The organism is Streptomyces sp. NBC_00209, from assembly GCF_045206345.1.
Taxonomy (GTDB): Bacteria; Actinomycetota; Actinomycetes; order Streptomycetales; family Streptomycetaceae; genus Streptomyces.
On the sequence record NZ_CP108121.1, the window covers coordinates 3927281 to 3983857 of the forward strand.

General features: G+C 71.8%; 54 protein-coding genes (1 of these 54 running past the window's edge). 32 read left to right on the forward strand and 22 right to left on the reverse strand.

Annotated features, from left to right (window positions below; translation table 11 throughout):
- Positions 1–50: 50 nt before the first annotated feature.
- Positions 51–1508: an aldehyde dehydrogenase family protein gene (locus OG867_RS17805; protein WP_406286557.1), complete on the forward strand. Its 1458-nt coding sequence runs from the start codon at positions 51–53 to the stop codon at positions 1506–1508.
- A gap of 75 nt (positions 1509–1583) precedes the next feature.
- Positions 1584–2201: a PadR family transcriptional regulator gene (locus tag OG867_RS17810; protein ID WP_406291009.1), complete on the forward strand. Its 618-nt coding sequence runs from the start codon at positions 1584–1586 to the stop codon at positions 2199–2201.
- 1 nt (position 2202) lies between these two features.
- Here OG867_RS17810 and OG867_RS17815 read toward each other — a convergent pair whose 3' ends face one another.
- Complete coding sequence (locus OG867_RS17815) at positions 2203–3627, reverse strand: glutamate decarboxylase (RefSeq protein ID WP_406291012.1); 1425 nt, start codon at positions 3625–3627, stop codon at positions 2203–2205.
- 97 nt (positions 3628–3724) lie between these two features.
- On the reverse strand, positions 3725–5005 hold the full coding sequence (locus OG867_RS17820; protein WP_406286559.1) for an ion channel protein: 1281 nt from the start codon (positions 5003–5005) through the stop codon (positions 3725–3727).
- Positions 5006–5134: 129 nt separating this feature from the next.
- Here OG867_RS17820 and OG867_RS17825 point away from each other — a divergent pair, with 129 nt between their 5' ends.
- Together OG867_RS17825 and OG867_RS17830 are read left to right on the forward strand one after the other, a co-directional pair.
- The gene (locus tag OG867_RS17825; RefSeq protein ID WP_328900867.1) at positions 5135–5893 is read left to right on the forward strand and encodes a MerR family transcriptional regulator; all 759 of its coding nucleotides are present in this window, start codon (positions 5135–5137) and stop codon (positions 5891–5893) included.
- A 100-nt stretch (positions 5894–5993) separates the two neighbouring features.
- Entirely contained in the window at positions 5994–6698 is a 705-nt protein-coding gene (locus OG867_RS17830; RefSeq protein ID WP_406286562.1) for a DedA family protein, read from the forward strand.
- Between the two features lie 23 nt (positions 6699–6721).
- Here the strand turns inward: OG867_RS17830 and OG867_RS17835 are convergent, their stop codons facing one another.
- On the reverse strand, positions 6722–8416 hold the full coding sequence (locus OG867_RS17835; protein WP_328900865.1) for a threonine/serine exporter family protein: 1695 nt from the start codon (positions 8414–8416) through the stop codon (positions 6722–6724).
- A 142-nt stretch (positions 8417–8558) separates the two neighbouring features.
- On the reverse strand, positions 8559–9053 hold the full coding sequence (locus OG867_RS17840) for an inorganic diphosphatase (RefSeq protein ID WP_018520452.1): 495 nt from the start codon (positions 9051–9053) through the stop codon (positions 8559–8561).
- A gap of 86 nt (positions 9054–9139) precedes the next feature.
- On the opposite strand from OG867_RS17840, the gene dacB reads away from it, so the two are divergent.
- The 6 genes from dacB to folE all read left to right on the forward strand — a co-directional run bounded on the left by dacB (position 9140) and on the right by folE (position 16698).
- Positions 9140–10630 (forward strand): D-alanyl-D-alanine carboxypeptidase/D-alanyl-D-alanine-endopeptidase, encoded by a 1491-nt coding sequence (dacB, locus tag OG867_RS17845; RefSeq protein WP_406286565.1) that lies wholly within the window; start codon positions 9140–9142, stop codon positions 10628–10630.
- A gap of 49 nt (positions 10631–10679) precedes the next feature.
- Positions 10680–11813 (forward strand): zinc-dependent metalloprotease, encoded by a 1134-nt coding sequence (locus tag OG867_RS17850; protein WP_406286567.1) that lies wholly within the window; start codon positions 10680–10682, stop codon positions 11811–11813.
- A gap of 189 nt (positions 11814–12002) precedes the next feature.
- On the forward strand, positions 12003–13085 hold the full coding sequence (tilS, locus tag OG867_RS17855) for a tRNA lysidine(34) synthetase TilS (RefSeq protein WP_406286569.1): 1083 nt from the start codon (positions 12003–12005) through the stop codon (positions 13083–13085).
- Between the two features lie 100 nt (positions 13086–13185).
- Positions 13186–13725, forward strand: a complete 540-nt coding sequence (hpt, locus tag OG867_RS17860; RefSeq protein ID WP_037777945.1) for a hypoxanthine phosphoribosyltransferase — start codon at positions 13186–13188, stop codon at positions 13723–13725.
- Between the two features lie 193 nt (positions 13726–13918).
- The gene (gene ftsH, locus OG867_RS17865) at positions 13919–15943 is read left to right on the forward strand and encodes an ATP-dependent zinc metalloprotease FtsH (RefSeq protein ID WP_328900861.1); all 2025 of its coding nucleotides are present in this window, start codon (positions 13919–13921) and stop codon (positions 15941–15943) included.
- 149 nt (positions 15944–16092) lie between these two features.
- The gene (gene folE, locus OG867_RS17870) at positions 16093–16698 is read left to right on the forward strand and encodes a GTP cyclohydrolase I FolE (RefSeq protein ID WP_328900860.1); all 606 of its coding nucleotides are present in this window, start codon (positions 16093–16095) and stop codon (positions 16696–16698) included.
- A gap of 40 nt (positions 16699–16738) precedes the next feature.
- Here the strand turns inward: folE and OG867_RS17875 are convergent, their stop codons facing one another.
- The 6 genes from OG867_RS17875 to OG867_RS17900 all read right to left on the reverse strand — a co-directional run bounded on the left by OG867_RS17875 (position 16739) and on the right by OG867_RS17900 (position 21675).
- Positions 16739–17224 (reverse strand): DUF3180 domain-containing protein, encoded by a 486-nt coding sequence (locus tag OG867_RS17875; protein ID WP_406286572.1) that lies wholly within the window; start codon positions 17222–17224, stop codon positions 16739–16741.
- A 58-nt stretch (positions 17225–17282) separates the two neighbouring features.
- A complete protein-coding gene (folK, locus tag OG867_RS17880) occupies positions 17283–17894 on the reverse strand; it encodes a 2-amino-4-hydroxy-6-hydroxymethyldihydropteridine diphosphokinase (protein ID WP_328900858.1) in 612 nt (203 codons plus the stop codon).
- Complete coding sequence (folB, locus tag OG867_RS17885) at positions 17891–18250, reverse strand: dihydroneopterin aldolase (protein WP_073966343.1); 360 nt, start codon at positions 18248–18250, stop codon at positions 17891–17893. The genes folK and folB overlap by 4 nt, the downstream gene beginning before the upstream one ends.
- 210 nt (positions 18251–18460) lie before the next feature.
- Entirely contained in the window at positions 18461–18964 is a 504-nt protein-coding gene (locus OG867_RS17890; RefSeq protein ID WP_328900857.1) for a nuclear transport factor 2 family protein, read from the reverse strand.
- Positions 18961–19758: a dihydropteroate synthase gene (folP, locus tag OG867_RS17895; protein WP_406291015.1), complete on the reverse strand. Its 798-nt coding sequence runs from the start codon at positions 19756–19758 to the stop codon at positions 18961–18963. Before folP ends, OG867_RS17890 begins: the two co-directional genes overlap by 4 nt.
- A gap of 87 nt (positions 19759–19845) precedes the next feature.
- The gene (locus OG867_RS17900) at positions 19846–21675 is read right to left on the reverse strand and encodes a phosphatidylglycerol lysyltransferase domain-containing protein (protein WP_406286576.1); all 1830 of its coding nucleotides are present in this window, start codon (positions 21673–21675) and stop codon (positions 19846–19848) included.
- 140 nt (positions 21676–21815) lie between these two features.
- Here OG867_RS17900 and OG867_RS17905 point away from each other — a divergent pair, with 140 nt between their 5' ends.
- On the forward strand, positions 21816–22937 hold the full coding sequence (locus OG867_RS17905) for an alpha/beta hydrolase (protein ID WP_406286579.1): 1122 nt from the start codon (positions 21816–21818) through the stop codon (positions 22935–22937).
- An 84-nt stretch (positions 22938–23021) separates the two neighbouring features.
- Here OG867_RS17905 and OG867_RS17910 read toward each other — a convergent pair whose 3' ends face one another.
- The gene (locus tag OG867_RS17910) at positions 23022–24200 is read right to left on the reverse strand and encodes a betaine/proline/choline family ABC transporter ATP-binding protein (protein ID WP_328900854.1); all 1179 of its coding nucleotides are present in this window, start codon (positions 24198–24200) and stop codon (positions 23022–23024) included.
- Between the two features lie 131 nt (positions 24201–24331).
- On the opposite strand from OG867_RS17910, the gene OG867_RS17915 reads away from it, so the two are divergent.
- The 4 genes from OG867_RS17915 to OG867_RS17930 all read left to right on the forward strand — a co-directional run bounded on the left by OG867_RS17915 (position 24332) and on the right by OG867_RS17930 (position 27879).
- A complete protein-coding gene (locus OG867_RS17915) occupies positions 24332–25036 on the forward strand; it encodes an ABC transporter permease (protein WP_328900853.1) in 705 nt (234 codons plus the stop codon).
- Position 25037: 1 nt separating this feature from the next.
- Positions 25038–25712: an ABC transporter permease gene (locus OG867_RS17920; RefSeq protein ID WP_328900852.1), complete on the forward strand. Its 675-nt coding sequence runs from the start codon at positions 25038–25040 to the stop codon at positions 25710–25712.
- An 85-nt stretch (positions 25713–25797) separates the two neighbouring features.
- Entirely contained in the window at positions 25798–26775 is a 978-nt protein-coding gene (locus OG867_RS17925) for an ABC transporter substrate-binding protein (protein WP_328900851.1), read from the forward strand.
- A gap of 114 nt (positions 26776–26889) precedes the next feature.
- Complete coding sequence (locus tag OG867_RS17930) at positions 26890–27879, forward strand: hypothetical protein (protein WP_406286583.1); 990 nt, start codon at positions 26890–26892, stop codon at positions 27877–27879.
- Positions 27880–27917: 38 nt separating this feature from the next.
- Here the strand turns inward: OG867_RS17930 and OG867_RS17935 are convergent, their stop codons facing one another.
- Positions 27918–29060 (reverse strand): NADH-quinone oxidoreductase subunit D, encoded by a 1143-nt coding sequence (locus OG867_RS17935; protein ID WP_328900849.1) that lies wholly within the window; start codon positions 29058–29060, stop codon positions 27918–27920.
- A gap of 73 nt (positions 29061–29133) precedes the next feature.
- Entirely contained in the window at positions 29134–30102 is a 969-nt protein-coding gene (locus tag OG867_RS17940; protein ID WP_406286585.1) for an SAM-dependent methyltransferase, read from the reverse strand.
- A 94-nt stretch (positions 30103–30196) separates the two neighbouring features.
- On the opposite strand from OG867_RS17940, the gene OG867_RS17945 reads away from it, so the two are divergent.
- Positions 30197–31414, forward strand: a complete 1218-nt coding sequence (locus OG867_RS17945) for a histidine kinase (protein ID WP_328900847.1) — start codon at positions 30197–30199, stop codon at positions 31412–31414.
- A 24-nt stretch (positions 31415–31438) separates the two neighbouring features.
- Positions 31439–32113 (forward strand): response regulator transcription factor, encoded by a 675-nt coding sequence (locus tag OG867_RS17950; protein WP_328900846.1) that lies wholly within the window; start codon positions 31439–31441, stop codon positions 32111–32113.
- Here OG867_RS17950 and OG867_RS17955 read toward each other — a convergent pair.
- On the reverse strand, positions 32110–33228 hold the full coding sequence (locus OG867_RS17955) for a DUF5937 family protein (protein ID WP_406286588.1): 1119 nt from the start codon (positions 33226–33228) through the stop codon (positions 32110–32112). The two genes, OG867_RS17950 and OG867_RS17955, sit on opposite strands and share 4 nt — an antisense overlap.
- Positions 33225–34421, reverse strand: a complete 1197-nt coding sequence (locus OG867_RS17960) for a threonine aldolase family protein (RefSeq protein ID WP_406286590.1) — start codon at positions 34419–34421, stop codon at positions 33225–33227. Before OG867_RS17960 ends, OG867_RS17955 begins: the two co-directional genes overlap by 4 nt.
- A 167-nt stretch (positions 34422–34588) precedes the next feature.
- Here OG867_RS17960 and OG867_RS17965 point away from each other — a divergent pair, with 167 nt between their 5' ends.
- From OG867_RS17965 to OG867_RS18010, 10 genes are all read left to right on the forward strand, one after another.
- Positions 34589–35551, forward strand: a complete 963-nt coding sequence (locus OG867_RS17965) for a Rossmann-like and DUF2520 domain-containing protein (RefSeq protein WP_406286593.1) — start codon at positions 34589–34591, stop codon at positions 35549–35551.
- Complete coding sequence (gene panC / locus OG867_RS17970; protein WP_328900842.1) at positions 35551–36564, forward strand: pantoate--beta-alanine ligase; 1014 nt, start codon at positions 35551–35553, stop codon at positions 36562–36564. The genes OG867_RS17965 and panC overlap by 1 nt, the downstream gene beginning before the upstream one ends.
- Positions 36561–38291, forward strand: coding sequence for an L-aspartate oxidase (locus OG867_RS17975; RefSeq protein ID WP_406286596.1), 1731 nt, complete (start codon positions 36561–36563; stop codon positions 38289–38291). The genes panC and OG867_RS17975 overlap by 4 nt, the downstream gene beginning before the upstream one ends.
- Positions 38292–38293: 2 nt before the next feature.
- The gene (gene nadC, locus OG867_RS17980; protein ID WP_328900840.1) at positions 38294–39325 is read left to right on the forward strand and encodes a carboxylating nicotinate-nucleotide diphosphorylase; all 1032 of its coding nucleotides are present in this window, start codon (positions 38294–38296) and stop codon (positions 39323–39325) included.
- Complete coding sequence (locus OG867_RS17985) at positions 39325–40122, forward strand: type III pantothenate kinase (protein ID WP_328900839.1); 798 nt, start codon at positions 39325–39327, stop codon at positions 40120–40122. Before nadC ends, OG867_RS17985 begins: the two co-directional genes overlap by 1 nt.
- Before the next feature lie 137 nt (positions 40123–40259).
- A complete protein-coding gene (locus tag OG867_RS17990) occupies positions 40260–40826 on the forward strand; it encodes a hypothetical protein (protein WP_406291018.1) in 567 nt (188 codons plus the stop codon).
- Positions 40827–40868: 42 nt separating this feature from the next.
- Positions 40869–41048 carry a hypothetical protein gene (locus OG867_RS17995; RefSeq protein ID WP_328900838.1) on the forward strand — a complete coding sequence of 60 codons (180 nt, stop codon included), beginning with the start codon at positions 40869–40871 and terminating at the stop codon, positions 41046–41048.
- A gap of 122 nt (positions 41049–41170) precedes the next feature.
- Complete coding sequence (locus OG867_RS18000) at positions 41171–41623, forward strand: BlaI/MecI/CopY family transcriptional regulator (RefSeq protein ID WP_406286599.1); 453 nt, start codon at positions 41171–41173, stop codon at positions 41621–41623.
- Positions 41624–41632: 9 nt separating this feature from the next.
- Positions 41633–42190, forward strand: a complete 558-nt coding sequence (locus tag OG867_RS18005) for an amino-acid N-acetyltransferase (protein ID WP_328900836.1) — start codon at positions 41633–41635, stop codon at positions 42188–42190.
- Positions 42191–42346: 156 nt separating this feature from the next.
- On the forward strand, positions 42347–42682 hold the full coding sequence (locus tag OG867_RS18010; protein ID WP_328900835.1) for an Lsr2 family protein: 336 nt from the start codon (positions 42347–42349) through the stop codon (positions 42680–42682).
- On the opposite strand, the gene OG867_RS18015 is transcribed toward OG867_RS18010, so the two are convergent.
- Positions 42661–43281 (reverse strand): SCO3374 family protein, encoded by a 621-nt coding sequence (locus tag OG867_RS18015; protein ID WP_328900834.1) that lies wholly within the window; start codon positions 43279–43281, stop codon positions 42661–42663. The two genes, OG867_RS18010 and OG867_RS18015, sit on opposite strands and share 22 nt — an antisense overlap.
- A gap of 442 nt (positions 43282–43723) precedes the next feature.
- Here OG867_RS18015 and OG867_RS18020 point away from each other — a divergent pair, with 442 nt between their 5' ends.
- From OG867_RS18020 to OG867_RS18030, 3 genes are all read left to right on the forward strand, one after another.
- Positions 43724–46249: an ATP-dependent Clp protease ATP-binding subunit gene (locus tag OG867_RS18020; RefSeq protein ID WP_328900833.1), complete on the forward strand. Its 2526-nt coding sequence runs from the start codon at positions 43724–43726 to the stop codon at positions 46247–46249.
- 244 nt (positions 46250–46493) lie between these two features.
- Positions 46494–47741: a PQQ-binding-like beta-propeller repeat protein gene (locus tag OG867_RS18025; protein WP_328900832.1), complete on the forward strand. Its 1248-nt coding sequence runs from the start codon at positions 46494–46496 to the stop codon at positions 47739–47741.
- 417 nt (positions 47742–48158) lie between these two features.
- Positions 48159–48884 carry a M23 family metallopeptidase gene (locus tag OG867_RS18030; RefSeq protein ID WP_328900831.1) on the forward strand — a complete coding sequence of 242 codons (726 nt, stop codon included), beginning with the start codon at positions 48159–48161 and terminating at the stop codon, positions 48882–48884.
- 44 nt (positions 48885–48928) lie between these two features.
- Here the strand turns inward: OG867_RS18030 and OG867_RS18035 are convergent, their stop codons facing one another.
- Positions 48929–49513: a helix-turn-helix domain-containing protein gene (locus OG867_RS18035; RefSeq protein WP_328900830.1), complete on the reverse strand. Its 585-nt coding sequence runs from the start codon at positions 49511–49513 to the stop codon at positions 48929–48931.
- A 122-nt stretch (positions 49514–49635) separates the two neighbouring features.
- Between OG867_RS18035 and OG867_RS18040 the strand changes: the two genes are divergently transcribed.
- Positions 49636–51219, forward strand: a complete 1584-nt coding sequence (locus OG867_RS18040) for an MDR family MFS transporter (RefSeq protein WP_328900829.1) — start codon at positions 49636–49638, stop codon at positions 51217–51219.
- Between the two features lie 58 nt (positions 51220–51277).
- Here the strand turns inward: OG867_RS18040 and cseC are convergent, their stop codons facing one another.
- The 5 genes from cseC to OG867_RS18065 all read right to left on the reverse strand — a co-directional run bounded on the left by cseC (position 51278) and on the right by OG867_RS18065 (position 55799).
- The gene (gene cseC / locus OG867_RS18045; RefSeq protein WP_328900828.1) at positions 51278–52618 is read right to left on the reverse strand and encodes a two-component system sensor histidine kinase CseC; all 1341 of its coding nucleotides are present in this window, start codon (positions 52616–52618) and stop codon (positions 51278–51280) included.
- Positions 52615–53319 carry a two-component system response regulator CseB gene (cseB, locus tag OG867_RS18050; protein WP_328900827.1) on the reverse strand — a complete coding sequence of 235 codons (705 nt, stop codon included), beginning with the start codon at positions 53317–53319 and terminating at the stop codon, positions 52615–52617. Before cseB ends, cseC begins: the two co-directional genes overlap by 4 nt.
- Positions 53320–53329: 10 nt before the next feature.
- Positions 53330–54055: a hypothetical protein gene (locus OG867_RS18055; protein WP_406286605.1), complete on the reverse strand. Its 726-nt coding sequence runs from the start codon at positions 54053–54055 to the stop codon at positions 53330–53332.
- The gene (locus tag OG867_RS18060; RefSeq protein WP_018102282.1) at positions 54043–54591 is read right to left on the reverse strand and encodes a SigE family RNA polymerase sigma factor; all 549 of its coding nucleotides are present in this window, start codon (positions 54589–54591) and stop codon (positions 54043–54045) included. Before OG867_RS18060 ends, OG867_RS18055 begins: the two co-directional genes overlap by 13 nt.
- 305 nt (positions 54592–54896) lie before the next feature.
- Entirely contained in the window at positions 54897–55799 is a 903-nt protein-coding gene (locus OG867_RS18065) for an A/G-specific adenine glycosylase (protein WP_328900825.1), read from the reverse strand.
- Between the two features lie 333 nt (positions 55800–56132).
- On the opposite strand from OG867_RS18065, the gene OG867_RS18070 reads away from it, so the two are divergent.
- A protein-coding gene (locus OG867_RS18070; protein ID WP_406291021.1) for a hypothetical protein crosses the window boundary here: on the forward strand, positions 56133–56577 show its 5' portion. It continues 323 nt past the right edge of the window; the window shows 445 of its 768 coding nt (coding positions 1–445); the start codon lies at positions 56133–56135; the stop codon falls past the right edge of the window.

Consider the following 56577-nt stretch of genomic DNA (forward strand, 5'->3'; position numbering starts at 1 on the left):
TCAGTACGATGGCGCTCCTACAGGAGTCTGCACCTGAGTTAAGGGATCGCATGTCCTTCTTCCAAGAGCTGGCCGGCCAGTACATCGACGGTGAATGGCAGACGGGCACCGGCTCCTGGGACATCATCGATTTCAATCCGTACAACGGTGAGAAGCTCGCCGCGATCACCATCGCGACCGCCGCCGAGGTGGACAGCGCCTACCGAGCCGCCGAGCGCGCGCAGGGCGAGTGGGCGGCGGCGAGTCCGTACCGCCGCCGGGACGTCCTGGAGCGCGCGCTCCGGGTCACCGAGGAGCTGGCCGACGAGATCACCGACGCGATCATCGAGGAGCTGGGCGGCACCCGCACCAAGGCCGCGTACGAGCTGAGCCTCACCCAGGAGTTCCTGCGCGAGGCCACCCGGCAGGCGCTCTCCCCGGAGGGCCGCATCCTGCCCTCCGCCGCGGACGGCCGGGAGAACCTGCTCTACCGGCTGCCCGTCGGGGTCGTCGGAGTCATCAGCCCCTTCAACTTCCCGCTCCTGGTGACGATGAAGTCGGTCGCGCCCGCGCTCGCCCTCGGCAACGCGGTCGTCGTCAAGGCCAACCAGAACTCGCCCGTCGTCGGCGGCGGGCTCGTCGCGCGGATCTTCGAGGAGGCCGGGCTGCCGGCCGGGCTGCTCAACGTGGTCGTCACCGACATAGCCGAGATCGGCGACGCGTTCATCGAGCACCCCGTGCCCCAGGTGATCTCCTTCGCCGGATCGGACCGGGTCGGCCGCCATGTCGCCGCCACCGCGGGCGCCCTCTTCAAGCGGACCATCCTCGAACTCAGCGGCAACAGCGCCCTGGTGGTGCTGGACGACGCGGACATCGACTACGCGGTCGACGCCGCCGTCTTCAGCCGGTTCATCTACTCCGGCCAGGTCTGCATGGCCGCCAACCGCATCCTGGTGGACCGCTCGGTGGCCGACGGGTTCACGGAGAAGTTCTGCGCCCGCGTCGCCGCCCTGAAGACCGGCGACCCGCGCGAGCCGGACACCAGCATCGGCCCGGTCATCAACACCTTCCACGCCGACTCGCTGGCCGCCCTGGTCGACCAGGCGATCGCCGAGGGTGCCGAGGCCCCGGTGCGCGGACGGGTGCGCGGCAATCTGGTCGAGCCGACCGTGCTCACCGGGCTGCCCGAGGACTCCCCGCTGCTGCACCAGGAGATCTTCGGCCCGGTCGCGCTGCTGGTGCCCTTCGACGGCGAGGACGAGGCGGTGCGGATCGTCAACGACAGCCCGTACGGCCTCAGCGGCGCCGTGCACACCGCGCGCACCGGGCGGGGCGTCCGGTTCGCCCAGCGCATCCGCAGCGGGATGTTCCACGTCAACGACTCCACCGTGCACGACGACCCGGGCATCGCGTTCGGCGGCGAGAAGGACTCCGGTCTGGGCCGGATGAACGGGGACGCGGCGGTGGACGCGTTCACCACCCAGAAGTGGATCTCCGTCCAGCACGGCCGCAGCGTCTTCCCCTTCTGACCTCGCCGGACACCTCCGAGGACTCGGCCCGCCAGGCCCGCTAGGCTGGCCGAGTTGACCAGAGAGGTGGAGGGCATGTCCGCGATCCGGCTGCTGGTCCTCGGCGCCGTACGCCAGCACGGCCGGGCCCACGGCTACCAGGTCCGCAACGACCTGGAGTACTGGGGCGCCCACGAGTGGTCCAACGCCAAGCCCGGCTCCGTCTACCACGCGCTGAAACAGCTCGCGAAGCAGCACCTGCTCCTCGCCCACGAGGTGGCCCCGAGCACCGCCGGCGGACCGCCGCGCATCGAGTACGAGATCACGGGGCGCGGCACCGAGGAGTACTTCGCCCTGCTGCGCGCCTCGCTCACCTCGTACGGCCAGCGGATGGACGTCCTCTCGGCGGGCATCGGCTTCATCGTCGACCTGGAACGCGCCGAGGCGGTGTCCCTGCTCCGGGAGCGCCTGAAGAACCTCGCGGACTGGCGCTCCGCCGTCACCGGGCACTACCTCCCCGAGGGCGGCCCGGAGCAGCTGGGCCACATCGGCGAGGTCATGAACTTCTGGGTCCACTCGGCGGACGCGGGCGCGGAGTGGACGCGCGGCCTGATCGCCCGGATCGAGGCCGGCGCCTACGTCTTCGCGGGCGAGGGCGACGCCTTCGTCGGCGTACTCGCGGAGGGCGAGGAGAACCCGTACGCGACGGGCTAGCTCAGTGGTGGAAGGACGTGGCCGCGTTCTGGTCCCTGGTCAGCGGGTGCGGCTGGGCGCGGAGTTCGGGCATCAGGAGGCGCAGGTCCTCCAGGAGCAGTTCCGCCAGGTCCGAGGAGAAGCCGTTGCGGCACACGATACGGAGCACCGCCAGGTCCTCCCGGTGGGCGGGGAAGGTGTACGCGGGCACCAGCCAGCCGCGTTCGCGCAGCCGCCGTGACACGTCGAAGACGTCGTACGCCGTCACCTCCGGTTTGGTGGTGAGCGCGAAGACGGGCAGCTGTTCGCCCCGGGTGAGCAGCCGGAAGTCGCCCAGCTCCTCGATCTTCCCGGCCAGCCCGGTCGCCACGTCCCGGGCCGCCTGCTGCACGGCCCGGTAGCCGTCCCGGCCCAGCCTCAGGAAGGTGTAGTACTGCGCGACGACCTGGGCGCCGGGCCGGGAGAAGTTCAGCGCGAAGGTGGGCATGTCGCCGCCCAGGTAGTTCACCCGGAAGACCAGCTCCTCGGGCAGCTCGGCGGGCGAGCGCCACAGCGCCCAGCCGACGCCCGGGTAGACCAGGCCGTATTTGTGGCCGGAGGTGTTGATGGAGGAGACCCGGGGAAGCCGGAAGTCCCACACCAGGTCCGGGTCGAGGAACGGCGCGACCATGGCGCCGGAGGCCCCGTCGACGTGGACGGGGATGTCGAGGCCGGTGCGCTCCTGGAGGTCGTCCAGGGCCGCGCACAGCTCCGCGACCGGCTCGTAGCTGCCGTCGAAGGTGGAGCCGAGGATGCCGACGACGCCGATGGTGTTCTCGTCGCACAGCTCCACGGCGGCCTGCGGGTCGAGGTGGAAGCGGTCGCCCTCCATGGGGACGAGGCGCGGCTCGACCTCCCAGAACGTGCAGAACTTCTCCCAGCACACCTGCACGTTCACCCCCATCACGAGGTTCGGCTTGGCGCTCGCCGGGTAGCGGTCGGCGTTCTTGGCCGTCCAACGGCGTTTGAGTGCCATCGCGGCGAGCATGCACGCCTCGCTGGACCCGGTCGTGGAACAGCCGACGGCCGCCGAGGGGTCGGGTGCGTGCCAGAGGTCGGCGAGCATCGACACACAGCGCCGTTCCAGCTCGGCGGTGCGCGGGTACTCGTCCTTGTCGATCATGTTCTTGTCGCGGCACTCGCCCATCAGCACCCCGGCCTGGGGCTCCATCCAGGTGGTGACGAAGGTGGCGAGGTTGAGTCGTGAGTTGCCGTCCAGCATCAGCTCGTCGTGGACGAGTCCGTACGCGGTGTGGGGCGGCAGCGGTCCGTCCGGCATCCGGTGCCGGGGCGGGGCCGCCTCCATTCCGGCGACCGGGTCGGCGACCCCGTAGAAGGGGTTGAGCGCCAGCTTGCGCTGCTCGGTCGACGGTTCGCCGTCGTGCGCGGAGCCCCGGTGGAGCGGCATCACGGACCTGCCCTTCTCGGCTCGCGCCCGCGAGACCGGACGAATCCGACGATACGGACGGCCTCCGCGCCCGACACCCGGTGCTGGTCCGTCCGGCTCAGCGCAGCGGGGTGCCGTCCTCACGCAGCTGCATCATCGGCCGGCCGGTCACCAGCAGCCAGGCGGGCAGCGAGGCCACGCACAGCAACGGCAGCAGGGCCGTGTCGAAGCCCAGCACCGCCGCCGTGAACAGGCTCAGCCAGCCCTGCCGGGTGACGGCCAGCAGGACGCCCAGCACCCCGCACGTCACCGCCACCGCCACCGGCACCGCGTCCACGAGGGCGTGCGCGCACAGGCCGAGGGCCACGCCCGAGAACACCGCCGGGAAGATCCGGCCGCCCCGGAAGCCACAGGTCGCCGCGATCACCAGGGCCGCCGTCTTCACCACCGCCATCGTCCCGAACTCGGCGGCCGACCAGCCCTCCGGATCGGCGGCGATCGTCTTCACCTCGTCCAGCCCCTTGAACAGCGTCAGGTGCCCGCCCAGCGCCCCGAGCAGCCCGAGCGCGAGGCCGCCCAGGGTCAGCGCGAGCACCGGATGCGGCAGGGCCCGGAAGAAGCGGTGGACCAGGGGGAACGCGTACACCGCCGCGAGGCCGAGGACCGCTCCGGCCGACGCGATCACGAGGGCGGCGAGCAGGTCGCCCCAGCCGGTGTGCGTGTACGGGGGCAGCGACAGGTCGAAGCTGGGGTGGGCGGCCAGCGACATGGTGAGGGAGCCCGCCGCCCCGGCCGCGAGCGGCCCGAACAGCTTGTCCCAGAGCGCGCCGGTGCCGGGCGTGGCGGCCAGCGCCTCGGTGAGGATCAGGGCGGCGGCGACCGGGGTGCCGAAGAGGGCGCCGATGGTGCCGGCGGCGGCGAGCGCGAGCCATACCTCACCGGGCGCGCCCGGGGCGATCCGGCGGCCGGCCCAGGCGGCCAGGGCGATGTTGGCCGCGGTGATCGGGTTCTCCGGGCCGAGGCTGACGCCGCCCGCCAGGGCCAGGACGGTGACCACGAGCAGACCGGGCACCACGTAGGGCGGCAGCGGAGGGTCGACGAGCCCCATGGTCGCCGGGTCCGGGCCGCCCCGGCCGGGTACGGCGCGCAGGACCAGGCCGGTCACCAGGCCCATGGCCGTGAGCATCACGATCATCCACAGTGAGGAGTACCGGCCTACGGACAGCGCGTCGGGCAGCGTCTCCCACAGCACGTCCTGGAGCTGCTCCGCGAGCAGGCTGACCCCGAGCAGGACCAGGGCCGAGGCCACACCCACGGCCAGGGCGGGCACGATGAGCGCAAGCAGCCGGCGGGCGGGGGCGGGGGCGGGCCCGGCGGCGACGGCGGAATCGGTCGGCATCGGCACACCATAGCGACGCGAAAGCTGTAAAACCGCTCAAATGGTGTGGTCGGCGGGCGGGACTTGCACCTCACGCGGCGTGAGGGCCCAGGCTCGTCCCCGTACCCACACAGGAAGGAGCGGGGAGCCATGGAACACTCCGTGGGACAGGTCGCCGGCTTCGCCGGGGTCACGGTGCGCACCCTGCACCACTACGACACCATCGGCCTGCTCTCACCGGGCGGGCGCAGCCACGCGGGCCACCGGCGTTACGACGACGCCGACCTGGACCGGCTGCAGCAGATCCTCTTCTACCGGGAGCTCGGCTTCCCGCTGGACGAGATCGCGGACCTGCTCGACGACCCGGCCGCGGACCCGCAGGAGCACCTGCGCCGCCAGCACGCGCTGCTGTCGCACCGGATCGAGGAGCTCCAGCGGATGGCCGCCGCCGTAGAGACAGCGATGGAGGCACGCAGGATGGGCATCAACCTCACCCCCGAGGAGAAGTTCGAGGTCTTCGGCGACAAGGACCCCGACCAGTACGCGGAGGAGGCCGAGCGCCGCTGGGGCGGCACCGACACCTACGCCGAGTCGCAGCGCCGGGCCGCCCGCTACACCAAGGAGGACTGGCAGCGGATCAAGGCCGAGGTCGCCTCCTGGGGCGAGCGCTACGACGCGCTGATGGAGGCCGGTGAGCCGGCCGACGGTGAGCACGCCGCGGACCTCGCGGAGGAGCACCGGCTCCACATCTCCACCTGGTACTACGAGTGCACCTACGAGATCCACCGGGGCCTCGGCGAGATGTACGTCGCCGATCCGCAGTTCAAGGCGTTCTACGACGCCATGCGGCCGGGCCTCGCCGAGCACCTGCGCGACGCGATCGAGGCGAACGCGCGCCGCCGCGCGTAAACGGTCACGGAGGCGGGTGGAACCCGGGGCCGCCCCAAGGCGTTGATAGCTTGGGGCGGCCACGCAGCCGCCCATCGACCTCATCCTGGAGCCCGGACCCTTGAATACGCTTGCGCTCGGACCGAGCTGGCTGGACCCGGACCATCTCATCGGACAGTTCGGCCTAGCCGGCGTGCTGGTCATCGTCTTCGCCGAGTCCGGGCTGCTCATCGGCTTCTTCCTGCCCGGTGACTCCCTGCTGTTCACGACGGGCCTGCTGGTCACGACCGACAAGCTGCACACCCCGCTCTGGCTGGTCTGCGTCCTGGTCGCGCTGGCCGCGGTCATCGGCGACCAGGTGGGCTATCTCTTCGGCCGCAAGGTCGGCCCCGCGCTCTTCAGCCGGCCCGACTCCCGCCTCTTCAAGCAGGAGAACGTCGAGAAGGCCCACGAGTTCTTCGAGAAGCACGGCCCGAAGTCGCTGATCCTGGCCCGCTTCGTGCCGATCGTGCGGACCTTCACCCCGATCATCGCGGGCGTCAGCCGGATGAACTACCGCTCGTTCATCGTGTTCAACGTGATCGGCGGCGTCCTCTGGGGCGTCGGCGTGACCCTGCTCGGCGCCGCCCTCGGCAACGTCGAGTTCGTCCACAAGAACATCGAGGCGATGCTCGTCCTGATCGTGCTGATCTCGGTCGTCCCGATCGCCATCGAGTTCCTGCGCGCCCGGAGCAAGGCCAAGAAGGAGGGCCCCGCCGCCGGAAGCGGCGAGGTGCCCCCGCAGGACCCGGCCGGCGGCCGCCGCGGCCGCCACGCCAAGCGCTGACCGCTCTTCGGCCTCCGACCCCGTCAGAAGCCGCGCGTCCGCTTGGCCGCGCGCCGGTTCGCGCCGCCGACCGCGCCCGGCACCCGCATGAACAGCCGGGAGATCTCGCTCCCCAGATTCACCCCGATGGCGATGGCCAGGGCCGTCGCCACCGCCGTGGACAGTGAGGCGAGGCCCCGGTCCAGCTCGTTCTGCGCGACGCCCAGCAGGCCGAAGTACGTCGCGGAACCGGGCAGCAGCGGCCCGATCGCCGCCGTGATGTACGGCAGCGACGACGTGTAGCGGTACCGCGAGAACAGTTGCCCGAACAGCCCGACGAGCCCGGCCGCGGCGGCCGTCGCGGCCACCGCCGACAGGTTGCCCGTCTGGGCCATCGCCCCGTAGACGATCCAGGCCACGCCGCCGTTCAGGGTCACCGCGAGCACCGTCGCCCGCTCCTGCTGGAGCAGGATCGCGAAGGCCAGGGTCAGCACCATCGAGGCCAAGGTCTGGATCACCGGCCGGTCGTGCGTGATGAACCGCGCCTCCGGGTCCAGCTCGGCCCCGAGCTGCAGCCCCCCGTACAGGGCCAGCAGCACCCCGGTGACGATCGCGATGAAGAAGTACATGACCTCCAGGAGCCGCGCCGAGGCCGTGATGTAGTACCCGGTCAGACCGTCCTGCACGCCCGCCACCAGGGCCCGCCCCGGCAGCAGCGCGAACAGCCCACCGGTGATCACCGCCGACGGCCGTACGTCCGACCAGTGCGTCAGCGTCAGCGCCACGCCCATCGCGGCGGGCGGCATCGCCGCCACCACGAACTGGTAGAACTCCGGCAGCCCGCGCCCCGCGCACAGCCAGGCCAGCCGGTCACCGAGCATCGCCCCGAGCGCCGCGATCAGGAACACCAGCGGACCACCGCCGACCAGCACGGACGCCGCCCCGGCCAGCCCGCCGGCGGCCAGCGTGAGCACCCAGCCGGGATACGGGTGCCGGTTGCGCCGGATCTCCGCGAGCCGTCGGTACGCCTCCTCCAGCGACACCTCGTCGTCGGCCGTCGTGATGTCGTCGATCAGCCGGAAGACCGCCGCGAGCCGCGTGTAGTCGGTGCCCCGTCGGCGTACCGTACGGCTCGCCGTCACCGGGTCGTCCACCAGCGACGGCTGGTGCGAGATCGACAGCAGGGTGAACGTCACGGTCGGCTCGCAGCGGTCGAGCCCGTAGCTCCGCATCACCGCGAACATGGCCGCCTCGACGTCCTCGGCGCCCTCACCGCCCGCGAGCAGCAGCTCCCCGATACGCAGCGTCAGGTCGAGCACGCGCGGGACCGGGGGCCCCGCCTCCTCGTCGTGCCGCTGGACCGGCTCGGGCGCCGGGCGATCGGCGACCGGCATCCGCAACATCGTGCGCATCCGGTCCTGCCAGGGCGCCTCCTTGGTCAGCCGGACCATCGGCACCCCGTACGCCGGAGTGAACGCCGGGGAGTCCCGGAAGCTGTACGTGCGCGGCGTGGCGAAGGCCGAACCGGTCGTCTCGGACCCGGAAGCGGAACCCGTACCGGAACCGGAACCGGGGGCCGGCTGCTCGGGTGTCACGCCGTCCGGGAGGGCGAACTCCGACGTCGGGTGGTCCTCCTCCGGCGGCGCCGCCGGTTCGGTCCCGGTCGGCCACGAGAAGGCGCTGTGCGCCTCATCGGACTGGGGCTTTTCGTCCTCGGGCCCGCCCGGTTCCGCCACCACTCGACCTCGCTCCTCCTCGGCTGCGCGTTCTCGGGCGCACTCCTGCCCAGTATGGCCACGCCCAAGGGAGGGCACACGGAACGGGCGGCACACCGGTGAGGTGTACCGCCCGTATCAGAGCCCGCTCACACGAAGCGGAACGTCAGTGCGCGCCGCCCTGCGCCTCAAGGCGCTTGCGGGAGGCGACGATCTCGGCCTCGGCCTCGGCGCGGCCGACCCAGTCGGCACCCTCGACGGACTTGCCCGGCTCCAGGTCCTTGTAGACCTCGAAGAAGTGCTGGATCTCCAGGCGGTCGAACTCCGACACGTGCTGGATGTCCTGAAGGTGCTCCACCCGGGGGTCGGAGGCCGGGACGCACAGCAGCTTGTCGTCGCCGCCGGCCTCGTCGGTCATCCGGAACATGCCGATCGCGCGGCACTTGATGAGGCAGCCCGGGAACGTCGGCTCCTCCAGGATCACCAGCGCGTCCAGCGGGTCGCCGTCCTCACCGAGGGTGTCCTCGACGAAGCCGTAGTCCGCCGGGTAGCTGGTCGAGGTGAAGAGCCGACGGTCCAGACGAATCCGGCCGGTCTCGTGATCCACCTCGTACTTGTTGCGCGAACCCTTCGGGATCTCGATAACGACGTCGAACTCCACGGGTGGCTCCTCCATGATCAACACATACGACTGGTGGTTAAGTGTCCCTCACGCAGATGTGTGCTCGCGAAAGGGGCTGGTCAACGGTGGCCGAGCCGGTGGAAAGACCGTCCACGGAACCGCCCGGCACGCCCGGCGGCGGTATCGCGGCCCGCCTGGGCGTACGCGGCGGAGTGAACGACTGGCAGTTCACGGCCGTGTCCGCCGTCGTCGGACTGGCCCTCGCGGCCGGCGCCGTCCTCGCCGCCGGACCCTGGGACTCGGGTCAGCGTAAGGCCGAGCGGGACCGGGCGGCCGCCGCCGAACGCACAGGTGGCGCACATCACGACGGCGGCGACGCCGAGGGCCCCGCCCCGGCCCCCAGCGCCCCCGCCGTCCTCGCCGCGCTGGGCGCCACCGGCACCGGCCCGAAGGACGCCCCGGCCGGCGCCACCCGCGACCTGCGCGCCGTCCTGGAGCCGCTGCTGAGGAACGACGCGCTCGGCACCCGGCGCGCCGCCGTCGTCATCGACACCGCCACCGGCAAGCGGCTCTACGGCAAGGGCGCCGACGCCCCCATGACGCCCGCCTCCACCGTCAAGATCGCCACCACCGTCGCCGCCCTCGGCGCCCTCGGCCCCGCCCACCGCATCCCGACCACCGTGCGCGCCTCCGACGACCTGCGCACCGTCACCCTCGTCGGCGGCGGCGACCCCACCCTCGACAAGGCCGCCCTGCGCGCTCTGGCCACCGAGACCGCCCGTGCCCTCAGGGCCGGCCAGGCCCCCTCCGTACGGCTGCGCTACGACGCCTCCGCCTATTCGGGGCCCACGCACCACCCGATCGGCCCCAACGAGAACATCGCGCCCATGAGCGCCCTGATGCTGAACGAGGGCCGCCAGGACGACTCGATCAAGGGCCCCGCCGCGCGCACCGAGGACCCGGCGGGCGACGCCGCCCGCGCCTTCGCCGGATACCTGAAGGACGCCGGCGTCACCACCAAGGGCGCACCCGCCCCCGGCCGCCCCGCCAAGACGTCCCGTACCGTCGCCACCCACCTCTCCGCCCCCCTCTCCGGCCTGGTCGAGCGCGCCCTGACCAACAGCGACAACGACATCGCCGAGGCCCTGGCCCGGCAGACCGCCATCGCCGCCGGGCAGCCCGCCGACTTCACGGGCGGCCGACGGGCCGTCACGGCCCGCCTGAAGAAGCTCGGCCTGCCCCTCAAGGGCGTGAACATCGCGGACGGCAGCGGGCTCAACCGCGAGGACAAGGTGACCGCGGCCCTCCTCGCCGGCCTCCTCGCCCGGGCGGCCGATCCCGCCCACCCCGAACTGCGCCCCGTCCTGACCGGCCTCCCCGTGGCCGGCTTCAGCGGCACACTCAGCAGCCGCTACACCAGCGAGGCCGGCGGCACCGGCTTCATCCGCGCCAAGACCGGCACCCTCACCGGCGTCAACAGCCTCGCCGGCACCGTCGTGGACACCCAGGGACGGCTGCTCTCCTTCGCCTTCCTCGCCTCCGGCACCACCGCCCCCACCGAGGCCCAGAAAGCCCTCGACAAACTCGCCACCGCCCTCGGCGCCGGGAAGCGATGAGCCCGTCAACACCGCACCGCATCAAGGGTCGAGCACGTACGGTTGACGCATGACGAGCATCGGTGGTGCAGGGATGGTCGACTGGAACCTCGCGGTCGCGACCGCGACCCGGCTTGTGCGGCCGGGCCCCGAGATCAGCCGCGAGGAGGCCCGCGAGGTCGTCGCGGAGCTGCGCAGGCACGCGAAGGCGGCGGAGGAGCACGTCCGCGCCTTCACCCGGATGATCCCCGAGGGAACCGAGCCGGAGGACACCCCCGTCCTCGTCGTGGACCGCACCGGCTGGATCAGGGCCAACGTCGCCGGCTTCCGCGAACTGCTGCGCCCCCTCCTGGAGAAGATGGAGGAACGGCGCTCCGGCGGCGCGGGCGGCGCCGTGCTCGGTGCGGTCGGCTCGAAGGTCACCGGCGTCGAGGTCGGCATGCTGCTGTCCTTCCTCGCCTCCCGCGTCCTCGGCCAGTACGAGACCTTCGCCCCCGCCTCCCGCGAGCTCCCCGCCTCCGCCGAGGGCGGGGGCCGCCTCCTGCTCGTCGCGCCCAACATCGTCCACGTCGAGCGCGAGCTGGAGGCGGACCCGCACGACTTCCGGCTCTGGGTCGCCCTCCACGAGGAGACCCACCGCACCCAGTTCACCGCGGTGCCCTGGCTCCGCGACCACCTCCAGGGCGAGATCCAGTCCTTCCTGGACGAGACCGACGTCGACCCGATGACCTTCCTGGAGCGGCTGCGCGAGGCCGTCCAGTCCCTCGCCGGCGGCCGGCCCGAGGGCGAGGAGGGCGAGGACGGCGGCCGCAGCCTGGTCGAGCTCGTCCAGACGCCCGCCCAGCGCGAGATCCTCGGCCGCCTCACCGCCGTGATGTCCCTCCTGGAAGGACACGCCGACTACGTGATGGACGGCGTCGGCCCCGAGGTGGTCTCCTCCGTCGCCGAGATCCGCGAGAAGTTCCAGCAGCGCCGCGCCCAGGGCGCCGGCCGCCTCGACCAGGCCCTGCGCAAGCTGCTCGGCCTCGACGCCAAACTGCGCCAGTACCGGGACGGCGAACGCTTCGTGCGCGCCGTCGTGGACGAGGTCGGCATGGACGGCTTCAACCGGGTGTGGACCTCGCCCAACACCCTCCCCACCAAGGCGGAGATCGCCCGTCCCGCGGACTGGATCGCGAGGGTGCACCGTAAGGCAGAGTCGTGATCAAGGTCCCCGGTACGAAGGCAACGCGCCGGTAATCACCCATCCGAGGGACCGTAGGGGCATGGGAAGGCGTGCAATGCTCGATGAACGGCATTGCTCTGTCACCATCGACGCACTCTGAGTGACGGCACTCCTTTCCGTCCCGGCACTCCGAGACACCCCTCAAGATCCTCACGAAGGGCACCGGACATGGGTCCCCATCCTGCGGTCGCGGCGATACGCCTGGCGGTCCGCCGCGTACTCCACGACGTCATCGCCGAACACGCCGAACAGACCGAACGCGCCGGGCGCGCCCCGCACCCCGAGCTCGCCCGGGCCGGCGCGGGCAGCCGCTCCGGTACGCTCCCCGACCGCCCCGGCGCCCCCCTGGTGCTCGTGGCCTGCTCCGGCGGCGCCGACTCCATGGCGCTCGCCTCCGCCCTCGCCTTCGAGGCCCGCAAACTCCCCGTCCGGGCCGGCGGCATCACCGTCGACCACGGCCTCCAGGACGGCTCCGACAGCCGCGCCGTCGAGGTCGCCGCCCGGCTCGCCGCCATGGACCTCGGCCCCGCCGAGGCAGTCGCCGTCCACGTCGGCCGCGAGGGCGGACCCGAGGCCGCCGCCCGCGACGCCCGCTACGCCGCGCTCGACGCCGCCGCCGAACGCCACGGCGCCGCAGCCGTCCTCCTCGGCCACACCCGCGACGACCAGGCCGAGACCGTCCTGCTGGGCCTCGCCCGCGGCTCCGGCATCCGCTCCCTGTCCGGCATGGCCGCCGCCTCCGGCCCGGCCGGCCGCTACCGCCGCCCCTTCCTCCAGCTCGACCGGCAGACCGCCCGCACCGCCTGCCTCGCCCAGTCCCTGCCCGTCTGGGACGACCCCCACAACATCGACCCCGCCTACACCCGCTCCCGGCTGCGCCACGAGGGCCTGCCCGCCCTGGAGAAGGCCCTCGGCAAGGGCGTGGTCGAAGCCCTCGCCCGTACGGCCCAGCTCTCCCGCGACGACGCGGACGCCCTCGACACCTGGGCCGCCGCCGCCGACCGTGACGTACGCGACGACGCGGGCCGGCTGGAGTGCGCCAAGCTGTACGCGCTGCCCCCCGCCGTACGCCGCCGGGTGCTGCGCCGGGCCGCCATAGAGGCGGGCTCCCCGGCCGGTTCGCTCTTCGCCCGGCACATCGAGGAAGTCGACCGCCTGGTCACCGGCTGGCGCGGCCAGCAGGCCATCAACCTGCCCGGCCGCGTCGAAGCCCTGCGGCAGGGTGGCAGACTGGTCATCCGGCAGAGCTGACGCACGAGCGGCTGACACGCAGGGCGAGCGGCCGCGCAGGCCCGGGACTCCACCCCCGGACCGGCAGGCACAGAAAGAGACGCGGGTGAACGAGAAGGACATGGGCACCGACCTCCAGTCGGTGCTCCTCACCAAGGAAGAGATCGACGCGAAGCTCGTGGAGCTGGCCGCGAAGATCGACGCGGAGTACGCCGGCAAGGACCTGCTCCTCGTCGGTGTCCTCAAGGGCGCCGTCATGGTCATGGCGGACCTGGCGCGCGCGCTGTCCACCCCCGTCACCATGGACTGGATGGCCGTCTCCTCGTACGGCGCGGGCACCCAGTCCTCCGGTGTCGTCCGGATCCTCAAGGACCTGGACACCGACATCAAGGGCAAGCACGTCCTGATCGTCGAGGACATCATCGACTCCGGCCTGACGCTGTCCTGGCTGATGTCGAACCTGGGCTCGCGCGAGCCCGCCTCGCTGGAGATCTGCACCCTCCTGCGCAAGCCGGACGCGGCCAAGGTCGCGCTCGACTGCAAGTGGGTCGGCTTCGACATTCCCAACGAGTTCGTCGTCGGCTACGGCCTCGACTACGCGGAGAAGTACCGCAACCTCCCCTTCGTCGGGACCCTCGCCCCGCACGTATACGGAGGCTGAGGGCCCGCGGACCCGCCGCAGGGCCCGCCGGGAACCCTCACGGGCCGCCCGCCGTTGAGCCTTCGAGGCGCGATTGCCGGACGTCCGAGGCGGACGCCGGTGACCATGCTGGGGTACCGTCCGAAGAACAGTCTTTACTCACAGCAGCATTTACCTACGGGCAGGAGGGACGGGGCGTCTTCGCCTCGTATGGATGGACGTGAAGCGATACTTCCGTGGGCCGGTCATGTGGATCGTGCTGGCCGTCCTCGCCGTGGTCGTGTTGATGAATGTCGTCGGCTCGGGCGGCGGCTACAAGACGGTGGACACCGGACAGGTGATCCAGGCGATCAGCAAGAACCAGGTGGACCAGGCCAAGCTCACCACCGGTGACGATCACATCATCAAGGTGGAACTGAAGGACGGTCAGAAGCTGTCCGGCGAGTCCGGCAGCAAGTTCCAGGCGAGCTACATCGGCAACCAGGGCGTCCAGCTCGCCGACATGCTCCAGAAGAAGTACGAGAGCGGCGACATCAAGGACGGGTACACCGTCTCGCCCTCGAAGCAGTCCCCGTTCGTCTCGATCCTCTTCTCACTGCTGCCGTTCGTCCTCATCGTGGTCGTCTTCCTGTTCCTGATGAATCAGATGCAGGGTGGCGGCTCCAAGGTCATGCAGTTCGGCAAGTCCAAGGCCAAGCTGATCACCAAGGACACCCCGAAGACGACGTTCGCCGACGTGGCGGGCTCGGACGAGGCGGTCGAGGAGCTCCACGAGATCAAGGAGTTCCTCCAGGAGCCGGCCAAGTTCCAGGCCGTCGGCGCCAAGATCCCCAAGGGCGTCCTGCTCTACGGGCCTCCCGGTACGGGCAAGACCCTGCTCGCGCGCGCCGTCGCGGGCGAGGCGGGCGTCCCGTTCTACTCGATCTCCGGCTCCGACTTCGTGGAGATGTTCGTCGGTGTCGGCGCCTCCCGGGTCCGCGACCTCTTCGAGCAGGCCAAGGCGAACGCCCCGGCGATCGTCTTCGTGGACGAGATCGACGCCGTCGGCCGCCACCGCGGCGCCGGCATGGGCGGCGGTCACGACGAGCGCGAGCAGACGCTCAACCAGCTCCTCGTGGAGATGGACGGCTTCGACGTGAAGGGCGGCGTCATCCTGATCGCCGCCACGAACCGCCCGGACATCCTCGACCCGGCGCTGCTGCGCCCGGGCCGCTTCGACCGGCAGATCGCGGTCGACCGGCCGGACATGCAGGGCCGTCTGGAGATCCTGAAGGTCCACCAGAAGGGCAAGCCGGTCGCCCCGGACGTCGATCTCGGCGCCGTCGCCCGACGCACGCCCGGCTTCACCGGTGCCGACCTGTCGAACGTGCTGAACGAGGCCGCGCTCCTGACGGCGCGCAGCAACCAGAAGCTCATCGACAACGCGATGCTGGACGAGGCCATCGACCGTGTCGTGGCGGGCCCGCAGAAGCGGACCCGGATCATGTCCGAGAAGGAGAAGAAGATCACCGCGTACCACGAGGGCGGACACGCCCTGGTCGCGGCGGCTTCCCCCCAGTCGGACCCGGTCCACAAGATCACGATCCTCTCCCGCGGCCGCGCCCTCGGTTACACGATGGTGCTCCCGGAGGAGGACAAGTACTCCACGACGCGCAACGAGATGCTCGACCAGCTGGCGTACATGCTGGGCGGGCGCGCGGCCGAGGAGCTGGTCTTCCACGACCCGACCACCGGCGCCGCGAATGACATCGAGAAGGCCACGGCGACGGCCCGCTCGATGGTCACGCAGTACGGCATGACCGAGCGGCTCGGCGCGATCAAGTTCGGCGGCGACAACACCGAACCGTTCGTGGGCCGCGAGATGGGCCATCAGCGCGACTACTCGGAAGAGGTCGCCGCGCTGGTGGACGAAGAGGTCAAGAAGCTCATCGAGACCGCGCACAACGACGCGTGGGAGATCCTCGTAGAGAATCGCGACGTGCTTGACTCCCTGGTTCTCCGCCTCCTGGAGAAGGAGACCCTGGGCAAGGAGGAGATCGCCGAGATCTTCGCCCCGATCGTCAAGCGCCCGGCCCGCCCCGCGTGGACCGGCTCCGCCCGCCGCACCCCGTCCACCCGTCCGCCGGTCCTCTCCCCGAAGGAGCTCGCCCTCACCAACGGCGCGAGTACGGCCGCCGTCCCGGTCACGGACACCGTCCCGAGCACGGAGGCCCTCCCCGAGGAGCGTCCCGAGAGCTAGTCACCGACCCGGTGTGTCCCCCGTCACGGGGCTCCCACCAGGCCCGGAATGGATGCCGCGTCCCCCAGGTTCTAGCCTGTTGGGGGCGCGGCTTTTCCGTACACCTGCGCGGATGCCCCCGCAGTGACAGCTCAAGGAACGAGGCACACATGACCGACCCGGTGACGCTGGACCCCCAGGGGCCGATCGGCGAGTTCGATGAGAAACGTGCCGAGGCCGCTGTCCGGGAGCTGCTGCTGGCCGTGGGCGAGGACCCCGACCGCGAGGGCCTGAAGGAGACGCCGGGGCGGGTGGCGCGGGCGTACAGGGAGATATTCGCCGGCCTGTACCAGCAGCCCGAGGACGTCCTGACGACCACGTTCGACCTGGGTCACGACGAGATGGTGCTCGTCAAGGACATCGAGGTGTTCAGCACGTGTGAACACCATCTGGTCCCGTTCCGAGGGGTGGCGCACGTCGGGTACATTCCGGCCACCAGCGGCAAGATCACCGGCCTGTCGAAGCTGGCCCGGCTCGTGGACGTCTACGCCCGCCGGCCGCAGGTGCAGGAGCGGCTGACCACGCAGATCGCCGAGTCCCTGATGGAGATCCTGGAGCCGCGCGGCGTCATCGTCGTCATCGAGTGCGAGCACATGTGCATGTCGATGCGCGGCATCCGCAAGCCCGGGGCGAAGACGCTGACCTCCGCGGTCCGCGGACAGCTGCGCGACCCCGCGACGCGCGCCGAGGCCATGAGCCTCATCATGGCGCGCTGACCCCGCTGGGGGTGTCCCCGAGCCGGACCCGGTGCCGGCCCTACGCCGCCGCCGCGTCCGGCTTGTTGTCGTCCTTGTCGTCCGGGAGCTTGCAGACGTGTTCCAGGAAGAGGGCGGCGGCGATGACCGCGATGCCGGCCAGGACCGCGAAGGCGGCGTAGACGGCCTGGTCGCGGCGGGGCGGGTTGTCCAGGGAGCCGAGCAGGAAGACGGCCGTGCCGCCGTACATGCCGGAGACCAGGGCGGCGACCAGGGCGCTCGCCTGGGCGAAGACCAGGGCGCGGGCGGCCATCAGGGGCTCGACGCCCTTGGCACCAGGGCGGCGTTCGCGCTGGGCGCGCAGGCGGGTGCGGATGGACAGCGCCGTGGCCAGCAGGACGACGGCGATCAGCGCGAGGACGATGGGGGCGAAGAGCGGGACGCTCGGCAGCGTGCCCAGGGAGTCCCAGAGGCGGGCGGCGCCCCAGGACAGGACTCCGGCGGCGGCGAAGAGGCCGGCCAGGACTCCGAGCCGTAGTTGCTTCACCGGGTGAGCCGCCCTTCGCCGCCTGTGTCCGTCGTGCTGTGTTCTGTGAGCCTAACGACTACTCGGGCAGCCGGAGTTCCAGGTCGCCCCGGGGGAGCACGCCGTCGCGCCCGACACCGGTCAGCAGATCGGCGACCGGGCCCGCGCCGGGCAGCTGGGCCTCGGGGTCCACGTCGTGCCAGGGGGCGAGGACGAAGGCGCGCTCGCGGGCCCGGGGGTGGGGGAGGGTGAGCACCGGGTCGTCGGAGACGACATCCGCGTACGACACGATGTCGACGTCGATGGTGCGCGGCCCCCAGCGCTCCTCGCGGACCCGTTCGAAGGCTTCCTCGATGGCCTGGCCGCGCTCCAGGAGCGAGGACGGGGGCAGCGTGGTCTTCACGACGATCACCGCGTTGAAGTACGAGGGCTGGGAGCCCGGGTCGACGCCCCAGGGCTCCGTCTCGTACACCGGGGAGACGGCCTTGACCCGGAGGCCGGGCGTGTCCTCCAGGGCGTCGATGGCGCCCTGGAGCGTCTCCAGGCGGTTGCCCAGATTGGCGCCGAGCGAGAGCACGGCCAGTTTGGGGTTGGAAAGGGTGATGTCCGCCGCGTCCACCTGCTCGACCACGGAGGCGGGCACCGGCTGTACGGTCGGGTCGCTCTGCCCTTCGGTGGAAAATGCAGTCATGCTCGGCTCCGGGTGATGGTGATGGTGACGTCGTCGAACGGGACGGTGATGGGCGCGTCCGGCTTGTGCACCACGACCTCCACCTCCTCGACGCCGTCGTGCTTGAGGCACTGCTGGGCGATGCGCTCGGCGAGCGTCTCGATCAGGTCGACCGGCTCGCCCTGGACCACCGCGACGACCTCCTCCGCGACCACGCCGTAGTGCACGGTCTTCGTCAGGTCGTCGGTGGCTGCCGCGGGGCGGGTGTCGAGGCCGAGCACGAGGTCCACGATGAACGTCTGTCCCTCTTCCCGTTCCCGGGGGAAGACGCCATGGTGCCCGCGGGCCTTGAGGCCGCGCAGCGCGACACGATCCACGCGAATCACTCCTGCTGTCGTTGGTCCGGGGGCACGGGGCCGCGTGCGGGCGGCCGGGTGCCCGATTTCGAATCTACCTGCGAGCACCGACAGCCCTCCCCCGTGGGGGCCGGGCCTGCGGGCGCGGAACAGATAGCCGCTGATACCCCGATGTCGCGGGGTCCAATCACCCCGGGCCGGCTTTCGTGCCCGAAAGTGGGCCGGGCCGGCTCAGGACGTGGGGTCTTCGTCCTCTTCCTCGCCGGTTTCGGCCAGTACGGGCGAACCGTGGTGCGACCAGAGCTTCCAGCCGTCCGGAGTGCGGCGGAACACATTCGTGGCGACGACGAGTTGCCCGACGAGCGGGCCGAGCGAGGCGCCCTCCTCGGCGGGGCCGCCGCTGAGGATGTTCTCGGTGCAGGTCACCAGCGCGGTGTCGGCGGTCATGGAGACGCTGACGTCGGTCAGGAAGAACTGGATGTACTCGGTGTTCGCCATGATCAGCGCGTAACTGCGCAGCACCTCGCGCCGCCCGCTGAGCACCGGCCAGCCGGGGTGGACGCAGGAGACCGTCAGCTCCTCGTCCGGCAGCCAGGCCGAGGTCAGCGCGTCCAGGTCGCCGCGCTCCACCGCCTCGTAGTACGCGGTGTTGGCCTGCTCGACGGCCGCGATGTCGGCGGCGGCGTCCGTCTGCTCGTCGTCCGGCCCGGTCACCTCGTCGCCCGGCCCGGTCACGCGGCTCCCTCGATGGCGCGGGCGACCCGGACGGCGTCGGCGGTGGCCCGGACCTCGTGGACGCGGACCGCCCAGGCGCCGGCCCGGGCGGAGAGGGCGGAGACGGCGGCGGTGGCGGCGTCGCGCTCGCGGGCGGGCGGCGGTGCGGCGCCCTCGCGGGCCAGGACGTGGCCCAGGAACCGCTTGCGGGACGCGGCGACCAGCAGGGGGCGGCCGAGGGCGTGCAGCGCGTCCAGCCCGGCCAGCAGCGCCAGGTCGTGCGGGGCGTCCTTGGCGAAGCCGAGCCCGGGGTCGATCACGAGGCGTTCCGGGGCGATGCCGCCGGCCACCACCGCGTCCATCCGGGCGCGCAGCTCGTCGGTGACCTCGCCGACCACGTCCCCGTACACCGCCCGGCTGTTCATCGACTCGCTGAAGCCGCGCCAGTGCATGACGACGAACGGCGCGCCGGCGGCGGCGACCACGGGGACCATGTCCGGGTCGGCCTGGCCGCCGCTGACGTCGTTGACGAGGACCGCGCCGGCGGCGACGGCCTGCTCGGCGACGCGGGCGCGCATGGTGTCGACGGAGACCGTGACGCCCTCCGAGACCAGGCCCCGGACGACCGGGATCACCCGGCGCAGCTCCTCGGACTCGTCCACCCGGCTGGCGCCGGGGCGGGTGGACTCGCCGCCGACGTCCACGAGGTCGGCGCCCTCGGCGACCAGGTCGAGGCCGTGCTTGACGGCCCTCGTGGTGTCGAACCAGCGGCCCCCGTCGGAGAAGGAGTCGGGGGTCACGTTGACGACGCCCATGACCGCGCAGCGGTCCCACTCCGGCAGACCCTGGACGGTCCCACGCAACGTACTCATATGACCAGCCTAGGCCCGTACGGGCTCGCGCTATGCCGTACGCGCGTCCTGCTCGCCCGCCTGGGGCCGTGCGTGGGCGCAGGGGCGGCGCGGGGCGAACCGGAGGGGGCGGGGGAGTGCCAGGTGCACGAAGCCCTCGGCCTGCATCGCGGCGAAGGAGATGCGGGGCAGGTCGCGAGCGGTGCGGTAGACCACGAAGCGGGGCTCCCAGCGTGGCCGGAACTTGGCGTTGAACTTGTACAGCGACTCGATCTGGAACCAGCGTGACAGGAAGATCAGCAGCCCGCGCCAGACCCGCAGGACGGGCCCCGCGCCCAGCTTCTCGCCCCGGGCGAGCGCGGAGCGGAACATCGCGAAGTTCAGCGAGACGCGGCTGATGCCGAGCCGGGGCGCGGCCTGGAGGGAGGCGACGATCAGCAGCTCGTTCATGCCGGGGTCGGCGGAGCGGTTGCGCCGCATCAGGTCGAGGGACATGCCGTCGGTGCCCCAGGGCACGAAGTGGAGCACGGCCTTCAGGTCGCCGTACGGGGAGCCGTCGCCGTGCTCGTCCGCCTTGTGGGCGGTGGCGACGAAGCAGTCGCGGTCGGCGGTGTCGCCGATCCGGCCGAGTGCCATGGAGAAGCCGCGTTCGGTGTCGGTGCCGCGCCAGTCGGCGGCGGCCCGGCGGATGCGGGCGAGTTCGGCCTCGCCGATGTCGGCCACGCGCCGGACACGGGTCTCGTAGCCGTTGCGCTCAATGCGCTTCACCATCTGGCGTACGTTGCGCATCGCACGCCCGGCGAGGGAGAAATCCGCGACGTCGACCACCGCCTCGTCGCCCAGCTCCAGGGCGGTGAGTCCGGTCTCGCGGGTCCAGACCTCGCCGCCGGTCTCGCCGCATCCCATGACGGCGGGGGCCCAGGAGTGCGCCCGGGCCTCGTCCATGAAGCGTTCGATGGCGCCGGGCCACGCCTCCACGTCACCGATCGGGTCGCCGCTGGCGAGCATCACGCCGGAGACCACGCGGTAGCAGACGGCGGCCTTGCCGCTGGGCGAGAAGACGACGGCCTTGTCGCGGCGGAGCGCGAAGTGGCCGAGTGAGTCGCGGCCGCCGTGCCGTTCGAGCAGGGCGCGCAGCCGGGCCTCGTCGTCCTCGGTGAGCCGGGCGGCCGGGTGTTCGGGGCGGAAGGCCAGGTAGATGGTGGTGACGGCGGTCAGCAGGCCGAGGGCGCCGAGTGAGCAGCCGACGGTCCAGGAGGTGTCCCCGGAGTAGTCGACGGGCCCCTCGAAGCCGACCAGGCCGTACAGCACGTGCTGGAGGCGGTCGGCGATGCTGGGGCTGCCGACCAGGCGGCGGGGGTGGGCGCTGACGATGACCAGGCCGAGGCCGAGCGAACCGGCGCCGAGCAGAACGAAGTTGGCCAGGGCCCGCCACCGGCTGCGCGGGTCGGGCAGGGCGGCGAACTCGCTCCGGTGGCGTACCAGCAGGTAGCACAGCGTCAGCGAGACCAGGGCGCCCAGGACCGAGTGCCGGTAGCTGAACTGGGCCAGCGCGCCCGCCGGGAGCAGGACGACGGCGGCCCGCCAGGCCCGCCGCTTGTGCCGTTTGAGGCCGTGGGCCAGGAGCAGCAGCAGGACCCCGGCGCTGAGCGAGAGCGCGGCGGCGAAGGGGCCGAGGGCCCCGGGAAGGACCTCGGCCAGACTGTGCATGCGGCTGTGCCGGAAGCGCGGGAAGACCCCGGCGGCGACGTCGATCAGTCCGACGGCGGTGCACGCCGTGCCGACGAGCGCGGGCACGGACTCCGGCCGGGGGCCGCGCGCGAACGCACGTGCGCGAACCGGAACCGATCCTGATTTATCCCCATCTAGCGTGACAGACATCGCTTCCCGTGGTTCCGCGAGAGATTTCCTGGAGTCCGGTGGCCGGAGCCCCACGGACGATGTGCGACCTCTAGGACGATCCTTCCGGGCCGCGGGTTCACCCGCTGCCCGGAAATTTCCTGACAGAAAGTTCACCGGTCATGGGCCTTACGGGCATGCCACTGCTGATCCTCGCGGTCGCGCTGGCCGTCGTGCTGTTCACCGTCACCGTCTGGTGCTGGCCGAGGCTCGCCCGGCGCAGCGCGCCCGCGGTGCTCGGCCGGGTGGGCATGCTGCTCGCGACCCAGGTGGCGGTGTTCGCCACGGTCGGCCTGCTGGCCAACAACAGCTTCCTCTTCTACGGCTCCTGGGCCGACCTGTTCGGCCGCAAGCAGGAGCTGGGCGTGGTCACCGACCACGCCGCCGGGACGCTGGTCGCGAAGAACATCGTGCGGGTGGGCTCGCAGCGGCCGGACGTGCCGGGCGGGGCGCTGCCGAGGGTGGGCGGCCGGATCGACAAGGTCGTGATCGCGGGCAAGCACTCGGGCATCGAGAGTGCGGCGTACGTCTATCTGCCGCCGGAGTACTTCCAGCCGGCGTTCGCCCGGCGGAAGTTCCCGGCGGTGGTGGTCCTCACCGGCTACCCGGGCACCTCGGAGAACCTGATCAAGGGGCTGCGCTATCCGCGTACGGCACACGAACGGGTGAAGGCCGGACGGGCGCAGCCCATGGTCCTGGTGATGCTGCGTCCGACCGTCGCGCCGCCCCGGGACACGGAGTGCGTGGACATAAAGGGCGGCCCCAGAACGGAGACGTTCTTCGCGGACGACGTGCCCCGGGCGGTGTCGGCCGGGTACCGGGTCGGCAAGCGGGCCCGCAACTGGGGCATCATCGGCAACTCGACGGGCGGCTACTGCGCGTTGAAGATCGGGCTGCACCACCCGGGCCGGTACGCCGCGAGCGCGGGGCTCTCCGCGTACTACAAGGCGGCCGAGGACCCGACGACCGGCGACCTCTTCCACGGTGACGAGGCGGCGCGGCACCGGGCGGACCTGCTGTGGACGCTGGACAACCGGCCGCAGCCGGACTCCTCGTTCCTGGTGACGACCTCGCGCCACGGTGAGGCGAACTACGCGGGCACGCAGAGGTTCGTGGCCAAGGTGAAGCAGCCCGCGCAGGTCTCCTCGATCGTGCTGGACAGCGGCGGGCACAACTTCAACACCTGGCGCCGGGAGATCCCGGCGGCGCTGGAGTGGCTGAGCAGCCGGCTGAGCGAGAGCTGAGCGTACGGACCCCGCCTCCCCTCAGTCAGGGCTCCGCCTCCCCTCAGTCAGGGCCCTGCCCTCCTCGGAGCCCGCCGGCCCCTTTCAGAGCCCCGCCGCGCCCGCCACGCTCTCGACCTCGAACTCCGCGCGGGGGACCGCGCGCCCGTCCGCGCCGACCGAGCGGCGCAGCGCCTCGTGCAGCCGGGCCGGGGTGAGCACGCCCAGGAAGCGGCCCTCGCCCGCCTCGTCGATGACGGCGATCCAGCCGGCGTCGTGCTGGAGCATGGTGGCGAATGCCTGTTTGAGCGGGGCGCCGAGGGGAAGCCACGCCTCCATGCGACGGGCGTGGTCGCGGACGGTGCCCTTGGCGCCGGTGCGCACGTCGTCGGCGGGGATCCAGCCGTGCAGGTGCTCGTCACCGTCCAGGACGACGGCCCAGCGGGCGCCCTCCGCGCGGAGGCGTTCGGTCGCGGTGGACAGCGGGTCGTCCAGGTGGACGACGGGCGGACGGTCGAGGTCGCTCTCCTCGACGGGGGTGACCGAGAGCCGCTTGAGGCCCCGGTCGGCGCCCACGAAGTCCGCGACATAGGCGTTGGCGGGGGCACCGAGCACGGTCGCGGGGGTGTCGAACTGCTCGATCGAGCCCTGCCCGTAAACGGCGATGCGGTCGCCGAGCCGGACCGCTTCCTCGATGTCGTGGGTGACGAACAGGACGGTTTTGCGGACCTGTTCCTGAAGCTTCAGGAATTCGTTCTGGAGGTGTTCGCGGACCACGGGGTCGACCGCGCCGAACGGCTCGTCCATCAGCAGGACCGGCGGGTCGGCGGCGAGCGCCCGGGCGACGCCGACGCGTTGGCGCTGTCCGCCGGAGAGCTGTTCGGGATAGCGGTCGCCATAAACGGAAGGATCGAGTCCGACGAGGTCGAGGAGTTCCGCGGCGCGGGCGCGGCCCTTTTGGCGTTTCCAGCCGAGGAGATGGGGAACGGTGGCGGTGTTCTCCAGGACTGTCTTGTGCGGGAAGAGGCCCACTTGCTGGATCACATAGCCGATGCGGCGGCGCAGCTGGACGGGGTCGATGGCGGATATGTCGTCCCCGTCGAGGAATATCCGGCCCTCGGTCGGTTCGATCAGCCGGTTCACCATCTTCATGGTGGTCGTCTTGCCGCATCCCGACGGTCCGACGAGCGTGACCAGTTCACCCTCGGCGACCTCGAAGGAAAGGCCGTCGACGGCGGTGGTGCCGTCCGCATACCGCTTGGTGACGTGCTCGAAACGGATCATGGTTCCCCATTGTCGCGGGTGTTCTGTGAAGGACATGTTGCTGGAACACAACGGCCCCGGCGATTGTCAGTGGTCGAGGATAGGCTCGCCGGACATCAGTACGAGAAGGCGAACGGGAGGTGGGGGGACGGATGGCCGGACAGAACTGCCTGGTGACGAACGACTGGATCTGCGGGGAGTATCTCCGTTCCCGGAGCCAGGAGTTGACGGACGCCACCGTCCAGCACATCTGGATCACCGCCGTCTCGGTCGCGATCGGTGTGGCCGTCGCCTTCCCGCTGGCGCTCCTCGCACGCCGGGGCCGCGGATTCGCCGGACCGGTCCTCGGGCTGACGACGGTGCTCTACACCGTGCCGTCGCTCGCGATGTTCTCGCTCCTGCTGCCCCTCTTCGGGCTCTCCGCCGCCCTGGTGGTCACCGGGCTCGTGCTGTATTCGCTGACCATCCTCGTACGCAACATCCTGGCGGGCCTGGAAGCGGTGCCCGAGGAGGCGAAGGAGGCCGCGCACGGCATGGGGTACGGGCCGGCCCGCCTGCTGTGGGAGGTGGAGCTGCCGCTCGCGCTGCCCGCGCTGATGGCGGGCATCCGGATCGCCACGGTGTCCACGATCGCGCTGACCACGGTCGGTTCCATCGTCGGCCGGGGCGGCCTGGGCAATCTCATCGAGGACGCGCTGCCGAGCTTCTTCAAGGCCCAGGTGCTGGCCGCCTCCGTGCTCTGCGTGCTGCTCGCGGTCGTCGCGGACCTGCTGCTGCTCGGGGTGCAGCGGCTGCTGACGCCCTGGACGCGGATACGTGCCGCCGCACCCGGCCCGGCCACGGCGGAGGCGGTCTGACATGGGAGTTCTCGAAGACGCCTGGACCTGGCTCACCACCGGTGCCAACTGGTCGGGGGAGAGCGGGGCCGCCCACCGGCTGAGCGAGCACCTGTACGTCAGCGGTGTCGCGCTCGCCCTGGCCTGCGCCATCGCCCTGCCCCTCGCGCTGTACCTGGGCCACATCAGGAAGGGCGGCGCCCTCGCGGTCAACCTGGCCAACGTGGGGCGCGCGGTGCCCGTCTTCGCGGTGCTGGCCCTCTTCATGGTCTCGCCCCTGCGCAACGCGGGGTACATACCGACGATCATCGCCCTGGTGCTGTTCGCCGTGCCGCCGCTGCTGACCAACGCCTACGTGGGGATGACCGAGGTGGACCGCTCGGTGGCGGAGGCGGCGCGCGGGATGGGCATGTCGGGCGGCCAGCTCTTCCTGCGCGTCGAGCTCCCCCTGGCCTACCCGCTGATCATGACCGGGCTGCGGTCGGCCGCCGTCCAGGTCGTGGCCACGGCGACCATCGCGGCCATGGTCGGGCAGGGCGGCCTCGGCCGCATCATCACCGCCGGTTTCAACACGTACGACACCGCGCAGGTGGTGGCGGGGGCCCTGCTGGTCGCCGTGCTCGCCCTGCTCGTGGAGGCGGTCCTGGTGGCCGTCGACCGTCTGCTGTCCCCGCTGCGCCGCCGCCGGACCGCGTAGGGACACCGGCTCGCCCCACCCGTAAATCCTGTCGCATACGCACCACTTGTCACATACGGCCTCGCCGCCGTGGACGGAGAAGAACATGACCAGCACTTCACGCATGGCCGGCGCCGTCATCGGCATCCTCGCGCTGGCGGGCTCGCTCGCCGCGTGCGGCGGGGACAGCCTGGAGAAGGACAAGGGCGCCCCGGCCGGAGGCCAGGACTCCGGCAAGAAGGGCTCGCTCGTCGTCGGCGCCGCCGCCTTCACCGAGTCCAAGGTGCTCGCCGAGCTGTACGCGCAGATCCTCAAGGACGCCGGATACAGCACCTCGGTCACCACCGTGAAGAACCGCGAACTGTACGAACCCTCCCTGGAGAAGGGCGAGATCGACGTCGTACCGGAATACGCGGCGACGATCGCGGAATTCCTCAACGCGAAGGTGAACGGGGCGAAGGCCGCCGAGGCGAAGCCCGTCGCCTCGGGCGACACCGCCGCCACCGTCGCCGCCCTGAAGAAGCTCGCCGAGCCGCGCGGACTGAAGGTCCTTCCGGCGGGGAAGGCCGTCGACCAGAACGCGTTCGCGGTGACCAAGGAATTCGCCGGCAAGCACAAGCTGAAGACCCTTTCCGATCTCGGCGCGGCGAAGATCGGCGTCAAGGTCGCGGCGGGCGACGAGTGCGAGGTGCGGCCCTTCTGCGCACCCGGGCTCAAGAAGACGTACGGCATCGACGTCACCGGAATCGACCCCAAGGGCGTCGGCACCCCGCAGTCCAAGCAGGCGGTGAAGGACGGCAAGGACCAGCTCGTGCTGACCACCACCACCGATGCCGTGCTCGACACCTACGACCTGGTGTTCCTGGACGACGACAAGAAGCTCCAGAACGCGGACAACGTCCTGCCCGTCCTGAACGCGAAGGACGCGGGCGACCAGGAGATAGCCGACGCTCTCGGCAAGCTCACCGGCGCACTCACCACCGAGGACCTCGCACAACTGAACCGCAAGGTCGACGCGGAGCGCGCCAAGCCGGCCGATGTGGCCCGCGAATATCTCCAGTCGAAGGGTCTGATCAAGAAGTAGGGCCTTTCGTTTGGGTCAGGCCGGATCAGGGAACGGGGGCCGCCGGGTAACTTGCCGGGCACAGATTGCCGGGCGGCTCCCCAAGTACGCCGCGCACACGGTAAATTTCGGGCCATGCCCCGTGGACGCCATCGCCATTCGCCACCACTGCACAGAATCCTTCCGCCTTCGGCCGTCGCCGGAGCGGCGGTGGCCTGTGCGGCGGGAGCCTGGCTGCCGACCGAAACCATGGTCCTGCGCGCGCTGGTCGCGGCCGCTGCCGCGGCCGCCGTCACCGGCGCCGTCCTCATGCGCGGCTGGGACCGCGATGCGGGCCGTCGCGTCGCCGAACTGACGCGCGCCCGCGCGAGCGACGAGTGGCGCGCCGAGGAGCGCGCGGCGGAGCTCGAAGCGGACCTGGAGGAGGCGCGGGAGATCCGCGCCCGCCTGGAGACGAAGCTGCGCCGCAAGCGCGTCGAGCTGGCCGGGCTGCGGGGCGAACACGCCGCGCTGCTGCGCCGGTACGCCAACGCGGAGACCGAGCGCGCCAGCGTCCTGGAGAGCCGGCGGCAGCTCGCGATCGAGGCGTCCGCGCCCGCCCGCGCACTGCCCCCGGCCCGCTCCACACCCACCCCGGACTCCTACGCCCGCGCCGCCCGGGCGCTGGCCGACCTCCCGCGCAACGCGGCGCTCCAGAACGCCCGCCGGATCGCCGATCAGGCGCAGCGGGATCTCGCGGAGCGCGCCCGGGAGGAGAAGCAGCCGAAGGCCGCCGCCCTGCCCGCCGCCCTGCCCGCCACCCGGCCCGCCGTCCAGCCGCCCGCCATGCGCCCGGTGCCGGCCGCCGGCGCGGTCGTCCCGTACGCGGGGTCCCGCCGCCATCCGGTGCCGCAGGGCAACTTCGACTTCTTCGGTACGCAGAAGGCCGTGCCCGCCGCGGCCGGGCGCGCCGCCATCGAGTCCGTGCAGAACGAGGACCTGGCCGACGTGGTGGGCGAGGAGGTCCTGGCCGCGCAGCGTCCGGACGCGCCGGAGGACCGCGCCGTCGGCAAGGTCATCGACCTCACCGCGCACGACGAGACGGAGCAGCTGGACGTCGCGCAGCTGCGCAGCGCGATCTCGTAACGCGGTGGCGCCGGTCGGCGCCTGCCGGCCGGTGTCGCCTACTTGTCGATGTCGCCGACGACGAAGAACAGCGAGCCCAGGATCGCGACCATGTCGGCGACCAGCGTGCCCGGCAGCAGTTCGGTGAGCGCCTGGATGTTGTTGAACGACGCCGAGCGCAGCTTCAGCCGGTACGGGGTCTTCTCGCCCTTGGACACGAGGTAGTAGCCGTTCACGCCGAGCGGGTTCTCGGTCCAGGCGTACGTGTGGCCCTCGGGGGCCTTGAGGACCTTCGGCAGCCGCTGGTTGACGGGCCCCGGCGCGAGGTCCGCCATCCGGTCGAGGCAGGCGTCGGCGAGGTCCAGGGCGTTGTGCGTCTGCTCCAGCAGGCACTCGAACCGGGCCAGGCAGTCGCCCTCGGTCCGCGTGACGACCTTCAGCGTCTCCGCCAGCTCCCCGTACGCGAGATACGGCTCGTCGCGCCGCAGGTCGAAGTCGACGCCCGAGGCGCGGGCGATCGGCCCGGACACCCCGTACGCGTGCACCGCCCCGGCCGACAGCACGCCGACGCCCCGGGTGCGCCCCCGGAAGATCTCGTTGCCGAGGACCAGTCCGTCGTACACGTCCATCCGGGAGCGGACCGAGGCGACGGCGTCCCGGGCGCGGCCGAGCCAGCCCGCGGGCAGGTCCTCCTTGAGGCCGCCGACCCGGTTGAACATGTAGTGCATCCGGCCGCCGGAGACCTCCTCCATCACCGCCTGAAGCTCCTCGCGCTCCCGGAACGCGTGGAACACGGGGGTGATCCCGCCGAGTTCCAGCGGGTACGAGCCGAGGAACATCAGGTGGTTGAGGACCCGGTTCAACTCGGCGAGCAGGGTACGGGTCCAGACCGCGCGCTCCGGGACCTCCATGCCGAGCATCCGCTCGACGGCCATCACGACGCCCAGCTCGTTGGAGAACGCGGAGAGCCAGTCGTGGCGGTTGGCGAGCATGATGATCTGGCGGTAGTCGCGGGCCTCGAACAGCTTCTCCGCGCCGCGGTGCATGTAGCCGACGACCGGTTCGGCGTGCTGGACGCGTTCGCCGTCCAGGACGACGCGGAGGCGGAGCACGCCGTGGGTGGAGGGGTGCTGGGGGCCGATGTTGAGCACCATGTCGGTGCGTTCGGCTGCGCCGCCGATGCCGATGGTCGTCTCCGTCATGGGGTCAGTATCGCGTGCCGCGCCGTTGCTCGGGGCTCTGCCCCGGACCCCGCTCCTCAATCGCCGGAGGGGCTCAGAATTTCCTCTGCTCCAGCCACCCGAAATCGCCCAGGCCGCCCCTGGCCGTCAGTTCCGCTGCCTCGCCTGCCGCCGCGAGGGCGCGGAGGTACGCGGACGGGTCGGTCGACGCCAGGGTCAGGGGTGGGCGTTCGCCCGTGATGCCCAGGGCGGACAGGGCCTCGCGCTGGGTGCGTACGGTCGCGTGCGGGGCGGCCGCCGCGCACGCGTCCAGGGCCACGTGGGCCGTCAGGTCGCAGGTGCCGTCCGGCACGGGCCGGACCTCGCGGCCCGCGCGGAAGCCGGTGAGCGTGCCGAAGGGCGGGCGTTCCCCGCGTACGTGCGCGTAATCCACCGCGACCGCGAGCCCGGCGGACAGCGTGGACACCGCCGCCGCCCACGCCTCGTCGCGCGGTCGGCCGACCTCCGCCCGGCTGCCCGGGCCCGCCGACGGCCACCAGCGGCGCAGCCACTCCGCGTCCGCCCCGGTCACCGGAGCGCCCAGCCGCTCCGCGCCGTCCCGGGTGCGCACCTCGACGTACCGTTCGACGCCCTCGGCATCGGTCTCCGCGACGGGGAGCGGCACGTTGTCCAGCCACTCGTTGGCGAAGAGCAGCCCGCGCGCCCCGGGCGGCGGCTGTGCGCACCACTCCACCCGGCGGTCCAGGCCCTCGGGGCGGGCGGCGAGCTCCACCGCGTACGCACGCACCGCGAGGTCCGCCCCGCCCTCGGCCGGGAGCGCGGCCAGGACGCCGGTGACGAGTTCCCCGCGCCCGGCGCCCATGTCGACCAGGTCCACCCGCGCGGTGCCGAGCTCCGCCGCCGTACGGACCAGGAGCCGGGCGACGGCGGCGGCGAAGAGGGGAGAGGCGTGCACAGAGGTACGGAAGTGGCCCGCGGGGCCCTCGGGGCGCCGGTAGAAACCCTCGTCGCCGTAGAGAGCGGTCTCCGCCGCCTCCTGCCACCCACGCCACTCATCCGTCACTGGCCCAGTCTCCACCTTGGGGAGTACGGTCCGGGGACCCGGATCGGCCCTTCGGTTGACCCGGCGGCCCTCGGCCTTCTTTACGCTGGGTTACGTGCAACGCCTCTACGATTTCATCCGCAGACACCCGACGGGCGTCGACAGCTTCTGGGCTGTCGTCCTCCTCGGGCTCTCCGGCATGACCATCGTGGTGGGCGACGTCGGGCACGGCGGCCGTCTCGAACGGATCGCGATCGTGCCGGTCGTCCTCGGCCTCTGCCTCGTCGTCGCGCTGCGCCGCCGCGCGCCGGAGAAGATGCTGCTGCTCGCCATCGCGATGGGCGTTCTCCAGCTGATCTGCGGCGTCCGGCCGAACGTCGCGAACTTCGCGATGCTCGTCATCACCTTCACCGTGGCGACCGTCGGTGAGCGCTGGGCCTCCCGGCTCGCCCTGGCCTGCAGCCTGACCGCCGCCACGCTGTCCCAGCTCCGCTGGCCGAACGAGGAGGGCACGCCGCGCAACTGGGCGCAGACGCTGTTCCTCGTCGCCGTCCTGACGGTGCCCTTCGTGCTGGCCTGGGTGCTCGGCGACTCGATGCGGACCCGGCGGGCCTACTTCGACCAGCTGGAGGAGCGGGCGGCCCGCCTGGAGCGGGAGCGCGAGGCCCAGTCGAAGGTCGCGGTGGCCGCCGAGCGGGCCCGTATCGCCCGCGAACTGCACGATGTCGTCGCGCACAACGTCTCCGTGATGGTGGTCCAGGCCGACGGCGCCGCCTACGTCATGGACGCGGCGCCCGACCAGGCCCGGCAGGCGCTGGAGACCATCTCCGGCACCGGCCGCCAGGCGCTCGCGGAGATGCGGCGGCTGCTCGGGGTGCTGCGGACGGGCGACGCGCAGGAAAGCGGGGAGTACGTCCCGCAGCCCGACGTCGAGCAGATCGAGGAGCTGATCGACCAGGTCCGCAAGGCCGGGCTGGCGGTGGACTTCAAGGTCGAGGGGACCGCCCGCCCGCTGCCCAGCGGCGTCGAGCTGACCGCGTACCGGATCGTGCAGGAGGCGCTGACCAACACCCGCAAGCACGGCGGCCCGCACGTCGGGGCCAGTGTGCGGCTGGTCTACTTCGATGACGGGCTCGGCCTGCTGGTCGAGGACGACGGGCGGGGCGCCGGGCACGAGCTGTACGAGGACGGGGGCGCCGACGGCGCCGGCCACGGCATGATCGGCATGCGGGAGCGGGTCGGCATGGTCGGCGGCACACTGGACGCCGGGCCGCGCCCCGGCGGAGGATTCCGGATCAGCGCGTTGCTGCCCCTCAAGGCCGCCGACCGCTGAACGAACGAGGAGAGAACAGCCCCCATGGCGATCCGCGTGATGCTCGTCGACGACCAGGTGCTGCTGCGCACCGGCTTCCGGATGGTGCTCGCCGCCCAGCCCGACATGGAGGTGGTCGCCGAGGCCGGTGACGGCGCCGAGGCGATCGACATCCTGCGCGCCACCGCCGTGGACGTGGTGCTGATGGACGTCCGCATGCCGAGGCTGGACGGCGTCGAGGCCACCCGCCGCATCTGCGCGCAGCCCGAGCCGCCGAAGGTGCTGATCCTGACGACGTTCGACCTGGACGAGTACGCGTTCTCCGGGCTGAAGGCCGGGGCCAGCGGCTTCATGCTGAAGGACGTGCCGCCGGGCGAACTGCTCGCCGCGATCCGCTCCGTGCACAGCGGCGACGCGGTCGTCGCCCCGTCCACCACCCGACGGCTGCTCGACCGGTTCTCACCGATGCTGCCCAGCGGCACCCCGGACCCGCAGCACAAGGACGTCGCCAAGCTCACCGAACGCGAGCGCGAGGTCATGCTGCTCGTCGCGCAGGGTCTGTCGAACGGCGAGATCGCGGGCCGCCTGGTGCTCTCCGAGGCGACCGTGAAGACGCACGTCGGCCGCATCCTGACCAAGCTGTCCCTGCGCGACCGAGTGCAGGTCGTCGTCCTCGCGTACGAGACGGGGCTGGTCCGCGCCGGCGGCGGCGCGGGCTAGCGCAGGATCCCTTCCAGGAAGTCGCTGCCCAGCCGGGCCACCACGGTCAGGTCCAGCTGGTGCAGGACGTACCGGCCCCGGCGCCGGGTCGTGACCAGACCGGCCTTCTTGAGCACCGCGAGATGGCGGGAGACCTCGGGCGGGGTGATCCCGTTCGTGTCGGCGAGTTCACCAGTGGTGTACGGGGAACGCGCGATGTTCCGGCACAGCCGCATCCGCATCGGGTGCGCCAGCGCCTCCATCCGCAGCTGGAGCAGCTCCACGGAGGCGGGCGCGGGCAGCTCCGGCCGGTGCACCGGGTAGTGGATCACCGGTCGCCAGCCCGGGGCGTGCAGCACCATCAGATGCGGCCAGCCGAAGCTGGTCGGGATCAGTGTGAGCCCGGGGCCGACGGCGGGGTCCGTCGCGGTGGTGGCCCCCTCGGTCAGCTTGTCGACGCTGATCCGGCCGCCGTCCGCGTCGAGCGTGAGCGCGGGCGAGACCGCCCGTATCGCCTCGGCGACCCCCTTGCGCCGCAGCAGGTCCGTCTTGTGCCGCGCGTCCGCCACCAGCTGGATGCGCGTCCGCTCCCAGGTGTCCGCGAAGAACGCCTGGTCGCAGTCCTCGAACAGGCGGCGCAGCCAGCGGCGTACGGGAGCGGGGTCGGCCAGCAGCCGCTTCGTGAACTCCACCTGGCGCGGGCCGCGCGCCGCCGCCATGTCCAGCGCCCGGGCACGCGCCCCGGAGTTGCGCAGCGGGGAGGCCACGCCGGTCCCGTAGAACGCGGCGCAGGTGAACTCCAGGGCGGCGGAGACGAACCGGTCGTCGTTCAGACGGTCCAGGATGTCCAGCTCGGCGGCGAGGCTGTCGCCCGGCATGCCGTCGCCCCCGACGACCCCGGCGGACGGCATGAAGATGTCCGAGAAGGTGTTCCGCCACAGGAACTCCGCCTCGTGCAGCCGGTCGGCGAGATCGGGCTCCAGGGCCGTGGCGGTGGCCGTCGCCCAGCCGTGCAGGCCCGGGTGGTGCCCCGGCTCGGAGAGGGCGTGCAGGGCGACGCCCAGCTCCACGAGCGGGGAGGTCCGGAAGACGATGCGCTCGGGGTCGAGCCCCGCGATGCCGATGGTGACGCTCACCGGTCCATGGTGCCTGTCACCCGCTCCAGAAACGCCGCCACCGCGTCCCGTACGTCGTCCGCGCTCCACTCCAGCCCGGCCTCCGTCACCGTGATCTCCGTGAACGCCACCCCCGGCGCCCCCGCGTCCGGTGTGAACCAGCGGCGGAAGAGCACCGTGCCCGTCTCCTCCGCCTGCCGCACCGACGCCTCCGCCAGCACGTCCGCGTCGTACGGCAGCCACACCTGGAACTGGTGGGTGTGCGGCACCTCCGGACGCACCCGGAACCAGCCCGCGCCGGCCGCCTCGAACCCCTCGGCCAGCGCCCCGGCGACCACCTTCGCGTGCGCCACGTACGAGGGCAGTCTCGGCAGCTCCCGGTCGAGCCCGGCCAGGGCCGCGACCGCCGCCGGGAACTGTTGGAAGAGCTGACCGCCGTACCGGTGCCGCCAGAGGCGGGCCTCCTCGACCAGGGAGGCGGAACCGGCGAGCACGGCCCCGGAGATCCCGCCCAGGGACTTGTAGAACGACACGTACACGCTGTCCGCGAGCGCGGCGATCTCCGGCAGCCCGCGCCCGAAGCGCGTCGCGCACTCCCACAGCCGGGCCCCGTCGAAGTGGACGACGGCGTCCCGCTCGCGCGCGGCGGCCACCACGGCCTCCAGCTCCTCCCAGGTGGGCAGCAGGAAACCGGCGTCCCGCAGCGGCAGCTCCAGCATCAGGGTGCCGAACGGCTCCGGGAAGTCGCGGACCTCGTCGGCGGTCGGCAGCCTCGGATCGGTCGTCGGGTGGACCGTGCGCAGCCCGCTCACCGCCCCCAGGGCGCCGCTCTCGTGCACCTCCGGGTGGGCGAGCGGGTGCAGGGCGACGACGGGGTTGCCGGTGCGGGCGGCCCAGCAGCGCAGCGCGACCTGCTGCGCCATCGTCCCGGTCGGGAAGAACACGGCGGCCTCCGTGCCCAGCAGCCCGGCGACCCGCCGCTCCAGTTCGCCGACGACCCCGTCCCCGTAGAGGTCCGCGGGGAGCCCGGGGTCGGTGACCGTCCCGGCGTCCGCCGCCAGGGCGGCCAGCTGCTCGCCGAGCGTGCGGTCCTGGGGGAGACGGGACAGCACGCGCCCGGCCTCCCGCCAGGCGGTGAGCCGCCGCAGCCGCCGCGCCTCCTCGCTGCCCGGTTCCGCCGTCTCGTCCGTCACCTGCGTGTTCATGTCTGCCATGGGACGATCATCACGCAGAACGCCGGACCTGCCCACCGCGCTTCCGGGGGTCGCTCGGAGCGGTATCCACAGGCTGTGGACAAGTCGGGAGTGCGGGGCGGCCGCTGGCGTAGCATGCAAGGGAATCGTCCGGTACCCCCCGCGGACTGGAACGGAAGGCCCGCAGTGTGAACGCAACAGCTTCCAAGGACCCGCTCGACGCCCGGGACCGCCCCGCCCGGCTCACCGTCGGCGTGGTGGGGGCGGGCCGTGTCGGCCCCGCCCTGGCCGCGTCCCTCGCCCTCGCCGGGCACCGCCCGGTCGCCGTCTCCGGGGTCTCCGACGCCTCCCGGCGGCGTGCCGCCGACCTCCTGCCCGATGTCCCCGTCGTGACGCCCGCCGACGTCCTCGCACGCGCCGAGCTCGTCCTGCTGACCGTCCCCGACGACGCCCTCCCCGGGCTGGTCGAAGGGCTGGCCGAGACCGGGGCGGTCCGCCCCGGACAGCTCCTCGTCCACACCTCCGGGCGGTACGGGACGAAGGTGCTGGACCCCGCGCGCCGGGCCGGCGCCCTGCCGCTCGCGCTGCATCCCGCGATGACGTTCACCGGCACCTCCGTGGACGTCCAGCGGCTGGCCGGCTGCTCCTTCGGGGTCACCGCGCCGGACGAGCTGCGACTCGCCGCGGAGGCGCTGGTCATCGAGATGGGCGGCGAACCGGAGTGGATCGCGGAGGAGTCCCGTCCGCTCTACCACGCGGCCCTCGCCCTCGGCGCGAACCACCTGGTCACCCTGGTCGCCCAGTCGATGGAGCTGCTGCGCACCGCCGGGGTCACCGCCCCCGACCGGATGCTCGGCCCCCTGCTCGGCGCCGCCCTGGACAACGCCCTGCGCTCCGGCGACGCGGCGCTCACCGGCCCGGTCGCGCGCGGCGACGCCGGCACGGTCACCGCGCACCTCGGCGAACTGCGCGCCCATGCCCCGCAGACGGTCGCCGGTTACGTGGCGATGGCCCGCGCCACGGCGGACCGCGCCCTCGCCCACGGCCTGCTCAAGCCGGAGCTGGCCGAGGACCTGCTCGACGCCCTGGCGGACGGCGGGTCCGGCCCGTCGCGCCCAGGCTCCCACGGCAGTGGACCGGAGGAGTCCTGATGACCGTCACCACATCCACCCCGGCCCTGCTGCACACCGCCGCCGACCTGCACACGTACGCCCCCGAGGGGCGGCGGGCCGTCGTCATGACGATGGGCGCCCTGCACGAGGGCCACGCCTCGCTCGTCCGCGCCGCCCGCGCCCACGCGGGCCCCGCCGGGCAGGTCGTCGTCACCGTCTTCGTCAACCCGCTCCAGTTCGGCGAGGCCGCCGACCTCGACCGCTACCCGCGCACGCTCGACGCCGACCTCGCGGTGGCCGGCGCGGCCGGCGCCGACGTGGTCTTCGCGCCGCCCGTGGACGAGGTCTACCCGGGCGGCGAGCCGCAGGTCCGGATCTCGGCGGGCCCGATGGGCGAGCGGCTGGAGGGGGCCTCGCGCCCCGGCCACTTCGACGGCATGCTCACCGTCGTCGCCAAGCTGCTCCACCTCACCCGGCCGGACACCGCGTTCTTCGGGCAGAAGGACGCCCAGCAGCTCGCCCTGATCCGGCGCATGGTGCGCGACCTGAACTTCCCGGTGGAGATCAACGGCGTCGAGACGGTCCGGGAGCCGGACGGCCTCGCGCTGTCCAGCCGCAACCGCTTCCTCGATCCGCACGAGCGCCGCACCGCGCTCGCCCTCTCCCGCGCCCTGTTCGCGGCCCGCGACCGGCTCGCCGCCCAGGCCGCCCTGCACGCCCGCGCGCAGGCCACCGGCGCCACCGAGGACCGGGCCGCCGGGCTCAACCGGCTCGGCGAGGCCCGCCTCGCGGCCGACGCCCAGGCGGTGGCCCGGGCCCGCCCGGACGCCGGACCCGCCGCCGCGCGCGCGGCCGCCCGCACGGTCCTGGAGGACGCGGAGGCCGCGAGCCCGCCGCTCGCCCTGGACTATGTGGCGCTCGTGGACCCGGCCGACTTCACCGAGATCCCCGACGACCGCGCGGCCGGTGAGGCGATCCTCGCCGTCGCCGCCCGGGTCGGCGCCACCCGCCTCATCGACAACATCCCCCTCACCTTCGGAGCGACCCCGTGACCGGAATACGGCTGACAGCCCCCGCACCCGGCTGGTCCATCGACGCCGACGTCGTGGTCGTCGGCTCCGGTGTCGCCGGGCTCACCACCGCCCTGCGCTGCGCCGCCGCGGGCCTCGCCACCGTCGTCGTGACCAAGGCCCGCCTGGACGCCGGCTCCACCCGCTGGGCCCAGGGCGGCATCGCGGCGGCCCTCGGCGAGGGCGACACCCCCGAACAGCACCTGGACGACACCCTGGTCGCCGGCGTCGGCCTCTGCGACGGGTCCGCGGTGCGGGCCCTGGTCACCGACGGTCCGGGCGCGGTGCGCCGGCTGATGGAGACCGGTGCCCGGTTCGACACCGCCGAGGACGGCTCCGTCGCCCTCACCCGCGAGGGCGGCCACCACCGCCGCCGCATCATCCACGCGGGCGGCGACGCGACCGGCGCCGAGGTCTCCCGCGCCCTGGTGGAGGCGGTGCGCGCGGCCGCCCTGCACACCATCGAGAACGCCCTCGTGCTCGACCTCCTCACCGACGCCGAAGGCCGTACCTCCGGGGTCACCCTGCACGTCATGGGCGAGGGCCAGCACGACGGCGTCGGCGCGGTCAACGCCCCGGCCGTGGTCCTGGCCACCGGCGGCATGGGCCAGGTCTTCTCCGCCACCACCAACCCCTCGGTCTCCACCGCCGACGGCGTGGCGCTCGCGCTGCGGGCCGGCGCGGAGGTCTCGGACCTGGAGTTCGTCCAGTTCCACCCCACCGTCCTCTTCCTGGGCGCCGGCTCCGAGGGCCAGCAGCCGCTGGTCTCCGAAGCGGTACGCGGCGAGGGCGCCCACCTGGTCGACGCCTCCGGTACGCGCTTCATGCTCGGGCAGCACGAACTGGCGGAGCTGGCCCCGCGCGACATCGTCGCCAAGGGCATCACGCGCCAGATGCAGCTCAAGGGCACCGACCACATGTATCTCGACGGCCGCCACTTCGGCGCCGAGATGTGGGAGCACCGCTTCCCGACGATCCTGGCCGCCTGCCGGTCCCACGGCATCGACCCGGTCACCGAGCCCATCCCCGTAGCCCCCGCCGCGCACTACGCGTCCGGCGGCGTCCGCACCGACCTGCGGGGCCGTACGACCGTCCCCGGCCTGTACGCCTGCGGCGAGGTCGCCTGCACCGGGGTGCACGGCGCGAACCGGCTGGCGTCCAACTCGCTGCTCGAAGGACTCGTCTTCGCCGAGCGCATCGCCGCCGACATCATCACCGACCGCCCCGCCGCCGGCGAGGCCGTCGGGCCCGCAGGGACCCCGGTCCCGCTCCTCGCCCCCGAGACCCGGCTCACGGTCCAGCGCGCCATGACCCGGGGCGCCGGGGTGCTGCGCTCCGCCGAGAGCCTGGCCACCGCCGCCGCCGAGCTGGAGGAGCTGCGGCTCGGCGCGCACGAGACCGGGGCGGCCGAGGCGAAGCCCGCGGTGCCCGGCGTCGAGGCGTGGGAGGCCACCAACCTGCTGCTCGTCGCCCGGGTCCTGGTCGCCGCCGCCCGCACCCGCGAGGAGACCCGCGGCTGCCACTGGCGCGAGGACCGGCCCGAGCGCGACGACGCCGACTGGTGCCGCCACCTCGTCGTACGGCTCGGCCCGGACGGCGGTCTCGTCCTCCGTCGGACGGATACCGAGGCATTCGGGCCCGTGGACGCGCCCGGGGCACCAGACTGCGCAGCGACGAGCACCACCCACCCCACTCCCGAGGAGCCGTAACCGTGAGCACGCCCGAAGAGAATCCGCGCCCCACACCCGTGGACGTACCGCTGATCCGGGTCGGTGCGCCCGCCCCCGCCGCGGGCGGCTGCGGGGACGGCTGCGGCTGCGGCGGCGACGAGGAGTACGAGGAGTGCGGGCTCGACCCCGCGCTCGCCCAGCTCCTCGCCGAATCCGGCCTGGACCCGATCCAGGTCGAGGACATCGCGCACCTCGCCATCGCCGAGGACCTGGACGGCGGGGTGGACGTCACGACCGTCGCCACCGTCGCCGAGGACGCCGTGGCCACCGGTGACTTCACCGCCCGCGAGGCCGGTGTGGTGGCCGGGCTGCGCGTGGCGGAGGCGGTCCTGTCGATCGTCTGCACCTCCGAGTTCGAGGTCGAGCGGCACGTCGAGGACGGCGACCGCGTCGCCCCCGGCCAGAAGCTGCTGACCGTCACCACCCGCACCCGCGACCTCCTCACCGGCGAGCGCAGCGCCCTCAACCTGCTCTGCCGCCTCTCCGGCATCGCCACCGCCACCCGCGCCTGGGCCGATGTGCTGGAGGGCACCAAGGCCGAGGTCCGGGACACCCGCAAGACGACGCCGGGGCTGCGCGCCCTGGAGAAGTACGCGGTGCGCTGCGGCGGCGGCGTCAACCACCGGTTCTCGCTGTCCGACGCCGCGCTGGTCAAGGACAACCACGTCATCGCGGCGGGCGGGGTGGCCGAGGCGTTCAAGCGGGTCAGGGAGGAGTTCCCGGAGCTGCCGATCGAGGTCGAGGTCGACACGATGGACCAGGTCACCGAGGTCCTGGAGGCGGGCGCCGACCTGATCCTGCTGGACAACTTCACCCCGGCCGAGACCGCCGAGGCGGTCGCCCTGACCGGCGGCCGCGCCTTCCTGGAGTCCTCCGGCCGGCTCACCCTCGACTCGGCCCGCGCCTACGCGGAGGCCGGGGTCGACTACCTGGCCGTGGGCGCGCTGACCCACTCCTCGCCGATCCTGGACATCGGCCTGGACTTCCGCGACACCGACGGGGCCGGCGCCTGATGCTGCTCACCATCGACGTCGGGAACACCCACACCGTCCTCGGCCTGTTCGACGGCGAGGAGATCGTGGAGCACTGGCGGATCTCCACGGACGCCCGCCGCACCGCCGACGAGCTCGCCGTGCTGCTCCAGGGCCTCATGGGCATGCACCCGCTGCTCGGCATGGAGCTGGGCGACGGCATCGAGGGCATCGCGATCTGCTCCACGGTCCCGGCCGTGCTGCACGAGCTGCGCGAGGTGACCCGCCGCTACTACGGCGACGTCCCCGCCGTGCTCGTGGAGCCCGGCATCAAGACCGGGGTGCCGATCCTGATGGACAACCCGAAGGAGGTCGGCGCGGACCGCATCATCAACGCGGTCGCCGCCGTCGACCTGTACGGCGGTCCGGCGATCGTGGTCGACTTCGGCACGGCCACCACCTTCGACGCGGTCTCGGTCCGGGGCGAGTACACCGGCGGTGTCATCGCGCCCGGCATCGAGATCTCCGTCGAGGCGCTGGGCGTCAAGGGCGCCCAGCTCCGCAAGATCGAGCTGGCCCGGCCGCGCAGCGTCATCGGCAAGAACACCGTCGAGGCCATGCAGGCAGGCATCATCTACGGCTTCGCGGGCCAGGTCGACGGGGTCGTGGAGCGGATGAAGAAGGAGCTGGCGGCCGACCCGGACGACGTCACCGTCATCGCGACGGGCGGCCTTGCTCCGATGGTGCTGGGCGAGTCCTCCGTCATCGACGAGCACGAGCCCTGGCTGACCCTCATCGGGCTCCGCCTGGTGTACGAGCGCAACGTGTCGCGGCTGTAGCGGAGGGCCTCTGACCGGCGGCTCCGGGTGTGAGGACGCTCCGGGGCCGCCGCGCCACCGACGACCAGTTAAGCCGATTTTGTCCCTTTAGCACGTATTGTCGCGTCATGCCCACGCCCTACGGATCACGCGGCGGTATGGCCTTCAGCGCGGACGAGCTGCGAGTGCTCCGACGCGCCCTCGCCTTCGCGCTGCACCCCGCGCCCCTGCCCGACGAGGATGTCCAGGACTGCCTGCGGCTGGCGGGCAGCGTGGACGAGGCCGTCGCCGAGGCCGGACGGCTGCGCGCCTTCCTCCTCGCCGACCTCGTCCGCTACCGCGACGCCCTTCCCGGCTCCCTCACCGGCTATCTGGAACTCCTCCAGGACGCCCTGGCCGCCGGATACGACCCGCTCCCCGAGGACCTGGCCGCGCTGCGCGCCCTGCGCGGCGGCCCGCTCGCCGCGGCCCTCCTGGAGCGCTGCCAGATGATCGCGGAGCGCTCGGTGCGGGCCCGGCTCGCCGGACGCGCGGCGACCACCCCGGCGCCCCGCAGCCGGTTGCTCGCCCTGCCCGGCGGGCGCGCCGCCGAGCCGGACAGGCCGAAGGCGCCGCCGGCCCCGGCCCGCCCCGTGCCGCCGTCCGAGCGCCCGGCCCCGAAGCCCTCCGAGGTCTTCCCGCCGCGCCGCCCGGTGCCCCAGCCGCCTCAGCGCCGCGCGGGGTAGGGCCTCTCCGGCGGCCGGGAAGCCGCTCGCTACTCTGGGGGCATGGACTACGTATCCGCGCTCGTGCCCCCCGTGGTGATGGCCGCCTTCTTCATCGGCCTGGTCGTGACGATCGTCAAGAGCCAGGGCGGCCCCAACAAGGCCAAGGAGGACGCGGCCGTGGACGCGGCGATCGGCCGCGCCGAGTCGGTTCAGCAGACCCCGCGCACCGAAGGGGCCTGACTCCTCCGGTGCGCGCCAGGCGCTCCCGTCATACGAAAAGGCGTACGACTCCCGAGGGGTCGTGCGCCTTTTTGCTGTGTAAATAGCTACGCATTCCAGACATCTGGCACTAAGGTGACGCTGTGCCCCGTCAATTGGGAGAGCTCGAAGACGCCGTGATGACACGGGTCTGGGAATGGAACCGTCCGGTCACTGTGCGGGAAGTCCTGGAGGACCTTCAGCAGGAGCGGTCCATCGCCTACACCACCGTCATGACGGTAATGGACAATCTCCATCAGAAGGGCTGGGTCCGCCGCGAAGTGGAGGGCCGGGCATATCGATATACGGCCGTCTCCACCCGCGCCGCATACGCCGCCGCCCTGATGAACGAAGCCTGGTCGCTCAGCGACAACCCGGCGGCCGCGCTCGTCGCGTTCTTCGGGATGATGTCCGCCGAGCAGCGCGAGGCTCTGCGCGACGCGATGCGGATCGTTCTGCCCACTCTTCCCGAGGACGGCGCGGCCCCCGCGGACGAAGCCGGGGACGGCGAAGCCGGTGAAGCGGCCGATGGGGCGGAGTCGGAGACCGGGCGATAGCGTCTGCGTATGTCCTCAGAGCTTCCGCAAACCGATTCCCAGACCGAACCGTCGGTTATAAACGTGGCCATCACCGTCCGGCGCGCACGGACGAGCGATGTGCCCGCGGTCCGCCGTCTCCTCGACGGCTACGTGCGGGAAGGCATCCTCCTCGACAAAGCCACGGTGACGCTTTACGAGGACATCCAGGAGTTCTGGATCGCCGAACGCGACGAGGACGCCTCGGTCGTCGGCTGCGGTGCGCTGCACGTCATGTGGGAAGACCTCGCCGAAGTCCGCACGCTCGCCGTCGACCACGGCCTCAAGGGCGCCGGAGTGGGCCACCAGGTCCTCGACAAGCTGCTGCGGACCGCCCGCTGGCTGGGCGTCCGCCGGGTTTTCTGTCTCACCTTCGAAGTCGACTTCTTCGCGAAGCACGGCTTCGTGGAGATCGGAGAGACGCCCGTCGACGGAGATGTCTACAGCGAGCTGCTGCGTTCCTATGACGAGGGAGTCGCGGAGTTCCTCGGTCTCGAACGAGTGAAGCCGAACACCTTGGGCAACAGCCGGATGCTTCTGCACCTGTGACCGCGCGAAGAGCCGGAAGAGGGGGCGGCGCCCCTATGTCCGAATCGCGCATGTTTCCCGTCTCCTTGAGCTGCTGAACCTCTCCCGGGGGTTTGTGTTTTCCGAGGAAAAGCGGTTTCCTTTCCGCGTACTCCATTTTCGATGAAAGGAAATCCGGTGGCACAGAAGGTTCAGGTCCTTCTTGTTGACGACCTCGACGGTGGCGAGGCGGACGAGACGGTGACGTTCGCGCTGGATGGCAAGACGTACGAGATCGACCTCACCACCAGCAACGCGGACAAGCTGCGTTCCCTTCTCGAGCCCTACGCGAAGAACGGCCGGCGTACCGGTGGCCGTGCGGCGTCGGGACGTGGCAAGGGCCGCGCCGTCGCCGGTGGCAACAAGGACACCGCCGAGATCCGTAAGTGGGCCCGCGAGAACGGCCACAATGTGAATGACCGCGGCCGCGTCCCCGCCGAGATCCGCGAGGCTTACGAGAAGGCCAACGGCTGAGCCACGGGCTCATCGTGGAACAAGCCCGCCCGGGCACGCGCCAGTCGGGCCCGGTGGCATTCCGTCGCCACGGCGTCCACGAGCCGGACGAGGTCGGGGGCATCGGTACGCCTGCTCCCGAAGCCGGAGAAAGCCGGGAGAACCGGCGCTTCGTCCTGTTCCCGTGACGGCCTGGGGGGCCGCAGCCAGGAGGCGGCCCCCGGCTCCGCCGGACGCCCCGGCGGCGGCGGAGCGGTGATCCGCCCGCCCGCGCCCAGCCCGGTCAGCGACAGCGCGACCCCGCCCCACTCCAGCCAGTCGAGCAGCCCCGGCAGCTCCTCCGCGCTCCCCGGCGCCACCAGCAGGCTCATCCGCAGCCCCATGAGCGCCACCGGCCCCGTCGGGCCCACCCGCCGCAGCGCCGCGTGTCCGGCCACGGCGGGGACGACGAGCACGTCGAACCGCAGCCCGGTCAGCAGCCGCACCGGCGCACCGCCCGCCGTGGCCCAGCCCAACTCCCGCTCGTACCACCCGGCCCAGCCGTCCCACGGCTCGCCCCGGGCGTCACCGCCCAGCTCGACGGAGGGCGGGACACGGGGCGGCGGGACGGTGAGGGTCATGACGGAACAACCCCCGACCGGCCCCTCAGGTTACGTAGCGCGTACGCACGACCGCATAGGGTGTCCGGGTTGGGAGCGTAAGGGCGCATTCAGGAGTACGAAGATGTTCGCCCGTAGCGGAGGGAACCCGCGTACGCCGCATGGACTGTCTGTAATTGCGGGTAAGACATCCCTAGTGGGGAGGGGCGACACGCAAGCCATGCACGTCTCACGTTCGCCATCGGCGTACTGGCGACTGGGGTATTGGCCTGGCCTGCGGGAACATCGTCTCGCACCATCGGGTTGGAGCAGTTGTCGGCGTTCGGGGCGGGCGATCCCCCCGGGAAGCAGGGCCGGGTGTCGGCAGTCGAAATGAGCGGTCCCCGCTTGCGGGACTAAGCTGCGGAAGGACAGGGAGGGGACCGACCCCTTACTGCCTGACCGCTCTGAGGAGCGATTAACGATGTTCGAGAGGTTCACCGACCGCGCGCGGCGGGTTGTCGTCCTGGCTCAGGAAGAAGCCCGGATGCTCAACCACAACTACATCGGCACCGAGCACATCCTCCTGGGCCTGATCCACGAGGGTGAGGGTGTCGCCGCTAAGGCACTGGAGAGCCTCGGGATTTCGCTCGAGGCGGTCCGCCAGCAGGTGGAGGAGATCATCGGCCAGGGCCAGCAGGCCCCGTCCGGCCACATCCCCTTCACCCCCCGGGCCAAGAAGGTCCTGGAGCTGTCGCTCCGCGAGGCCCTCCAGCTCGGCCACAACTACATCGGCACGGAGCACATCCTGCTCGGCCTGATCCGCGAGGGCGAGGGCGTCGCCGCCCAGGTCCTCGTGAAGCTCGGCGCCGACCTGAACCGGGTGCGCCAGCAGGTCATCCAGCTGCTGTCCGGGTACTCCGGCGGCAAGGAGGCGGCCACCGCAGGCGGCCCCGCGGAGGGCACGCCCTCCACGTCGCTGGTGCTCGACCAGTTCGGCCGCAACCTCACGCAGGCCGCCCGCGAATCCAAGCTCGACCCGGTCATCGGGCGCGAGAAGGAGATCGAGCGGGTCATGCAGGTGCTCTCCCGCCGCACCAAGAACAACCCGGTGCTCATCGGCGAGCCCGGCGTCGGCAAGACGGCGGTGGTCGAGGGCCTGGCCCAGGCCATCGTCAAGGGCGAGGTGCCCGAGACCCTGAAGGACAAGCACCTCTACACCCTCGACCTCGGCGCCCTGGTCGCCGGCTCCCGCTACCGCGGTGACTTCGAGGAGCGCCTGAAGAAGGTCCTCAAGGAGATCCGCACCCGCGGCGACATCATCCTGTTCATCGACGAGCTCCACACCCTGGTGGGTGCGGGCGCCGCCGAGGGCGCGATCGACGCCGCGAGCATCCTCAAGCCCATGCTGGCGCGAGGCGAGCTGCAGACCATCGGTGCGACCACCCTGGACGAGTACCGCAAGCACCTGGAGAAGGACGCCGCGCTTGAGCGCCGGTTCCAGCCGATCCAGGTCGCGGAGCCGTCGCTGCCGCACACCATCGAGATCCTCAAGGGTCTGCGCGACCGCTACGAGGCCCACCACCGCGTGTCCATCACGGACGAGGCGCTGGTCCAGGCCGCGACGCTGGCCGACCGGTACATCTCGGACCGCTTCCTGCCGGACAAGGCGATCGACCTGATCGATGAGGCCGGTTCCCGGATGCGCATCCGCCGGATGACCGCGCCGCCGGACCTCCGCGAGTTCGACGAGAAGATCGCGGGCGTGCGCCGCGACAAGGAGTCGGCCATCGACTCCCAGGACTTCGAGAAGGCGGCCTCCCTCCGCGACAAGGAGAAGCAGCTGCTGGCGGCGAAGGCCAAGCGCGAGAAGGAGTGGAAGGCCGGCGACATGGACGTCGTGGCCGAGGTCGACGGCGAGCTCATCGCCGAGGTCCTCGCCACCGCCACCGGCATCCCGGTCTTCAAGCTGACCGAGGAGGAGTCCTCCCGGCTGCTGCGCATGGAGGACGAGCTCCACAAGCGCGTCATCGGGCAGAAGGACGCCATCAAGGCGCTCTCGCAGGCGATCCGCCGTACGCGGGCCGGTCTGAAGGACCCGAAGCGCCCCGGTGGCTCGTTCATCTTCGCCGGCCCGTCCGGTGTCGGTAAGACCGAGCTGTCCAAGACGCTCGCCGAGTTCCTGTTCGGCGACGAGGACGCGCTGATCTCCCTCGACATGTCGGAGTTCAGCGAGAAGCACACGGTCTCGCGTCTCTTCGGTTCGCCCCCCGGCTACGTGGGCTACGAGGAGGGCGGCCAGCTCACCGAGAAGGTGCGCCGCAAGCCGTTCTCCGTCGTCCTCTTCGACGAGGTCGAGAAGGCCCACCCCGACATCTTCAACTCCCTGCTCCAGATCCTGGAGGACGGTCGCCTGACCGACTCCCAGGGCCGGGTCGTGGACTTCAAGAACACGGTCATCATCATGACGACCAACCTCGGGACCCGGGACATCTCCAAGGGCTTCAACCTGGGCTTCGCCGCCCAGGGCGACGTCAAGACGAACTACGAGCGGATGAAGGTCAAGGTCAACGACGAGCTCAAGCAGCACTTCCGGCCCGAGTTCCTCAACCGTGTCGATGACACGGTCGTCTTCCACCAGCTCAGCCAGGAAGACATCATCGAGATCGTCGACCTGATGATCGCGAAGGTGGACGAGCGGCTCAAGGACCGTGACATGGGCATCGAGCTCAGCACGGAGGCCAAGAAGCTGCTCGCCAAGAAGGGCTACGACCCCGTGATGGGCGCCCGGCCGCTGCGCCGGACGATCCAGCGCGAGATCGAGGACATCCTCTCGGAGAAGATCCTCTTCGGCGAGCTGCGCCCCGGCCACATCGTGGTCGTCGGCAGCGAGGGCGAGGGCGACGACGAGAAGTTCACCTTCCGCGGCGAGGAGAAGTCGGCTCTGCCCGACGTCCCGCCGATCGAGCAGGCGGCGGGCGGCGGCCCGAACATGACGAAGGAAGCGTGACAGGCGCCTTCTGCCCCTCCCGGCAGTAGCGCCCGAGCGTCCCAAGGGGCGGCCCCGACCGGTTTCGACCGGCCGGGGCCGCCCCTTTTCGCGTCGCGGACACGGTGACAGCGGCGTCACAGGAACGTTCCGGTCGCGTTCGCTACGCTCGTTGACCGAAAGACGCTGGTTAATCTGGCCCCGCTTCGGGTGATCGGCCCGGGCGGGGCTTTTCGATTGCGAACGAGGAGCCCGGGACCGCGTCATGAACGAGGGGGACGGGCACGCCATGGGCAGAGGCGATGTGTCGCGCAGGCGGATGTTCAAGCTGGCCGGAGCCGGGGCGGGGCTGGCCCTGCTGGGCGCCGGGACCGCGGCCTGCGGCCCGGTCGAGGAGCCGGTCGAGGGCGGCGGCTCCGGTTCGCCGAAGCCGGGGGAGTCCGGCAAGCCCGGGGGCGACGTCCCCAAGCCGGGCGGGAAGCCGAAGCCGGCCTGGCAGCACGCCACCACGTACGACGGGCTCGCCTGGATCTCCGCGGTCGCCGTGGTCGACGACGTGGTGCTGGTCTCCGGTGACCCGCTGGTGGCCCGCGACCTGACCACCGGCAAGGAGCTCTGGTCGCGCGCCGAGGTGACCACCCCGGGCGCGAGCATGCTGATCGGCGACGGAACGCTCTACCTGGCCAGCGCCCGCTACGACGGCAACATCATCGGGCTCGACCCCAGGACCGGCAAGGACACCTGGCGCAGCCGGCTCGGTGACAAGGAGTACTCCCAGCCCCGGGTCATCGCCGCCGACGCCGACCACGTCTATGTCGTCGCCGGGATCCTGGACAAGGACTTCCGCACCCCGGACAACGTGATCGCCGCCATCGACACCTCCTCGGGCAAGGTCGTCTGGCGCGAGCAGCGCGACCACGGCACCGATGCCAACGGCCTCACGGCACGGGTCTCCGGCAAGCGCCTCGTCTACACGGACTTCCGCGAGAACCTCACGGTCCGCGACACCTCGACCGGCCACCAGGTCTGGACGAAGAAGATCGGCCGCAGCGGCAACCGCGGCTTCGAGGTCCACGAGGGCCTGGTCATCATCGCGACCGGTGAGCAGCTGCGCGCCTTCGACCTGGAGACGGGCGCCGAGCGCTGGTCCTTCGCGACCGAGAAGTACAGCCGGTTCAACGACCCGGCCGTTCTGGACGGCGTCCTCTACGTCTCGGACACCGTCCACGCCCTGTGGGCGGTCGATCCGGCGACCGGAAAACGCCACTGGCACAACCCGGAGAGCCTGGACATCGATGCCCCCTGGCAGTTCGCCAAGGTGGGCGGTGTCCTCTACGGGGCCACCCAGTTCGACAAGAACGGCGGCATCCACGCCTTCGACCCGGCCGACGGCAAGCTGCTCTGGACGTACAACGACGGCTCCGGCGACCTCGACCGCTGGTACCTGGCGGCTGGCGCCAAGCGGCTGGTCGCCCTGCACGCCAAGAAGGTGACCGGGCTGCCCGTCGGGTAGTGATCGGCACCGGGCCGAAGGTCCCGAAACGGACGGCCTTCGGTCCCACCGCCGGTGACAAGGCGCACAGGCCATTCGGGGCCTACTAGCCGCCTTAGGAGCAGCGGGCCCGATCCGTCGGGGGCCTTTCGGCCCTGCGGCGGACGGGCCCTCGGCGTGTGCGGAGGCGTAGGCCCGCACAGAGGGCGTATGTCCGATTAGGGCGGTTTGGAACTGGGCCTAAACCTGTTCCGGGAGGGACTTTCGGGGGACTTCCGGAGGGGGTCGGGTGGGGGTCCGCCGGGCGAATTCCCGGGGCGCTTTCTACGGCTTTTGATCGTAGATGGGGTGTTTGAGTACCGGCGGGGGTGCGGGTTACCAAGGTATGGCCAGCCCGGCGCACCGCCGGGTCCAGTCATCTCCGGAGGTTTTCCGCTTATGTCGAAGCGCGTTACGTTCCAGTCCCGCCGCCCGTCCGTGTCCCGTGTCCGTGGCGCCGTGGTGGCAGCCGGCCTGGGGACGTCGATGGTTCTCGGTGCGGGCGCTGCGTTCGCGGCCGGCACTGCGGACGCCCCCCAGGCCCCGGCCCTGGTCTCCTCGGCCACCGCCGACTCGGTCGCCCAGCAGGCGACCGCGCAGGGCAAGGCCGCGGCCAAGCACGCGGCCGAGAAGAAGGCCGACGCGGCGAAGAAGAAGGAAGCCGCGAAGAAGAAGGCCGCGGCCAAGAAGAAGGCCATCGCCAAGCTCCCCTGGGAGACCCCGGTCGCCCACTACAGCCTGACCGCGAGCTTCGGCAACGACGGCAGCCGCTGGGCGCACAAGCACTCCGGCCAGGACTTCGCCGTGCCGATCGGCACCAAGGTCGAGGCCGCCCACAGCGGCACGATCGTGAAGGCCGGCCCGAACGGCGGCGGCGACGGCCCCGCGTACGGCAACGCCATCGTGATCTCGCACGGCAACGGCACGTACTCGCAGTACGCGCACCTGTCCAAGATCGATGTGCACATCGGCCAGCACGTGAAGAAGGGCGAGAAGATCGCCCTGTCCGGCAACACCGGCAACACCAGCGGCCCGCACCTGCACTTCGAGATCCGGACCACCCCGAACTACGGTTCGGCGGTCAACCCGGTCAACTTCCTGCACAAGCACGGCATCAACATCTGATCCGTCCTGTGTCCCCGGCCCCCGGCCCCTGCCCCCGAGCAGGGCTACCGGGGGGCTTCCGGGTCATGGGCCCGGGTGACCAGCTCGACGGCGACCTCGAGAGCGGCCTTGCGCTTCTCCTCGGGGTCGCCTTCGACGTCCTTCAGGGCGAGCATCCCGGCGTGCAGGGTGAAGAGCGCGCTGAAGCACCGCACCTGGTCGGTGAGGGGGGCGTCGGGCTCCTTGATCAGGTCGACCAGGCCCAGGACCCGGTGCTTGATGGTCTCGCCGATGCTCAGATCGCGTACCGTCGCCTGGTTCTCCTGCATGAAGCGGAAGAGCGCGGAGGCGTTGCTCATCGCCGCGCTGTAGCGGACCAGGATCTCCTTCTTGGTCTCCAGCGTGCGCGGCTGCTCCTCGCCCCAGACGATCAGCTCCTCGATCGGCCGGTTCAGGTCATCGAAGATGCTGACGAGGATGTCTTCCTTCGTCTTGAAGTGGTAATAGAGCGCCGCCTTGGTGACGTCCAGGCGTTCGGCGATCTCCCGCAGCGAGGTCTTCTCGTACCCCTGCTCGGCGAAGAGCTCCAGCGCGACGTCCTGGATGCGCTGGCGGGTGTTGCCCCGGCGCGGCTGCGGCGTGCTGCCCATGCTGCTCTCCCAAGAACTTACTTGACGCCCGGCTAGTTACGGGGCTACCTTCCCCTAGTGTAAGCAACTAGCCGGGCGGCAAGTAAGGGCCCGGTGGCAGGGTGACTGGGGAGTTGGGGAAGATGGCGGACCTGATCAAGACGGCGGACGGGAAGGCGGGCGGCCCACCGGCCACGAAGGCGGAGCCGGCGGCTCCGCCGCAGCGCAGCGTCCGGGTGGTGGTGCTCGCCCTGATGATCGCCATGCTCCTCGCGATGCTCGACAACCTGATCGTCGGCACCGCGATGCCGACCATCGTCGGTGACCTCGGCGGCCTCGAACACCTCTCGTGGGTCGTCACGGCCTACACCCTGGCCACCGCCGCGTCCACGCCCATCTGGGGCAAGCTCGGCGACATGTACGGACGCAAGGGCATCTTCCTCACGTCCATCGTGATCTTCCTGATCGGCTCGGTCCTCAGCGGCATGGCCCAGGACATGGGCCAGCTCATCGGCTTCCGGGCCATCCAGGGCCTCGGCGCCGGCGGTCTGATGGTCGGCGTCATGGCGATCATCGGCGACCTCGTGCCGCCCCGTGAGCGCGGCAAGTACCAGGGCATGATGGCCGGCGTGATGGCCATCGCCATGATCGGCGGACCGCTGGTCGGCGGCACCATCACCGACCACCTCGGCTGGCGCTGGAGCTTCTACATCAACCTGCCGCTCGGCGCCGTCGCACTGATCATGATCACCGCCGTCCTGCACCTGCCCAAGCGGGAGCGCACCAAGCGGAACGTCGACTACCTCGGCGCCGCGCTGCTCACCATCGGCATCACCGCGATCGTGCTGGTCACCACCTGGGGCGGTTCCGAGTACGACTGGAACTCCGCGGTCATCATGGAGCTCATCGCGATCGGCGTCGCCGCGCTGGCCGGCTTCCTCTTCGTGGAGACGAAGGCCGCCGAGCCGATGATCCCGCTCCACATCTTCCGCAACCGCAACTTCACGCTCATGTCCGTGGTCGGCTTCATGGCCGGGTTCGTGATGTTCGGCGCGGTGCTGTTCCTGCCGCTCTACCAGCAGTCCGTGCAGCACGCCTCCGCGACCAACTCGGGGCTGCTGCTCCTGCCGATGCTGCTGTCCATGATGATCGTCTCGCTCATCGCGGGCCGGGTCACCACCAGCACCGGCAAGTACAAGGTCTTCCCCATCGTGGGCTCGATCCTCATGGTCATCGGCCTCTTCCTGCTCGCGCAGATGGACACCGGCACCAGCCGCTTCACCTCCGGGCTCTACATGGCGGTGCTCGGCGCCGGCATGGGCTTCCTGATGCAGATCACGATGCTCGTCGCGCAGAACAGCGTCGAGCTGAAGGACATGGGCGTCGCCTCCTCCTCGACCACCCTGTTCCGTACGCTCGGCAGCTCCTTCGGCGTCGCCATCATGGGCGCGCTGTTCACCGGCAAGGTCCAGGACGAGATGGCGGCCCACGGCGGCGGCGCGGCCACCGCGCACTCCGCCCAGCTGGACGCGGCGAGCCTGGCCAAGCTGCCGGTGCCGGTGCGCGAGGCGTACGAGTTCGCGGTGTCGTCCGGCACCCACATCGCGTTCCTCGTCGGCGCCTCCGTCGGCCTGGTCGCGGTCGTCGCCTCCCTCTTCGTCAAGGAGGTCCCGCTGCGGGGAGCGGGCCCCGAGGCCAAGCCCGCCCCGGCGGTCTCGGAGATCTGACCGGACACGGATGTACGCAGAGGGCCCCGGGAGCACGCCCCCGGGGCCCTCTCCCGTGTCAGCTCCCCGGCTCCGGGCTCCGCTGCTCCGCGAACTGGAGCATCGGATAGCTGCCCGTGGCCGTCGGCGCGTGCTCGGGCAGCCACAGCACCGCGACCGCCCCGCCGCTGCCCTCCGCCGCACCCTCCGGCGCCGCGTTCCGGAAGGTCAGCCGGGCCCCGAGCACCCGGGCCTGGCCCGCCGCGATCGTCAGCCCGAGACCGTGCCCGTGCCCGGCCCGGTCGGTCGACCCGGTACGGAACCGGCTCGGCCCCTCCCGCAGCAGCGCCGCCGGGAACCCGGGCCCGTGGTCGCGGACCCGCACCACCCGGCCCTCGACCGTGACCTGCACCGGGGTCGACCCGTGCTTGGCCGCGTTGCCCAGCAGGTTGCCGAGGATGCGTTCCAGGCGGCGCGGGTCCGTGTTGACCCAGGAGTCGTGGACGACCTGCACCCGGACCTCCGGGTCCAGCAGCGCCACCCGCCGGCTGACGAACTCGCCGAGCGCGATCTCCTGGAGCTCGGCCCGCTCCGACGCGCTGTCCAGCCGGGCCACCTCAAGCACGTCCTCGACCAGCGTGCGCATCGCCTGGGCCCGGTCGCGTACCAGCTCCGTCGGGCGGCCCGGCGGCAGCAGCTCGGCCGCCGTCAGCAGCCCGGTCACCGGCGTACGCAGCTCGTGCGCGATGTCCGCGGTGACCCGGCGCTCCGCCTCGATCCGCCCGTTCAGCGCGTCGGTCAGCGCGTCCACCGCACCGGCCAGCTCGTCCGTCTCGTCGCGCACGACACCGCCGACCGCGTCCCGGACCCGGACGTCCGTGTTGCCCTGGGCGACCTTCCCCGCCGCCGCGGCCGCCTTGCGCAGCCGGCGCGAGAGCTGGCCGCCGATCAGCACACCCAGCGCGGAGCCGCCGAGGACCACCGAGACCGAACCGATGATCAGGGCCCGGTCCAGGTCGCCCATGATCGTGGTCGAGCGGTCCGCGAACCGGGTGTGCAGCGACAGCACGTTCCCGTTGCCCACCGGCACGGCCGCCCAGACGTCGGGCACCCCGCCGGAGTCGTCCACGTGCGTGGCGCGGCGGTTGTGCCGGACCTCCTCGCGCAGGCTCCGCGGCATCGTCGGGTCGTTGAGCTTCGCCCCGAACCGGGGGTCGGCCTTCTTCGTCTTCTTCGCCTCGTACAGCAGCTGCGCGTAGGTCAGCCGCTCCAGCTGGACCTCGCGGGCGTTCTCCAGCATCGAGACACGGGCCGCGTTGTGCACCACCAGGCTCAGCGCGACCGCGATCAGCGCGCCGACCGCCGCGATCGCGATGCTGATCTTCCAGCGGACGCCCGTCCGCAGGGAGGGCCGCCTCATGCCCGGAGCTTGTAGCCGAAGCCGCGGACCGTCTCGATCCGGTCCTGGCCGATCTTCGTACGCAACCGCTGCACATGGACGTCCACGACCCGGGTGTCGCCGCCCCAGCCGTAGTCCCAGACCCGTTCGAGCAGCTTGTCGCGGGAGAGCACGGTGCCGGGCGCCGAGGAGAATTCCAGGAGCAGCCGCATCTCGGTCGGCGTCAGCCCCACCTGCGCACCGCCCCTGCGGACCTCCATGCCCTCGGTGTCGACCTCCAGGTCCCCGAAGACCAGCACCCCGCCGACGGCCTCCGGCTCCGGCTGCCCGCCGCCGGCCAGGCCGCCCGACGCATGGCCGAAGCGGCGCAGCACCGCCCTGATCCGGGCCACCAGGACCGCCCCGTCGAACGGCTTGGTGACGTAGTCGTCCGCGCCGGCCTCCAGGCCGAGCACCACGTCGATCGAGTCGGCCCGCGCCGACAGCATGATCACGGGGACCGTCGACTCGTCCCGGATGCGGCGGCACAGGCTGACGCCGTCCAGACCGGGGACCATGACGTCGAGCAGCGCGATGTCGGGCCGGTCCGCCCGGAACGCTTCGAGGCCGGCCAGCCCGTCGGGCACCGCGGTGACCGCGAAGCCGTCCCGTTCCAGCGCGAGCTGGGTGGCCTCGCGGATGACGTCGTCGTCCTCGACGAACAGCACATGGGTCTCGGCCATCGGAAAGCTCTCAGTTCCTGGGCGGTTCCGAGGGCTCGGGAAGCTCCCCGTCGCCCGCGCCCACGGCTCGGTTGAAGTCGTTGCGCACCCGGTCCTCCTCGTTGAACCGGCCGTTCGCCCAGTGGTACGTGATCACCTCGTCGCCCGAGGGATAGGCCACCGAGTCCTTCTTCTCGTACACCTGGGTCGTCACGACCAGGTCGCCCCGGTCGATGGTGCCGTAGACGGCGGGCTGCTCCACGGCGAAGACGTTCTCGTACGTGCCGTTGGCGCGCGGCCGGTAGACGTAGGTGCCGACCCCCACCGAATCGCCGCAGGTCATCACGTTCACCACGACGTCGGCGGACGGGCCGCCGGTGATCCTGCCGTACGAGGTGTCCACCGGATACTCGTCGCCGCTGCACGGCTTCAGGTCCATCCGGACCCGCCCGCTGACCTTCGGGTCCGCCTTCAGCAGCGCCACGGCGTCCACCCGGGGCGCGGGCTTCGCGGTGGCGGCGGCCGTCGTGCTCGGGGTGACCTGGACGACCGGCTCGGCGCCCGCCGGGCCCTCGTCCCGGGTGCCCGTGCCGCCGGTGGAGCAGCTGGCGGCGAACAGCCCGAAGGCGGCGAGGCCGGCCAGTGCCGCGCTGCTCGCCGCCCAGCCGGTCAGCAGGCGTCTGCCGGAGCCTGCCCGTCCCCCGCCCGTTGTGCCGATGACCGTGTCGTCGTCACCGCTGCCTGTCAGGCCGCGCACCGCTCCCGCCCCCGCTTCTCGGCGAGCCGGGCCTCCCGGCTCGCCGCTTCCCTGTTCTCCAGCTCCTGGCGCAGTCGTGCCAGCGCACGGTGCAGCGTGCTCTTCACCGTACCGGCCGACATGCCGAGCGCCGCGGCCGTCTCCTCCGTGCTCATCTGCTCCCAGTGTCGCAGGACGACGACACTGCGCTGCTTGGGAGCGAGCACCCCCAGGATGTCCATCAGCAGGGCGCGGTCGGCGCGCTGCTCGGTGCCGTCCTCGATGCTGGCGTCGGGCAGCTGCTCGGTGGGCACCTCGTCCAGCTTGCGGGCCCGCCACCACTCGGTACGGGTGTTGATCATGACGCGGCGCAGATAGGCGTCGGCGAGGGACTTGTCCTCGATGCGGTCCCAGCGGCCGTAGGTCCGGGCCAGCGCGGTCTGGAGCAGGTCCTGTGCGTCCACGGGGTCCGGGACGAGCCGGCGCGCACTGCGCAGCAGCGCCTCCTGCCGGGTCCGTACGTACTCTTCAAAGCCGAGCACCTCGCCCTGCGCCATCACAACCGCCTCCATCCCGGTGGATCCCCGTAGACCGCTCGTACCGCTGTCCGCCGGTGGTCGTTCCGGCTGACGTCGCAGACGCTACGGAGCGGTTGTCACGAGGCTGTGCGGGGCAGCCGTACGCGGGCGCACGGCTGTCCATCGGTTGTGTAACAGCGCGGGGAGGAGACCGGACAAACGATCCCGCGCCGGACGCGCGAAGGGCCCGCCCACCCCGTCATTGTCACGGGGCGGGCGGGCCCTGTCCGCCGTTGTCACGAAGGCGGGCGGACGCTGTTACGCGGGTGGGACGGCCCGGTCGCTCAGGTCAGCGGCAGCCGGTAGCGGCCGCCGGCCAGCGGCTCGACCAGGCCGTCGGCGACGAGCCCGTCCAGAGCCCGGGCCCGCTGCACCGGCTCGTCCCACACCGCGTCGAGCGCCGCCTGCGGCACCGGGCCGACCGCTTCGCGCAGCACGGCGAGGAGCCTGCCGCGCACCTGCCGGTCCGTGCCGGCGTAGGTCTGGCCCCGGCGCGGCGGCCCCTGGTGCGCGGGCTTCCCGGCCAGCCGCCAGGCGCACTGCTCCGCGATCGGGCAGCGCGAGCAGTCCTCGTTCTTCGCGGTGCAGACGAGGGCGCCCAGCTCCATCGTGGCCGCCGCCCAGCGGGCCGCCCGCTCGTCCTCGTCGGGCAGCAGCTCCCGGGCGAGCCTGCGCTCGGCGGCGGTCGTCGCGTTCGGCGGGTACTGGATGCCGGTCGCGGCCCGTGCGAAGACCCGGCGGACGTTGGTGTCGAGGACGGCGTGACGCTGCCGGTACGCGAACGAGGCCACGGCCGCCGCCGTGTACTCGCCGATGCCGGGCAGGGCGAGGAGCTGGGCGTGCTCACTCGGTACGTCTCCGCCATGGCGTTCCGTTATCGCCTGGGCGGCCCCGTGCAGGCGCAGGGCACGGCGCGGGTAGCCGAGCCGGCCCCAGGCGCGGACCGCCTCGCCGGGCGGCTCGGCCGCGAGGTCGGCGGGGCGCGGCCAGCGGGCGAGCCACTGCTCGTACACCGGGAGGACCCGGCTGACGGGGGTCTGCTGCAGCATGAACTCGCTCACCATCACGCCCCAGGCACCCGCTTCGGGGCGGCGCCAGGGCAGATCGCGGGCGTGCTGGTCGAACCAACCGATCACGGGGGTGTGGAGGGAGGCGGGGGGCGTCTGTGTCGCAGTCGTGGCAGTCATCGCACCATCGATCCTGACACGGCGTTCCGCTTGGAGGCCCCACGCCCCGCGAGCCGTTGCGGCAACTGGCCGATGGGCCGTTTTCCGCCCGACCGAGGGTGTTGACCATGCGCAAACGTTTCGTCGCGCAGGGTCACCTCACGTGTGCTCGACGCCCGAACTGGCCCTCGCGGGATGATGATCCGCAAAACTTGGGGATCAAGGCGGCGGGTGGGGCGGGAGTTGGGCCGGATCTCTCGTACAGTTTGGGCCGTGGGATCTCTGCGCAATCCGATCGGTCCGCTACCCTCCAGCATCTACTGGCGACGGAGGGCGGTCGCTGCGGTCCTGGTCGTGCTGATCGCGCTGCTGATCGCATGGGCCGTCACCTCCGGTGGCGGCAGCGGGGATCACCACGACGACTCCAAGCCGCCCGGCTCCGGCCCCGCGGGCTCGATCACGCCCGGACCTTCCGGTTCCGGCCCCGCGATCAGCGAACAGCCCGGCGGGAGCGGCGGATCGGACGGCTCCGGCGGCAGCATCGGTGACCAGGACGGCAGTTCGGGCGGCGGTTCCGCCGGTACGGGCGGCGGCTCGGGTTCCTCGGATGCCAACGGCGGCGGCCAGGACACCGGTTCGGGTTCCGCTTCCGGTTCCACCGGCTCCGGCACGGGTGACGGGGCGGAGGCCGCGCGTCCGGTCCCGGCCGGCTCCTCGCTCGCCGACTGCGCCGCGGGCGCGATCCGGATCGGCCTGAAGACCGAACTCAGCTACGCCCCCGACGAGAAGCCGAAGTTCC

Bases quoted from the DNA above. Each gene is read 5' to 3' on its own strand.
- OG867_RS18020 (WP_328900833.1), top strand. From the start codon at position 43,724: ATGTTCGAGAGGTTCACCGACCGCGCGCGGCGGGTTGTCGTCCTGGCT.
- OG867_RS17950 (WP_328900846.1), top strand. From the start codon at position 31,439: ATGGCGATCCGCGTGATGCTCGTCGACGACCAGGTGCTGCTGCGCACC.
- OG867_RS17925 (WP_328900851.1), top strand. From the start codon at position 25,798: ATGACCAGCACTTCACGCATGGCCGGCGCCGTCATCGGCATCCTCGCG.
- folE (WP_328900860.1), top strand. From the start codon at position 16,093: ATGACCGACCCGGTGACGCTGGACCCCCAGGGGCCGATCGGCGAGTTC.
- OG867_RS17825 (WP_328900867.1), top strand. From the start codon at position 5,135: ATGGAACACTCCGTGGGACAGGTCGCCGGCTTCGCCGGGGTCACGGTG.
- OG867_RS18065 (WP_328900825.1), bottom strand. From the start codon at position 55,799: ATGACTGCCACGACTGCGACACAGACGCCCCCCGCCTCCCTCCACACC.
- OG867_RS17905 (WP_406286579.1), top strand. From the start codon at position 21,816: ATGGGCCTTACGGGCATGCCACTGCTGATCCTCGCGGTCGCGCTGGCC.
- OG867_RS18030 (WP_328900831.1), top strand. From the start codon at position 48,159: ATGTCGAAGCGCGTTACGTTCCAGTCCCGCCGCCCGTCCGTGTCCCGT.
- OG867_RS17910 (WP_328900854.1), bottom strand. From the start codon at position 24,200: ATGATCCGTTTCGAGCACGTCACCAAGCGGTATGCGGACGGCACCACC.
- OG867_RS17935 (WP_328900849.1), bottom strand. From the start codon at position 29,060: ATGACGGAGACGACCATCGGCATCGGCGGCGCAGCCGAACGCACCGAC.
- OG867_RS17805 (WP_406286557.1), top strand. From the start codon at position 51: ATGTCCTTCTTCCAAGAGCTGGCCGGCCAGTACATCGACGGTGAATGG.
- OG867_RS17985 (WP_328900839.1), top strand. From the start codon at position 39,325: ATGCTGCTCACCATCGACGTCGGGAACACCCACACCGTCCTCGGCCTG.
- OG867_RS18035 (WP_328900830.1), bottom strand. From the start codon at position 49,513: ATGGGCAGCACGCCGCAGCCGCGCCGGGGCAACACCCGCCAGCGCATC.
- OG867_RS17820 (WP_406286559.1), bottom strand. From the start codon at position 5,005: ATGCCGACCGATTCCGCCGTCGCCGCCGGGCCCGCCCCCGCCCCCGCC.
- hpt (WP_037777945.1), top strand. From the start codon at position 13,186: ATGGGCACCGACCTCCAGTCGGTGCTCCTCACCAAGGAAGAGATCGAC.
- OG867_RS17920 (WP_328900852.1), top strand. From the start codon at position 25,038: ATGGGAGTTCTCGAAGACGCCTGGACCTGGCTCACCACCGGTGCCAAC.
- OG867_RS17960 (WP_406286590.1), bottom strand. From the start codon at position 34,421: ATGGCAGACATGAACACGCAGGTGACGGACGAGACGGCGGAACCGGGC.
- ftsH (WP_328900861.1), top strand. From the start codon at position 13,919: ATGGACGTGAAGCGATACTTCCGTGGGCCGGTCATGTGGATCGTGCTG.
- OG867_RS18025 (WP_328900832.1), top strand. From the start codon at position 46,494: ATGAACGAGGGGGACGGGCACGCCATGGGCAGAGGCGATGTGTCGCGC.
- OG867_RS17810 (WP_406291009.1), top strand. From the start codon at position 1,584: ATGTCCGCGATCCGGCTGCTGGTCCTCGGCGCCGTACGCCAGCACGGC.
- OG867_RS18040 (WP_328900829.1), top strand. From the start codon at position 49,636: ATGGCGGACCTGATCAAGACGGCGGACGGGAAGGCGGGCGGCCCACCG.
- OG867_RS18060 (WP_018102282.1), bottom strand. From the start codon at position 54,591: ATGGCGCAGGGCGAGGTGCTCGGCTTTGAAGAGTACGTACGGACCCGG.
- OG867_RS18005 (WP_328900836.1), top strand. From the start codon at position 41,633: ATGTCCTCAGAGCTTCCGCAAACCGATTCCCAGACCGAACCGTCGGTT.
- OG867_RS17915 (WP_328900853.1), top strand. From the start codon at position 24,332: ATGGCCGGACAGAACTGCCTGGTGACGAACGACTGGATCTGCGGGGAG.
- folK (WP_328900858.1), bottom strand. From the start codon at position 17,894: ATGACTGCATTTTCCACCGAAGGGCAGAGCGACCCGACCGTACAGCCG.
- OG867_RS17930 (WP_406286583.1), top strand. From the start codon at position 26,890: ATGCCCCGTGGACGCCATCGCCATTCGCCACCACTGCACAGAATCCTT.
- OG867_RS18015 (WP_328900834.1), bottom strand. From the start codon at position 43,281: ATGACCCTCACCGTCCCGCCGCCCCGTGTCCCGCCCTCCGTCGAGCTG.
- OG867_RS17815 (WP_406291012.1), bottom strand. From the start codon at position 3,627: ATGCCGCTCCACCGGGGCTCCGCGCACGACGGCGAACCGTCGACCGAG.
- OG867_RS17990 (WP_406291018.1), top strand. From the start codon at position 40,260: ATGGCCTTCAGCGCGGACGAGCTGCGAGTGCTCCGACGCGCCCTCGCC.
- tilS (WP_406286569.1), top strand. From the start codon at position 12,003: ATGGGTCCCCATCCTGCGGTCGCGGCGATACGCCTGGCGGTCCGCCGC.
- OG867_RS17995 (WP_328900838.1), top strand. From the start codon at position 40,869: ATGGACTACGTATCCGCGCTCGTGCCCCCCGTGGTGATGGCCGCCTTC.
- OG867_RS17850 (WP_406286567.1), top strand. From the start codon at position 10,680: ATGACGAGCATCGGTGGTGCAGGGATGGTCGACTGGAACCTCGCGGTC.
- panC (WP_328900842.1), top strand. From the start codon at position 35,551: ATGACCGTCACCACATCCACCCCGGCCCTGCTGCACACCGCCGCCGAC.
- folP (WP_406291015.1), bottom strand. From the start codon at position 19,758: ATGGGCGTCGTCAACGTGACCCCCGACTCCTTCTCCGACGGGGGCCGC.
- OG867_RS17900 (WP_406286576.1), bottom strand. From the start codon at position 21,675: ATGTCTGTCACGCTAGATGGGGATAAATCAGGATCGGTTCCGGTTCGC.
- cseC (WP_328900828.1), bottom strand. From the start codon at position 52,618: ATGAGGCGGCCCTCCCTGCGGACGGGCGTCCGCTGGAAGATCAGCATC.
- cseB (WP_328900827.1), bottom strand. From the start codon at position 53,319: ATGGCCGAGACCCATGTGCTGTTCGTCGAGGACGACGACGTCATCCGC.